Origin of the sequence: Citrobacter sp. Igbk 17, from assembly GCF_028069775.1 — a bacterium.
In the GTDB taxonomy this organism is placed as follows: domain Bacteria; phylum Pseudomonadota; class Gammaproteobacteria; order Enterobacterales; family Enterobacteriaceae; genus Citrobacter.
Map to the genome: position 1 here is coordinate 1 of NZ_JANEWI010000025.1, position 57051 is coordinate 57051.

The following is a 57051-nucleotide window of genomic DNA, read 5'->3' on the forward strand; positions in this document are numbered from 1 at the left end:
TGTATATACTTTTTTGTATATACAATTAGGGATAAAATACATGCCAATGGAGTTTGAATGGGATGCAAACAAGGCACAACGTAACCTGAGGAAACACGGTGTCCGGTTTGAGGATGCGGTGCTGGTGTTTGACGATCCCCAACATCTTTCGCGCCAGGATCGGTATGAGAACGGTGAGTACCGATGGCAGACCATCGGTCTTGTTCATGGCATTGTGGTTATTCTGGTTGCCCATAGCGTTAGATTTGAAAGTGGCGTTGAAGTCATTCGTATCATCAGTGCCAGAAAGGCGGACAGTAAAGAGAGGAATCGTTATGAGCATGGTTAAACATAAACGCGGCAGCGCATCCGCGCTGAGTGCTCAGCATGAGGCTGAACTGAAAGCGCTGGCGAATAAACCGGACGATGATATTGATTACAGCGACATTCCCGCGACCGAAGATGAGCAGTGGTCAGAGGCTCATCGCGGTAAGTTTTTCCGTCCGTTGAAAACGCAGGCATCGGTGCGCATTGATGCCGATGTGATGGAGTGGCTAAAACGCCCCGGAAAGGGTTACCAGACGCGGCTGAATGCTATTTTGCGCGAGGCTATGCTGCGCGAGCAAAACAAGAAATAGCCCTATGCCAGGAAAGTGAGTGCCAGATGGCGGCGGTGCCTTATCCGGCCTACGGGAAGCGGAATATCCAGGCCCGGTAAGCGCAGCGCCACCGGGCAATTCAGCAGGAGATTACTTCTTTAATCCCGCAAACGCGGCTCGGATCTCGTCTTCCGGCAGATTAATACCGATAAACACCAGTTGGCTGTGCGGCTGTTCATCGCCCCACGGGCGGTCCCAGTCGGCGCTGTACAGGCGCTGGACGCCCTGGAACAGCAGGCGATTCGGTTCGCCGTCAATCCACAGCATGCCTTTGTAGCGCAGCAGCTTCTCGGCGGATTCCAGCAGCAGGTTTTCCATCACTCGCGACACGTCGCTGATGTTCACTGGATAGTCCAGTTCGACGACGATCGAGGAAATATCGTTTTGCTTGTCGGCGATAAAGTGGAAGCGCGGTTTGGCGTTGACTACGTTCTCTTCCAGCATAAAACCGTTGGTATCGAACAGCAGCGAAAGGTCGATATCGCCATGCGTCACGGTGTACACCGGCGCACGGGCGTTGATGCGCGCCAGGCGCTCACGCAGTTTCTCGCTTTCACCTGCGACGTCGGTTTTGGTCAGCAGGATGCGGTCAGCATAGCCGACCTGCGACTGGGCGATGGTGAACTGGTTCATCTGCTCGTCGGCATGTACTGCATCCACCAGCGCAATCACGCCGTCCAGCAGGTAACGTTCGCAGATCACCTCATGGGAGAAAAAGGTCTGAATAATTGGGCCGGGATCGGCCATGCCGGTGCATTCAATAACCAGACGGTCAAAATTGATCGCGCCTTTGTCGAGGTTGTCGAGCAGGTCTAACAGCGCGTCTTCCAGCTCACTGGAGCGGGTACAGCAAATGCAGCCGTTAGTCAGGGTTTTGATCTGTGTGGCGCGGTCACCAATCAATTGATCGTCCACCGAGACTTCGCCGAATTCGTTTTCGATCACGGCAATCTTGTAACCGTGCTGCTCGTTGAGAATATGGCGCAGCAGGGTGGTTTTACCCGCGCCAAGAAAACCGGTGAGTAGGGTAACTGCAATCGGGGTCATTCACTTCTCCTTCTAACAGCAACTGCTTCCGCCGCTACCGTAGCGGGCTTCCTGGCGCTCGCGGAAGAATTCTTCGTAGGTCATGTACGGCTTATCGGGATGATTGGTCTTCATGTGTTCGACGTAGTTGTCGTAGTCCGGAATGCCAATCAGCATCTTCGCCGCCTGACCGAGATACTTTTTTGCCTGACCTAAAGTACCAAACATTCTATCGTCCTGTTAATGAATAAAGCCGGATGGCGGCTTACGCCTTATCCGGCCTACGTTAAGTGCATTTTGTAGGCCGGGTAAGCGTGCGCCACCCGGCTTCAGGTTAGTGGTGTGAAGAGGTCTTCACGCCGCCTTCCGGCACCGGTACATACGGTGTTTCTTTATCAGAGCGACCGTTGATGGTGCGGGCTTTCTGCCAGGTACGGAACCCGTAGAAAATGATGCTGTACACCACCACCAGGAACAGAATACTCAGGCCTGCGTTGGTGTAGTTGTTGATGACGATATGGTTCATGTTGGCAATCTGCTGTGCGGTCAGTTCGCCACCGTTGGCAATCTTCTCTTTGTACTGATTCGCCATGAAGAAGAAGCCTTCCATCTGCGGGTTGGTGCTGAACAGTTTCAGACCCAGCGCCCAGGTGGTGCAGATAAGCAACCATACTGCCGGAACAACGGTAACCCAGATGTATTTGGTGCGCTGCATTTTAACCAGTACCACGGTGCCGAGAACCAGCGCCACAGCCGCCAGCATTTGGTTAGAGATACCGAACAGCGGCCACAGGCTCTTAACGCCGCCCAATGGGTCAACCACGCCCTGATACAGCAGGTAGCCCCACAGGCCTACGCAGCCCGCAGTGCCGACGACACCGGCAACCAGGGAGTCAGTTTTCTTCAGGAACGGCACGAAGTTACCCAGTAAATCCTGCAGCATAAAGCGGCCAGAACGGGTACCTGCATCCAGTGCGGTCAGGATGAACAGTGCTTCGAACAGAATACCGAAGTGGTACCAGAAGCCCATGTCAGCCATTGGCAGGACTTTGTGGAACACGTGAGCAATACCGACAGCCAGCGTTGGTGCGCCACCTGCGCGGTTCAGAACGGACGGTTCACCGATGTCTTTCGCGGTTTGCAGGATCTGCTCAGGCGAAATCACGAAGCCCCAGGAGCTGACGGTCGCCGCCGCATGTGCGGTAACGTCTTTCAGTTGCGCCATAATCAGTGGTGCATTTTCACCCCCCATTTCATGCAGGTTCGGCATGGTGATGCCAAGGCCCGCAGGTGGGGTGTTCATTGCGAAGTACAGGCCCGGTTCGATGATGGAAGCAGCAACCAGTGCCATAATTGCGACGAAGGATTCCATCAGCATCGCGCCGTAACCGATAAAGCGCGCGTCAGTTTCACAGGCCAGTAGTTTCGGTGTGGTACCGGAAGCAATCAGCGCGTGGAAGCCAGATACCGCACCACAGGCGATGGTGATGAACAGGAACGGGAACAGCGCACCTTTCCACAGCGGACCCGTACCATCAACATACTGGGTCATTGCCGGCATTTTCAGTTCCGGGTTGAGGATAACAATCCCCACTGCCAGACCGACGATAACGCCAATTTTCAGGAAGGTCGCCAGATAGTCGCGCGGCGCGAGGATCAGCCATACCGGCAGCAGCGCGGAGATAAACGCGTAACCGATCAGGGTGAAGGTAATGGTGGTGTCTTTAAAGGTCAGCGCCGGGCCCCAGTACGGGTCGTGTGCAATCACACCGCCGAAGTAGATAGAAGCAACCAGCAGCACAATACCAATCACCGATACTTCACCCACACGTCCTGGGCGCAGGAATCGCATGTAGATCCCCATAAATAGCGCGATAGGTACGGTTGAGCAGACGGTGAACACACCCCACGGGCTTTCTGCCAGCGCTTTTACCACGATCAACGCCAGTACCGCGAGGATGATGATCATGATTAAGAAGCAGCCGAACAGCGCAATGGTTCCCGGGATCGGGCCCATCTCTTCTTTGATCATCTCGCCCAGAGAGGCGCCGTTACGGCGGGAAGAGATAAACAGCACCATGAAGTCCTGCACCGCACCAGCCAGTACCACACCGGCCAGCAGCCACAGGGTACCGGGCAGGTAGCCCATCTGCGCGGCCAGTACCGGCCCAACCAGCGGACCTGCACCTGCGATAGCAGCAAAGTGGTGACCGAACAACACGTTACGGTTGGTTGGTACGTAGTTCAGACCATCATTGTTGATGACCGCCGGCGTGGCACGCGTCGGGTCAAGTTTCATCACCTTTTGAGCGATGTAGAGACTGTAGTAACGATAGGCCACCAGATAAACGGAAACAGAGGCGACCACGATCCACAGGGCGCTGATGTGTTCACCCCGACGTAATGCCACTACCGAGAGGCAGAATGCACCGATGATTCCGAGAATTACCCAGGGTATGTGCTTGAATATCTTTTTCGTATCCATAGTAAAACCTAATAATTGGCCGAGGCCGCTGGGGGGTTGATTGTGTGTTTGAGGAGATAAGTTGACTGCTATGTTGGGAGGATCTTGCCAGAGAGTTACGCGCGTAAAGTAAGGTAAATAAGTGAGTGGTTGTATGTCAGCTTAAGCGGTCTCAAGTGTCAGTGAGCGGTTCCTGGCGCCGGTGAGTGGGGATAATTATGTGATTGAGATCACTGATAAACGCCTTTAGATCCTGGGTTGACTGCGGACATCGACGAATCGTCGATGCTGAGATCGATTCAGTTAGCACGAATTCCATAAAGTTTTCCCTTTCCAGGCCGAAAATTCTGACATCTGTCTAGCGGAAAGAGAAAACATGTTAAAACGAATGAAGATTGTTACCAGCTTACTGCTGGTATTGGCGCTATTTGGCGTTTTACAACTGGCCTCGGGCGGGTTGTTCTTTAACTCACTTAAGAATGACAAAGAGAACTTTACCGTTCTGCAAACCATTCGCCAGCAGCAGTCTGCGCTGAATGCCACCTGGGTTGAACTGCTGCAAACGCGAAACACCCTTAACCGGGCGGGTATTCGCTACATGATGGATCAGAGCAATATCGGCAGCGGTGCGACCGTTGCTGAACTGATGCAGGTAGCGAGCACGGCGCTGAAACTGACGGAAAAAAACTGGGCGGTCTATGAGTCTCTCCCGCGTGACCCGCGTCAAAGTGAAGCCGCTTTCCAGGAGATCAACCGCACCTATGACATCTACCATGGTGCGCTGGCGGAGCTGATCCAACTGTTGGGTGAAGGGAAGATCAACGCATTCTTTGATCAACCGACGCAAAGCTATCAGGATGGTTTTGAGAAGCAATATGTCAATTACATGCAGCAGAATGACCGCCTGTATGACATTGCAGTTGAAGATAACAACAGCTCTTACAGCCAGGCGATGTGGGTACTGGCGTGCGTGCTGATTACCGTGCTGGCGGCGATTGTCGCGGTCTGGTTCGGTATTAAACTTTCTCTTATTTCTCCGATGAACCGTCTGATTGACAGCATTCGTCATATCGCTAGCGGCGATCTGGTAAAGCGCATTGATGTGGAAGGGTCCAACGAGATTGGGCAACTGGCAGAAAGCCTGCGTCATATGCAGGGTGAGCTGATGAATACCGTGGGTGATGTGCGTAATGGCGCTAACGCTATCTATAGCGGTGCCAGCGAGATTGCGATGGGTAACAACGATCTCTCTTCACGTACCGAGCAGCAGGCTGCATCTCTGGAAGAAACCGCGGCCAGCATGGAACAGCTGACGGCCACCGTGAAGCAGAACGCCGAAAACGCCCGTCAGGCCAGCCATCTTGCGCTGAGTGCCTCAGAAACGGCGCAGAAAGGCGGAAAAGTGGTGGATAACGTGGTGCAAACCATGCGTGATATCGCTTCCAGTTCGCAGAAAATTGCCGATATTATCAGCGTGATCGACGGCATTGCCTTCCAGACCAACATCCTGGCGTTGAACGCTGCAGTAGAAGCTGCGCGTGCAGGTGAGCAGGGACGTGGGTTTGCGGTGGTGGCGGGTGAAGTCCGTAACCTGGCCCAGCGCAGTGCGCAGGCTGCCCGCGAAATCAAAAGCCTGATTGAAGATTCAGTAAGTCGTGTCGATGTGGGTTCAACACTGGTAGAAAGCGCCGGTGAAACCATGGATGAGATCGTTAATGCGGTGACCCGTGTGACCGATATCATGGGCGAAATCGCTTCGGCTTCTGATGAACAGAGCCGCGGTATCGACCAGGTGGGCCTGGCCGTTGCTGAGATGGATCGCGTGACGCAGCAGAACGCCTCGCTGGTGGAAGAATCCGCTGCTGCCGCTGCCGCATTGGAAGAACAGGCCAGCCGTCTGACTCAGGCCGTTGCGGTGTTCCGTATTCAGCATGATCAACAGCGTGCTCGCGATGTCGCGACCGCAAAACCCGCGCCAGCAACCGTACAGCCACGCAAAGCCGCGGTAGCGGATGCCGGTGATAACTGGGAAACGTTTTAAGCCTGTGATGCCGGATGGCGCTGGCGCTTATCTGGCCTACGGGGAAAGGTTACGTAGTTGCCGGATGGCGCTGTCGCTTATCCGGCCTACGGGGAAAGGTTACGTAGTTGCCGGATGGCGCTGGCGCTTATCCGGCCTACGGGGGAAAGGTTACGTAGTTGCCGGATGGCGCTGGCGCTTATCCGGCCTACGGGGAAAGGTTACGTAGTTGCCGGATGGTGCTGTCGCTTATCGGGCCTACGGGGAAAGGTTACGTAGTTGCCAGATGGTGCTGTCGCTTATCCGGCCTACGGGGAAAGGTTACGTAGTTGCCGGATGGCGCTGTCGCTTATCTGGCCTACGGGGAAAGGTTACGTAGGCCCGATAAGGCGTAGCCGCCATCGGGCAATTAGCGCAATATCAGGCGCATGGCGCAGCGTGACTCAAATTCCAGGCCGTGCGCTGCTTCTTCTTCTCTTTTCTGGCGCAGTGGTGTAGAAAGCGCCTCATCTGTCAGCATCTCAAACCCCAGACCGGCATAGAAGGGCGCGTTCCATGGCACATCGCGAAAGGTGGTCAGCGTGAGCGAGGCATACCCTTTTTCCCGCGCCTGTTCAGCGACGTAGCGAATCAACCCCCGACCAATCCCTTTCCCCTGCCAGCCCAGATGCAGAGAAACTTCAGCAATAAACAGCGATGATGCAATCGGTTCTGCCAGCAAAAAGCCAACGGGAGAGTTGTCTGCCAGTGCCAGCCAGCTCATCTCGTTGTCAACATAGTGCTGATGTTGGGAGAGCGTAACGGTGTGACCATCGGCGAGCCATGCCAGTGAAGGAATGCGCAGGAAGCGCTGTCCTGCGGAGTGTTCGATGTCCGGCAGGATTGGGGTATCGACCTGAGTTGTGGGGCGGAAAGTGATTTTCATGGAGGCAGTATAGCGGGCTTTGGCGCAGGTCCGGTAATGTACGATTACCGGACCCTTACAGAGCATCACTCCTGACGTGGGTCGCTGATTGGCTGACGAACCAGGAAGATATAGGCGAGCGCGCCTACCATGGTGACGCAACCGCAGATGATCAGCGCCAGGCGGAAAGAGTTGGTGGTATCCACAATAAAGCCGGTAACGATCGGCGCGAAGGACGCGCAGATAAAGCTGGCAAAGTTCTGGATACTGCCCACAGAGGCGGTCATGCGTGAAGCGACAGCGACGTGGATCAACCCCCAGCAGGAAGTGCCGGCGAAGTGAATGCAGAACAGCGCCATACCGATCAGGAGTACCGCAGCCATTGATGTTGTTGCCTGTGGCACGACAAACGTGAAGGCAGCGGAGCAGAACATCCCGGCGATAATACAAATCTTACGGCTCTTAATCGGCGCCATACCGCCTTTCACCAGCCAGTCGGTGACAAAACCGTTGATCAACATCCCGGCTGCGCCAAACAGGAACGGGATCGCCGCCATTAATCCGGTGCTTTTTAAATCCAGGTTGTAGGACGTTTGCAGATAACCAGGCAGCCAGGCCAGATATAACCATGCCGTGTAGTTGATACCGCTAAAGCCCAGCATCATGCCCCACATGGTGCGGTTGCGGAACAGGCTGCGCCATTCGGCAAAGCTCAAAGGATCGCGACGCGCGTTGACACTGCCGGCGTTCAGGTACGCCTGCTCGGTGGCGCTCAGTTCAATCTGTTCGCGGTTGCGGTACAGCATGTACCAGCCGATAGCGAGGAAAATACCCAGCACACCGATGGTGATGAACATCCAGCGCCAGCCCATGACCAGCATCATGGCAGCCAGAATAGGCGGACTAATGGCCACCCCGATCGTTGAAGCGGCGTTGAATAACCCCATCGGACGACCGCGTTCTTTGATGTTAAACCAGTCGTTGATGACCTTTACGCCACATGGGTTCATTGGTGCTTCACCAATCCCCATCCCAATACGTACCAACACAAACTGGGTGAAGCTGTGCACCATGCCAGACATCGCCTGGAACAGCGACCAGAAGAACATCCCCAGTCCCAGCATGATGCGCGGACCTTTACGATCCAGCAGCGGGCCGCAGGGAAGTTGCGCAATACCATATGCGAGAGAAAAGACCGACAGCAGCACGCCGATTTGTGTGGCGCTGAGTCCCAGTTCTTCGCGAATAGTTAAGTTTGCTACTGACAGTGAACTGCGGTCGAGGTAATTAATCACCGCAGCAAAAAATAATAAAATCATTGCTGTGGTCTGAATGCGCTTTATTCGACTACTGCGTTGCACCATGCCTTCTGGCGGAACATTAATATCCGCAGATGACGAGGTGCCAAACGAAGAACTCGGGTCGAGGGTAATATTATTTTTTTCCACGCCGGACTCCTGAACCTCAATAATTTATTTTTACACAGTGATTGGCTGTGCTGTATTGAAAAAGTACCGGTGATAAATCAATTTTTTCATCACCGCTCACGAAAGTTTTTTAATGCAGTCGACTTAGCGTGAGCATAGGCAAGAGGTATTTTTCTGGCGTTTTTATTTTTATAAAACCGTGCTCCCGGTAATGGTTTGCTGTTTTTAATCTGTTCTTAATAAGCATTATGGCAACGTTGGTTGATGGAGCGAATCATCGATTGTTTGGCTGAATTCAAATGGTTACAAAGCGCCAGGGTAGCATCCAGGTCACTGCGGCAAATCAGCGCGCTGAGGATGGTCATATGTTCATCGATGGCAATGATATTGCGCTGCTTGAGGTCGCTTTCATCCCACTGATAGTGGAAGTGGAAAATCACAGAAATAATTTCAAGTGATTGATTAAAAAATATATTATCGGCTGCGGAAAGCAGTAGGGCATGGAATTCCCGGTCCAGTTGCGAGAACATGCGAAAACTGCTGCCGATGCTGTCGCGCAGTATCCGGTGGCGCTCCAGCAGCGTTTTGGCCTGCAGCCAGCGAGGATCATCGTCAGGCAGGTTGAGGAAATGTTGCAGAGAGTGAGTCTCCAGCATTTCTCGTAGTTCGAACAACTGCTCGGCGTAGGCCTGATCGAACTGCTTCATGCTCCACTGACCGCGCTTTTCATTTTTAATCAGATTGTAACGCTCGAATTTTAAAAGATATTCCCGTACAACGACCGGACTGACGCCTGCGGCTCTGGCCAATTGCAGTTCAGAGAAGCTTTCACCCGCACGCAGTTGGCGCTGGTTAATCATGGTGAAAAACGCCTGCTCAAAAATCCGGTTTTGCTCGGTCATGGATGCTGTAGTACACGAAAAACCGTCATCATGGTTCGGTTTACGTACGATCACATAGTGGCTACCGACTTGCGTCAGTACGCCGCATTCACCTAAATGGCTCAGCATGTGGCGCACGGTGGTCCGGCTGATGTTGTACATTTCTGCCAGTGCGCTTTGCGAAGGCAAAGGGGAAGGGATATGACCACGCGCCATATCATCAATTATTTGGTTAATCACATTGTGGCGTAAGTTCTGCGAACGGCTCATGGCTTCTCCTTTTTGCCTATTAAAACCCGATTTAAAACATTTTTATGCGTTGAGATTCACAGATTATGTTTCCGCTTTCTCCGGTGTTTTTATTTTCGTTGATATCTGAGGCAACAAAAAAACAGGAGAGCAGAGTCATGTCTACGATGAATACGTTGATTTGCCAGGAACCTAAAAAATTAGTCTGGAAAGAACGCGAAATACCTATTCCGGGTGAGGGTGAAGCATTAATTAAAATTAAATCCGTAGGGATTTGCGGAACTGATATTCATGCCTGGGGCGGGAACCAACCTTTTTTCAGCTATCCACGTGTGTTAGGCCATGAAATATGTGGGGAAATTGTCGGGCTGGGGAAAAATATACAAGATCTGAAAAATGGTCAGCAGGTAGCTGTTATTCCTTACGTCGCGTGCCAGCAGTGTCCGGCGTGCCAGAGCGGGCGTACCAACTGCTGCGAGAAGATTTCGGTGATTGGTGTGCACCAGGATGGTGGCTTTAGCGAGTACTTATCCGTTCCGGTAACGAATCTACTGGATGCACAGGGGATTGATCCGCATGCCGCGGCATTGATCGAACCTTATGCCATTAGCGCCCATGCGGTGCGTCGGGCGGCGGTGGTACCTGGCGAACATGTTCTTGTTGTCGGGGCTGGTCCGATTGGTCTCGGTGCCGCGGCGATCGCCAAAGCAGATGGTGCGCAGGTGGTTGTTGCGGATACCAGCCCAGCACGCAGAGAGCATGTGGTTTCCCGATTAGGGCTTCCGGTTATCGATCCGTCCGCTGCAGATTTTGATGCGCAGTTACGCACACAGTTTGGCGGTTCGCTGGCGCAAAAAGTCATTGATGCTACGGGGAATCAGCACGCGATGAACAACACGGTGAATTTGATTCGCCACGGCGGCAGCATCGTTTTTGTCGGGCTGTTCAAAGGTGATTTACAGTTCTCCGATCCCGAATTCCACAAGAAAGAAACCACCATGATGGGCAGCCGTAACGCCACACCGGAAGATTTCGCCAAAGTGGGGCGTCTGATGTCGGAAGGCAAACTGACGGCTGACATGATGCTCACGCACCGCTATGCGTTTGATACGTTGGCAGAGATCTATGAACGGGATGTGATCAACAACCGTGAGCTGATTAAAGGCGTGATTACGTTCTGATAGGGAGAGTGTGATGAAAACATTGAATCGACGTGACTTTCCAGGGCGCTGCTATCCAACACGCGTGATCCAGTTTGGCGAAGGAAACTTCCTGCGTGCGTTTGTTGACTGGCAACTGGATATCCTGAACGAGAAAACGGATCTGCAGGCGGGTGTCACTCTTGTTCGCCCGATCAATACCGATTTTCCACCGTCGTTGAACACTCAGGATGGGCTGTATACCACGCTGATTCGTGGCCTGAACGAACAGGGTGATGCAGTGAGCGAAGCGCGACTGATCCGCTCGGTCAATAACGAGATCAATCCGTATCAGGACTTTGCCGCGTATCTGGCGCTGGCGCACAATGCGGATATTCGCTTTGTGTTTTCAAATACCACCGAAGCCGGGATTAGCTATCACGCAGCCGACAAGGTTGATGATGTGCCACCGATCAGCTTTCCAGCCAAACTGACGCGTCTGCTGCTGGAGCGTTTTAACCACTTTGCTGGTGCGGTGGATAAAGGTTGGGTAATTATTCCTTGTGAGCTTATCGACTATAACGGTGAGGCGCTTAAAGCCCTGGTATTGCAATATGCGCAGGCCTGGCAGCTTCCTCCGGCGTTTGCCGATTGGGTGGAAACAGCGAATACCTTCTGTTCCACGCTGGTGGACCGCATTGTTACCGGCTACCCACGTGAGGAGGCCGCTGCGCTGGAAGAAACGCTGGGCTATCACGATGCCTTTCTCGATACCGCTGAACATTTTTACCTGTTTGTTATTCAGGGACCAGAGTGGTTGGCCGGGGAGCTGAAACTGGCGCAGTGCCCGCTGAACATCCGCGTGGTGAGCGATATCAAGCCGTATAAAGAGCGTAAGGTTGCCATTCTAAACGGTGCACATACGGCGCTGGTGCCAGTCGCCTGGTTGTGTGGGCTGGATACCGTGGGGGAGGCAATGCAGGATGCTGACGTGCGTCGCTTTGTTGAGCAGGCAATTGGCGAGGAAATTATCCCGGTTCTGGATCTTCCGGCTGATGAACTGCGTGAGTTTGCCAGCGCCGTGAGTGGGCGTTTTCAGAACCCCTATATTCGCCATCAACTGCTTTCCATCGCGCTGAATGGCATGACAAAATTCCGTACCCGTATTTTACCGCAACTGCTGGCTGGTCAGCAGAATGGGCGCTGGCCTGTACGGTTAACGTTTGCACTTGCTGCATTATTGGCATTTTATCGCGGGGAACGCGCGGGCGAACGCTACCCACTACAGGATGATGAGCAGTGGATAAGCCTGTATGCCAGTCTGTGGCCGCGAGTCGGCAACGATCTGACGCTGCGTGAACTGGTGGACACTGTGCTCGGCGATGCGGCTCACTGGGGGGAAGATCTTACATTGCTGCCAGGGTTAGCTGCACAGGTGACGGCAAATCTGGAAAGTATTCTGGTGCAAGGGATGCGTCAGGCAGTAAACAGTCTGGAATAAGGTTGCCATGCAGCGCCCGGTGCGGTGTTGGGCGCTGTTTTTTTTCAGATAATAACGGTGGTTAGCGGTAGGCCGATAAGCGAAGCACTATCAGCACTTCATGTCACGAGCCCTGAGCAACCACTTTGATTTCAACCATCCCGATCCCCAGCTTACGCGGCGAGTGACCCAGAATGTTGCCCTCGTTGGTAGCGACGGGATCGGGTGGGACAATCACCAGCGTGTCGGCGGATGTCGGGTTATCAAAGTGCAATATGGTTGTGCTGACATCCTGACTTAATACCAGCGTTTGTTCCTGGTTGCCGACGCGTACGGGAATAGGGCGGTTAGCGTTGTCACCAAAGGCTTTCGCGGTGATAACCAGATCGAATTTCTTCGGCAACGGAGCCTTGTATTCGATTTTCACCTCTTCGCTCAGCTGTGCGTTAGACCAGCGCCCCCAGGATTCAGGGCGTGAAATTCCGCTAAACTGTTTCACCTCTTCCGGCGCGCCCGCTACGTTGAAAATGAAGCTGTCAGCTTTGTAGCGAATATCGTTATCGACAATTTTTAGTGTATCGACGTTACCTTTATAGCGTTCGATGTCGATGACCGTGTCTTTAAATGTCGTCTTCCCTTTCCAGTTGGCTTTATCGACATGCTGTACGATCTGCTGCCCGCCCAGTTGCCCCTGTGATACGCACCAGTCGGTGGAGAGTGCCAGTTCCGGTGCCCACAGCTGCGCCATTTTGTAACAACGGTCTATCCAGACAAAGTTGTCGCGCGGGGCGAAATCAGCCAACTGGAAGCGCAGCGGGGCTGAGTATTCACTTTCCGGCAGCGGTTCGACGCGCTGATCCGATACTCGGAGCAGCAGCGGCAGGCGGAAATGACTCCCTGAGAAAGAGATCATCTCTTTGTCCCGATCGATGGTGAATGTTTTCATCTCTTTCGGGAAATTCCATAAACGGATGATGTTGGGCTTCCACGCCAGCATTTTCTCTTTGATGTTCAGGAACACTTCCGATACGGATTCGCTGGACAAGCTGCTGCGTCCAAGGCCGATAAAATTGTCGCCGCCCAGAATATCCAGTACGGTGGCACCGTTATCCATGGTATTACGCTTCACCGCCAGCGTCTCCTGTTGGGGTTGATCGCCGCGTAGCACGAAGAACAGGTTGTTACGATCCTGCTTGTTGAGATACTTCCATGCGGTGTTGTTCATTGCCAGATGATCGGAAGAGACGACGATCACGGTATCTTTAAACCACGGTGAGGCTTTAATTTTATTAATAAACTCGGCGATATTTTCCTGGCTGCAACTGACCGCACTGAAGGACTGGTTGGTTTTACCGTCAATATCATAACGCTTACGGTTACAGCTGCGTGAGATGAAACCGTCCGGATGATGAGTATCGACGGTCAGGGTAAACAGTGAAAAACGCTGCCCTGAGCGTGACAGCTCTTCGAATTTTTTCCACGCTTCATCCAGTACGGTATCATCATAAAAGCCCCAGTCGTTACGATAAGCGGGGTCTGCAACGACCCCCTTTAACTCTTCAGCGCCGTACAGATGATCAAATCCGTGGGATTTCAGGAATACATCTTTCCCGGCAAAGCGCAGGTTTGCGCCCTGTACAAAATAGTTCTGATAACCGGAGTTCTTCAGGATATCGCCCAGACAGATATTGTTGGGGAAGAAACTGGAAACCGATGCCGAGGCGTTACCTTCAAATGGTGCAAACAGCGGAATGCCACACTGTGAGGCGACCATGCCGGCGATGGTGTAATCCGTACCCGGCAGTTGCATGGTGTTGCTGAAATCCAGACTTTCGTTTTTCAACGTGCCGAGTTCCGGGGTCAGATCCGGGAAGGCATCGTTGTTAAAATAAGTACGCTCCAGACTTTCACCGTAGATATAAACCAGATTCAGCTTCGGATTGGGGATCGTTTTTGATGGCTCTTTGTAGTAGGTCGCAAAATCGGGATCGCCATCGCGTGACTGGGATTTGACCAGTTCAGTTATTTGGTGGAAAGCCGGACTGGCATCAACAGAAGCCAGCGCCAGCAGCAGGGCCAGCAGACTGTAACCGACATGATGCGGATGATGGCGACGGCGGCGCAGTATCCAGCCCAGCGTGACAAAAACGGTGGTCAGCGCCAGGGCGATCCCAACGCCCGGCAGGATATATTTTCCGATACCCGCGCCAGTCAGGCTGTTGGTCAGGGTGTACAGGACCGCATCGTTGATGCCGTCACCTGTGAAATAGTCACTGGCATACAACGTGATGTTTAAGACAATAAAGATCCCCAGCACCGTTAACGTGGCGGCGAACCACCAGGTGTTGCGACCCGCTTTCCAGGCATAAATCAGTACCGAAGCGAGAAACAGAGTGATGGAGAGCAATTCTGACAACGGTCTATCCTCAGTAACACCAGGCAATTGCCTGGTAGGCTAATCATTTTTTGAGAGTACAATGTAATAGCGTTGTTATATTGCTGCAATTGTAGTGACATTAAATGAGGTTGTTATTCAGAATTGGTTTAGATATGCGGGTTTTTGCGGGCAATCACTACTCATTTGGTATGCAAATTTTTTCGTGGAATTGATTGATGCCGCGCCGGTGGTGAAATGGCCGGGGCGCGGCATTTGTTGCATCAGGAAATGAAGTTCATACCCTGTTTTAATACCAGATCGCAGGCCTTGGTTTTGACCTTCTCGGCCAGCGGTGTGCTGCCAATGTTGCTCAGGTTAAGCTGCTGACCATCTTTGGTATTGAGCATTCCCTGAATACCATCCAGATAGTTGGTATCTTTTTTCTGCTCAGCCGTGCTCAGGCCCAGTTTATCCAGCACCTGGTTTTTGACGTTTTGCGCGTCAGTGACCGAAGCCAGTTTCTGTTTTGCACAGTATTCCAGAATCCCTGCTGCGTTATTCATGCTGCTGGACGTCAGAGACTGATTGCTGCCATTTAACAGGCTGGTCAGGGAAGAAATCGAGGAACTGCCCTGCGAGGTGGAACTTTGTTTGCTCAGTTCGCTGGCTGCGCTAGAGAGAGAATCTTGCCAGGATGCGGCAAAAACGCTGGTGGAAATGAGCGTGCTGGCGGCAACCGCGCAGCACAGCAGACGTTTGGTAGTTTTCATCATTATGTGTAACTCGTGTTATGCATTTTCAGCGCAGTATAGCGCTGGCTGTCTTAGGAGTGTTCCCAATACGCTAATACTCTTTGCCGGTGACCCGACTCCGGTAGCTTTCCCAGTTAAAGATCACCCACAGGCTGTTGCCCAGACGCATACGATCCATCACCCGTTCGCCGAGCAGTTTGTTCATTTCATCCATATTGCTGTTTGTTAACATGCCGGTTGGACGTTTAGACGACGAACGGCGATCGACAATCTGGTTGATGATCACTTTCTCGTAGCGGGATTCTGTCTGCATGCCGATCTCGTCGATCACCAGGAGATCCACATTGCTGAGATCGTTGAGCAGTTGCTCTTCACTGGTCTCACGATTGCTGAATGTCTCTTTCATCGCCGACATGATATCGGCCACGGTAATAATCAGTACCGACTTGCCGCGCAGCAGCAGTTCGTTGCAGATGGCAGCGGCAAGATGGTTTTTACCCGTACCGGGTTTGCCGGAGAAGATAAAACTGGCGATGTTGCCGTCAAATTCTTCAACGTATTGGCGGGCTTTGCTTAGGGCGTTCATCTGACCTTCGCACTCGACACGATAGTTCTCGAACGAGCAGTTCTGGTGTAGTGGGCGGATACCGGAACGGTTGAAGGTCCTTTGCATTTTCATGGCCCGATTCTCACGCGCCAATGCAGCGGCACGAATTTCACCTTGCTCCTTTTGCCACGCCAGCAGCTCCTCGCCTGTTTTGAAGGCCGGCTCAACATTGGGTGGCATCATTTTTTGCAAACGTTTCATCAGGTCGCCAACGTTTTTCATCGTTATCCCCTAAAACCTGGTGGAATATGGCTGTCAGGTTCGCTGACACTGTTAACATCGCGCTTGGGCATCCCGCCATTGCTGGCCCGGCCTATTTGTATGCTGCGTGCCAGTTTTTGCTGCCACTGGATATGGTGAAAGACTTTGCCTTCGGCTTGCCAGTAGGCAACAAATGAAGCCAGTTCTTCTGTGGTGACGGGCTCTCTTAGCGCCACTCCCCATAACGCCGCCTGACGCTGGAAGTCAGCATCTGGCTGCCAGTCAGCGTACATCGCAAATTTACCCATTGGCACGGCAACCGGTGCCGCTTGCGGCTCTTCATAGAATTGGGCATCTAAGGTTACATCGCTTCCCGGGCGTGACAGCTTCTCTTCAAGCGCCAGCAACTCTGCCAGTCGTGCTGGGGTTACGGCGTAAAAAGCAGGCGCATTATTGGCAAAAACAGCCACAGCGCCAGCCGCCGACTTCGCCAGCACCGCGTTGTGATCGTGTAATAAGGCGTCAATACTGATGACGTCCGGAGTCAAAATTTTGCAGGACATAATGTTTCTCAATACTGAACAACAACCGAGAAGGGACTGCTTTTATAGTAACACAGAGAAAGAGGAGAGCAGCAGATGAGGGAAGGTTCCCCCATCTGCAAAGGGGTAAACAGGTTCACTCGTTACACGCGCGGACGTTTGCGATACAGCCATAATCCTGGCACGGAAAGCCCAATTGAGAGTGCGCCTACAATTGATGATGCTTTCAGGAAGTTGGTCAGCAGGGTGATCATCAGCGCTTCGCTATAGCCGAAATGACCGATCTTTACGGCGGATATCATAGCGGTGTAGGCGGAGATCCCTGGAAACATAGGGATCACTGCCGCAACGGTGAAGACTTTCGGATGTGCCAGATACCATCGTGACCACTGGATCCCAATGCAGCCTACCAGCAACGAGGCCATAAAGGTGGACCATTCGATATTGAATCCAGCGGTCATCATAACCATTCGGGAACCGTGTCCCAGGGCACCCAACAACGCACACCAGGGAAGCGCCCGATGTGGAACATTAAAGACCATGGCAAATCCTACTGCCGGGATGGCAGAAAGGATAATGTCCTGTATGAGTGCCAAAATAAAATCGATCACGCCCATCCGCGAAGCCCCCATAAGGTCATAGACATCACCACGCCAATACAGGTTGCCAGCGTAAGCAGACTGGCAATCGCCCAGCGAGCGAGGCCGGTGTTAATGTGTCCTTTAAACATATCCGCAACCGAATTGATCAACGGAAAACCGGGAACCAGTAACAGCACGCTGGCGGCCATGGCTACAGTAGGCGTGTGATTAAACGTCGGTAGCGTAAGCAGCAGCCCGGATATGGTGGTTGCCACAAAAGCGGTGATACAAAAGTTGATTTGTGGATGCAAATGCCGGGAAGCCAGGATCTGGCGAATGTACATGGCGATCATGCTGGCGAAAAAGGTAATCATCGCGCCATCCCAGCCGCCGTTATTGAGCTTACAAAAGCAGGCGCAGGACAATCCGACCATGAAAGCAACCAGCCATCTGGGATAGCGCAGCGGTTTGATTTGGTTAAACCGTTTCTCTACCCCTTTTTCGTCCAGCAGATTATGTTCTGCCAAAATAACAATGTGTTGCACTTCCGTCACGACGTGCATATTGATGCCACGATCCTGATTTTTTCGGGTCGATGTCAGGCATTGTCCGTCTTTGATCGTCGTCAGGACGATGGCATTCGATGATATGGCACTTTCTACACTGTCCATCCCAAGCGCCAGACCCAGACGGGTGGAAAGTTCATCGACTAACGCGCTTTCTGCGCCATGTTGCAGTAAAAAAAGCCCGCATTGTATACATAACCGTGTAACCGTTCTTTGTGACGACAGCTCTGTTTGCATAGCTCGCTCTGACTAAAAGATGCTCTCTTAATGAAGAATATCTTCTTTTTATCATGAAGCGCGAGTCCGTTGGCTCTGGATAAGATCAATCTTTGTGTTGAAAAAAGAAACAGGTCACTCGGCGGTTGCAGAGAATCGTATCGTGGAGCCACTCTTGAACCAGGGCTAAATTTTCTGAGGTGAACAGTAATTACGTAAGGAATGCTAATAATTTAATGTAGTTATTTTAATTGTACAATGAATGTACTTATGCGTAATTATGTCATGATAAATTTATAGTGTGATGTTATTGGGAATGTAGCATCACCGTTCCCTATTCAGAATAGGGATAAATAATTCATCCTGTCTATTGTTCAACGCATGTCTATTTATTAATTATTTTATTTGATTGTAGGTGATACTTGCGTGAGCAAGATTGAAGACATGTGAATATGGAGGAGTTATGTTGCTGGGACGCTGCAAGAACGCAATTATTATTAGTAAATTACCCATCATACAAACTGGGCTTAAAGGGGTAATGCAGGCGCATTTCTCCGATTACAAACTGACCTACTGCCGCTCCGTAGAAGAACTGACATTGTTGCAACTGCGACGTTCAGATCTGGTCATCGCTGATTTAACCGGAGATTGTAGCCATCCGCGTTTGATCTGCGAACAATATTATTCTTTGTTACCCCAATACCGTGATATTCACTGGGTCTTTCTCGTTTCTCGAAATTATTATCCTGTGGCCGTTGAGTTGCTGATGTGTCCAATCAGTACGCTGTTATCCGATGCCGAACCAATCGACAGTTTAGTAAATGCTATTGATGCGGGGAATATTTATGCTGACAGAATTAGCCCTGTATTGCTCTCTCCGGTCATAACACCAGAAAGACAGGATCCTAGCGTACATTCAATTATTCTGACGCTATCTGAACGGAAAGTGCTACGGCTTCTGGGAAAGGGCTGGGGGATTAATCAGATTGCCACATTACTTAAAAAAAGTAATAAGACCATCAGCGCCCAGAAAAATAGTGCGATGCGTCGTCTGTCAATACACAGCAATGCGGAGATGTATGCCTGGATAAATAGTTCTCAAGGAGCACGAGAATTGAATCTACCTTCAGTTTATGGAGAGACCACGGAATGGAAGACAGAAGTATCAAAAGAAATGTCGCACTGGTAGAAAAGTGTGTAATGAGCAGTGTGGGTATTTATAATTTATTTAATGCCAGACCGAATAACCAATACCGACTCCATCCCTTTTCACGACAGCCAGCCTTCAGCCAGGCGATGTCACAGACGTCATTTTCCGCGGTTATTTTTTCACTTTCCGCGAAAAGAACCGATCGCCGCACCGGTCTGGCTTATCTGACGGAGCTGGCGGTGAAACACCCTCGCATCAAGCGAGTAGTCATTGCCGATGATGATGATGAGGCGCGGTTAATTGGCTCGCTGTCACCGTCACCACTGGATGCCGTGATTAGCAAAGCATCCACGCTGAGTGTGTTACAGGAAGAATTATTTGCAGCGCTGGAGTGTGTCAGAGGGGAAACAGAGGATACAAAAAAACTCTGGTATATCAATCAATGTCGCATGCTTAGCCCAACCGAGCGCGAAATTCTGCGCTATATGTCGAATGGCTATTCGATGCTGCAGATTGCGATTGAGCTTGAGCGAAACATTAAAACGATTCGCGCGCATAAATTTAATGTGATGTCCAAACTGGGTGTGAGTTCGGATGCCGGGTTACTGGACGCTGCCGATATTCTGTTGCATGTACGCTCTGCAGAACCGTCTTCTTTTCGTCGTACTGCCCCGTTATGGCGCGCTTGAGAAAAGGTGTATCAGCTTAGTTATTGGCATGGAAAGGCACATCGATCACTGGCACACATCAACCCAGGTCGCCGCAGTCAGTTCTGCTATCCTCTCTGGCGTGATGCGAACCGCGCTATGAGTGGCTCCAGCCGCAGGGAGCACTTCAGTGTAGTGTTTCAACGAGACATCACAGTACACCGATATTGGTGTCTCCAGGCCGAAAGGACATACGCCTCCCACGGGATGGCCTGTTGCGATGACCACTTCATCGCTACTCAGCATGCGCGCTTTGGCACCAAACGTATTTTTCAGTTTTTTATTATCGAGGCGCGCATCTCCTCTGGCGACGACCAGGATAATGTCGTTTTTCACCTTTAGTGACAGCGTTTTTGCTATCTGCCCTGGTTCGACGTTATGGGCTTTTGCTGCCAGATCGACGGTGGCGGTGCTTTGATCTAATTCGATGATTTCAATATCTGGCGCATGTTGCGCAAAAAACTGCCGCACTGATTGCAAACTCACTCTTTTCTCCCTCTCGCTTATCCGCAGCCCTGTATAGCAGAAAACCGCCTGGCGTAATTTGTCATAGGGGAAGCGTTACTGTAAATATTTTATTGTAACAACATAGCAACATCGGCAGTTTTTCGATCACCTTCACAATCAAAGAAACCGGTTACAGTAACCGGTTGCAGAATGTTGAAATGGCGATTAATACTGAAGCTGTCACTTCCTCTGTATCACATAATAAGAGCCATCTATGAAACTTAACTTTAATAGCGGTAGCGCTGGCGTTCCTCCCGGCACGGTTGCGAAAAGTGGTAACGGGCCTTACGTGGTGGTGTTGATACCAGCACATTTACAGGGTTTTGCACAACAGGAGAGCGGCTATGTCTACTAACCATGCTGTGTTTAATGTGATTTTCCGCTTTGTTGAAAACTACGTTAGCCCTGTCGCCGGACGCATTTCTTCACAACGTCATGTGATGGCAATACGTGATGGTTTCATTTCGGCAATGCCGTTTATGATTGTAGGATCTTTTCTGCTGGTTTTTGCCTATCCTCCTTTTTCGCCGGATACCACCTGGGGATTTGCCCGCGCATGGCTGGATCTGGCAAAACAATTTGAAGGCCAGATACTCACGCCGTTTGATATGACGATGGGGATCATGTCGGTCTATATATGTGCCGCCATTGCTTACAATCTGGGTAAACACTATGTGAAGTCGTATCAGCTGGATCCGTTTATGTGCGCGATGCTGTCCATCATGGCGTTTTTACTGATTGCTGCACCGAAAACCAAAGGTTCGATGCCGGTTGATAGCCTGGGAGGGACGGGGATTTTCACCGCGATCCTCGTGGCGATTTATTGCGTTGAGATGATGCGGTTCCTGAAGGCACACAACATCGGGATCCGCTTACCCGATCAAGTGCCGCCGATGATCAAAAACTCATTTGATCTCCTGATCCCAGTGCTGGTTGTGGTATTGACGCTGTACCCGCTGAGCCTGGTGATACAGTCGCAGTTTGATATGCTGATCCCTCAGGCCATTATGGCAATCTTTAAACCGCTGGTGTCTGCTGCCGATTCTCTTCCGGCGATACTGCTGGCGGTATTGATAGGCCACCTGCTGTGGTTTGCCGGGATTCACGGGGCGGCGATTGTGTCCGGGATGCTGCAAATGTTCTGGCTGACCAACCTCGGCATGAATCAATCGGCGTTGGCGCAGGGGGCTCCTTTGCCGCATATCTTTATGGAAGCGTTCTGGACGTTCTTCATCGTGGTGGGGGGATCGGGGGCGACGATGGGGCTGGTGATTTGCTATCTGCGCAGTCGTTCTGCCCATTTACGCTCGATTGGACGCCTCAGCGTCGTCCCAAGTATTTTTAATATCAATGAACCGGTGATTTTCGGTACGCCGATAGTGATGAATCCGGTGTTCTTTATTCCGTTCCTGCTTGCGCCGATGGTGAATGCTGTCTTGGCCTGGGCAGCGATGAAGCTGGATTTGATTGGTCGCGTCATTTCTGTAGTACCCTGGACCGCACCGGCCCCGGTGGGGGCGGCATGGGCGTTAGGCTGGGATTTTCGTGCGGCGATCCTGGTGGTCGTGTTGGCGCTGGTTTCTGCCATCATCTACTTCCCCTTCTTTAAGGTCTATGAGAAGCAACTGCTGGCGCAGGAAAAAGAAGAAGCCCAGCGTATAGAAGAGGAAAGTCAGCAGGTAGCGTAATCGTGCAGGCGAGGGGCTGCGGCTCCTCGCTTACTTTAACGTGCAGTCACCGCATTGCTGAACATCGGGCAAGCGATAGCGTTGACAGCAGGTTCTGCGTACTAACAGTCCCTCACGTGGAACGACGGTACGCCACAACGGATTATCCTGACCACAGGAGAGCTGTTTCTCAAAGAAGCAGGTTTGACGCAATGTTGTCAGCAGTTCTTCACCTAACAGCGACTTCATTTCCGTTAAATACCAGTGGATGAGATACCCGGTATTGCTCCAGATAAGTTTCGCGTTGATCTCACCGGTTGATTCCAGCGCCTGAACCACCGGTGTCAGGGCTGACAAAATCAGCGTTTCCATGCGTTGTTGCGGTGAGAGTGCAGTGGTCTGGTGATCCTGATGTACATCTATCCAGAAACATGCGGCACGCCCGGTTTCGTGAAACTCCACGTGCATATGTTCCGGCGCGACATCAATGGCTTCTTTTTGCGTCAGCAGAGCCACCATGAGCGGGGGCATCATCAGGCCGATATACCATTGCGCCCAGAGGGAGATCAGCGGTTTATTTTCGCGTACTAACGTGGGCTGGTTGCGGTAGATGTGGTCTGAATAAACGGCCAGAAGCGAACTTAACGTTGTCGGTTGCGTCCATTCATATAATGTCATTGCACCTTGCGGTGGGGTCTCGTCAAGACGAATAAAATCCAGCAAGTGTTCGCGAGTTTGGGCTATGGTCGCACGCACGGAAGCCGCCAGCGAGGGCATCTCTGAAGGGAGATGGCTGCGCCAGATGACATCTTCAACGATGGGTGCGGAACGGTAAGCCATAGCTATATAAGGATGTTAATCTAAATGATAATGATTGCTAATCCTATAGGCGAGAGTAAACGATGGCAAGATCTTTGTCGCAATATCGGGCAGTTCCGCACGGATAAACTCAGGAAGAGGTGCAGTTTATCCGCAGCTCATCGCTGACCAGGGTGTTGTTTCGACCGAGATTCTTGGCCTCATAAAGCGCTTTGTCTGCTCTGGTAATCGCGGAGTCAATATCCTGATCCACTAAAGGCGCAATGCCGATGCTGACCGTCACATTGGTTGCTACGCTCTCATTAAACATATGAGGGATCTTAAGGTCGTATACTTTCTGGCGGATACGCTCAGCTGCGGCCTGCGCCTGCTGTGGATCGACGGCGGTCAGTAACACCATAAATTCTTCGCCACCAAAACGCGCGACCACATCCCGGGAGCGTACGGAATCACGAATCGCGGCAGAAACGCGAATTAACGCCTGATCGCCCATCATATGTCCGTAATGGTCGTTATAGGCTTTGAAATGATCGATATCCAGCAATAAGACGTAATGCTTCGCGTTGCTCAGTGCTAGCAACGTATCGAGTCGGTGTTGCAGCCCACGACGGTTATACAGCCCCGTCAGCGGATCGAGCATACTGAGGCCGTTCAGGGTTTCTCGCTCTTCCAGCAGTTTGTACATCAGCTGTTGGGCAAAGCCGTCGTAGCGCTTTTGGATCACATGTTGAATGGCAATCCCGGCCATAGGCAATGCCATAAAATAGAAAATGCGTAGACCATGCTCACTCCCGTTAAGCCATAGACAGACGACGACTGAGGGTAACGAATGTAGCGTAAAGGCGATGATATTGTTGGCAAAAGCGATAGAGCCAATAAACAACACACTGAGAAGCGCTATTAACAGAAAATAATAATCGTTATTACCCAGTATTGTGAATTTCAACACAATATGGGCTGCCCACAACAAACCGAAAATGATTGAAATAAAAGGAAGATTAATTCTTTTATTCGCATATTTGCCATGCCATGCCAACAGCAATGTACTGGCGACCAGGATGAGCAACGCCGGGACAGATAAGGCTTTGACGGTAAAAAGTGGGAAAACAAGCGTAAACAGCGCGGAGACTGCGTTGAGAAGCAGAAACAGACGTAAAGAGAGTTGATATTTCTTAGTGCGCAGAGTTCGCCAGGATTGTACTGTCATAGGTAAATATTGTTATTTATCTGCAATATACGAAGGTGTGTTTGTAAGGAAAAATGATGAACGAAAAATCATTCGTTCAGGTCGTTATTGTTTTTTGATGAAAAGCTAACCGGCGAGCAATTTATCACCTTAAATTATTCATGTCATCAATCGTTAAGTAAAACTCATAGAATTGATAGCCTTTCCCGGCTGACAAATGAGAAAATTTATCATATGATATTGGTTATCATTATCAATGTCATAGGTGAAACCATGTTGCAACGTGCGCTGGGCAGTGGATGGGGAGTTTTGCTGCCGGGGATAGTGATTGCCGGGCTGGCATTTACTGACCTGTCACTCGACGCATGGAAGGCGATGATTGTATTAGGGCTGCTGCTGACTTCGCTAATGCTGTACCACAAACGCTTACGGCATTTCGTTTTGTTACCTTCATGTGCAGCACTGATCGGCGGTATTGTTCTGGTGATGATGAACTGGAATCAGGGATGAGTAAAACAGAGATGAAAACTGAAAGGAAAATAAGATAATTGGTGCGAGGGGGGGGACTTGAACCCCCACGTCCGTAAGGACACTAACACCTGAAGCTAGCGCGTCTACCAATTCCGCCACCTTCGCACAGTCATCTTACTTTTTTTGATATCGCCTCGTTGGTGCGAGGGGGGGGACTTGAACCCCCACGTCCGTAAGAACACTAACACCTGAAGCTAGCGCGTCTACCAATTCCGCCACCTTCGCCCAGTGCGAGCAATATCAACGTGGATTATGGTGCGAGGGGGGGGACTTGAACCCCCACGTCCGAAAGGACACTAACACCTGAAGCTAGCGCGTCTACCAATTCCGCCACCTTCGCATACCATCGACACTCAAAAAGTATCGTTACCACGGAGGCGCATTCTAGTGGTTTTCAACTTTTCGTCAATAGTTAATTGCCCAGGACGCGATTAATTGATGTAAAAATGGGCGCTAACCGTAGGCCGGATAAGCGATAGCGCCATCCGGCAATACTCGGTGTCACGCCGGATGGCGGCGTAAACGCCTTATCCGGCCTGCATCAGTTAGGCTTTTTTCGCCTGACGCGTCATGATGGTACGATAAACCTTGAAACGACCGGTCTGTGCGATAACTTCATGGAAACCAAACACCTCATCCAGCACTTTCGGATACGGCAGGAAGGCGTTGGCCACGATACGCAGCTCACCGCCGCTGTTCAAGTGACGAACTGCCCCGCGAATCAGCGTTTGAGCTGCATCAAGGCTGGTCTGCATGCCATCGTGGAACGGTGGGTTAGAGATGATCATATCAAAGCGACCCGTCACGTCAGAAAAGACGTTACTGGCAATCACCTCACCTTCAATGCCGTTGGCCGCAAGCGTTGCGCGACTGGCTTCAACCGCGGATGCGCTGACATCGCACAGGGTCAGTCGAACTTTCGGCGAGTGACTGGCTAATGCAACAGAGAGCACGCCCGCGCCACAGCCGACATCCAGAACCTTGCCCTTAGTGTGCGGCGTCAGCGTAGAGAGTAGCAACTGGCTGCCGACATCCAGTCCGTCACGGCTGAATACGCCAGGCAAGGTTTTGATGGTCAGATTGTCGATGGTGTATTCATCCCAGTATTTTTCTGCATCAAAAACGGGCTGTTTTTCCAGGCGACCATGATAAAGACCACAGCGACGGGCGCTGTCGACTTTATTCAATGGCGCGTATTCGGCCAACATCTGCTCTGCGCTGCGCACACCGCTGCGGTTCTCACCGACAACAAAAATATCGGTGCCGACGGGTAACAGCGACAGAATATTCATCAGTTGGAACTGGGCTTCTGGCTTATTCTTCGGCCAGTAGTAGATCAGCGTATCGCTGTCAGCAACGTCATCGGCTTGGGCGACGAGGCTAAAGCGGACGTTATCACCCATTTGGCGGTTCAGTACCTGCCAATGGTGCAACTGCTGAGTATGCGCGCGGCTGGCGGCGCTTGCGAATTGGGCTGGCAGGTCATCCTGCAAATCACCGGCAAACAGAATACGGCTTTGTTCGAAATCATCACTGTGGCGCAGCAAGACTTCACTTGCCGGGGTAAAAGCAGACATGGAATGCTCCTTAATTTATATAGGGTGCGATTATATACACAAAATCATTCAAGCTGAATCAAGGCGGTCTGCGGGATGATGTGTATCGTTGTTTGTTGGCGCTGATTCGACGAATTTGCTATATTTGCGCCCCTGATAGACAGGAGTGTTTCGCTATGACATCCCGACGAGACTGGCAGTTACAGCAACTGGGCATTACGCAGTGGTCGCTGCGCCGTCCTGGCGCGCTGCGGGGCGAGATCGCGATTTCAATTCCTGCGCATGTCCGTTTGGTGATGGTTGCTGCACAGTTACCCGCGCTAACCGAACCGTTAATGAGCGATATTTTACACGCATTGACCGTGAGTCCGGATCAGGTTTTACAACTGACGCCTGACCGTGTCGCCATGCTGCCGCAAGGTAGCCGCTGTAATAGCTGGCGGCTGGGAACCGAAGAGCCGCTGCTGCTGGAGGGCGCTCAGGTCGCCAGTCCTGCGTTTAATGAATTACGGGATAACCCAGCGGCACGCGCCGCGTTATGGCAACAAATCTGCGCATATGAACACGATTTCTTCCCTCGAACCGACTGATTTACCTGCAGCATTTCAGATTGAAAAACGCGCCCACGCCTTTCCGTGGAGTGAAAAAACATTCGCCAGCAACCAGGGCGATCGTTATCTCAACTTTCAACTGACCGTTGACGGCACGATGGCAGCCTTTGCGATTACGCAGGTCGTGCTGGATGAAGCTACGCTGTTCAACATCGCCGTTGATCCTGACTTTCAACGCCGGGGGCTGGGGCGTGAGCTGCTGGAATACCTGATCGATGAGCTGGAAAAACGCGGTATTCTGACGCTGTGGCTTGAGGTTCGCGCCTCGAATGCTGCGGCAATCGCATTGTATGAAAGCCTTGGCTTTAACGAGGCGACGATTCGGCGCAATTACTATCCGACAGCCGATGGTCACGAAGATGCCATCATAATGGCATTGCCAATCAGCATGTAAGACAAGGTGTAATGATGATGAAGTGGGACTGGATTTTCTTTGATGCCGATGAAACGCTGTTTACGTTTGACTCGTTTACCGGCTTACAGCGGATGTTTCTCGACTATAGCATCACCTTTACCGCTGAAGATTTTCAGGACTACCAGGCCGTGAATAAACCGCTGTGGGTGGATTATCAAAACGGCGCAATTACCTCATTACAGCTGCAGCATGCTCGTTTTCAGAGCTGGGCTGAGCGCCTGAAGGTCGAGCCAGGCCAGCTAAACGATGCGTTTATTAATGCCATGGCGGAAATCTGTTCGCCGTTACCGGGGGCCGTGTCGCTGCTTAATGCGATTCGCGGTAAAGCAAAGATTGGCATCATTACCAATGGTTTTACTGCATTACAGCAAATCCGTCTGGAGCGTACGGGCCTGCGCGACTATTTCGATCTGCTGGTGATTTCTGAGCAGGTTGGGGTGGCAAAACCCGATCCCCGTATTTTTGACCATGCGCTGGAGCTGGCGGGCAACCCTGACCGTTCCCGTGTGCTGATGGTGGGCGACACCGCAGAGTCCGATATTCTTGGTGGCATTAACGCCGGGCTATCCACCTGCTGGCTAAATACGCACCGCCGCGAGCAGCCAGCGGGCATTCAGCCGACCTGGACTGTCGTGTCGTTAAGCGAACTGGAGCAGCTCCTGTGTAAACACTGATTGCCTCCCCCCCATTGATGGGTAAAATAGCCGCAATTTTTCGTATTCAACTTGCGCGGCACAATGCCGTGCTTACCTAAGAAGATTTGACTATGACGTTGTCTCCTTATTTGCAAGAGGTGGCCAAACGCCGCACTTTTGCCATTATTTCTCACCCGGATGCCGGTAAAACGACAATTACTGAAAAGGTGCTGTTATTCGGACAGGCAATTCAGACCGCCGGTACAGTAAAAGGCCGTGGCTCCAGCCAGCATGCCAAGTCTGACTGGATGGAAATGGAAAAGCAGCGTGGTATCTCAATTACCACCTCTGTCATGCAGTTTCCGTATCATGACTGCCTGGTAAACCTGCTGGATACCCCGGGGCACGAAGACTTCTCCGAAGATACTTACCGTACTCTGACAGCGGTGGACTGCTGCCTGATGGTTATCGATGCCGCGAAAGGCGTTGAGGACAGGACCCGTAAACTGATGGAAGTTACCCGTCTGCGCGATACGCCGATCCTGACCTTTATGAACAAACTCGACCGTGACATCCGCGATCCAATGGAGCTGCTGGATGAAGTCGAGAACGAACTGAAAATCGGCTGCGCGCCGATCACCTGGCCGATTGGCTGCGGTAAGTTGTTCAAGGGCGTCTATCACCTGTACAAAGATGAAACGTATCTGTACCAGACCGGTAAAGGCCATACGATTCAGGAAGTGCGCATTGTTAAAGGGCTGAATAACCCTGAACTTGACGCTGCCGTAGGTGAAGACCTGGCGCAGCAACTGCGTGACGAGCTGGAGCTGGTGCAGGGCGCGTCTAACGAATTCGATCATGAGCTGTTCCTTGCCGGTGAAATCACGCCGGTCTTCTTTGGTACTGCGCTGGGTAACTTCGGTGTTGACCATATGCTGGATGGCTTAGTGGAGTGGGCGCCAGCGCCGATGCCGCGTAAAACCGACACCCGCGTTGTAGAAGCCTCAGAAGAGAAGTTCACCGGTTTCGTCTTTAAAATTCAGGCCAACATGGACCCGAAACACCGCGACCGTGTCGCTTTCATGCGTGTGGTTTCCGGCAAGTACGAGAAAGGCATGAAAATGCGTCAGGTACGTATTGGTAAAGACGTGGTGATCTCCGATGCGCTGACCTTTATGGCCGGTGACCGTTCTCATGTGGAAGAGGCGTATCCTGGCGATATTCTTGGTTTGCATAACCACGGCACGATCCAGATCGGCGATACCTTTACTCAGGGTGAAATGATGAAGTTCACCGGTATTCCGAACTTCGCACCGGAACTGTTCCGCCGTATCCGTCTGAAAGATCCATTGAAGCAGAAGCAGTTGTTGAAAGGGCTGGTTCAGCTGTCAGAAGAGGGCGCAGTGCAGGTCTTCCGTCCGATTGCCAACAACGATCTGATCGTTGGCGCCGTCGGTGTGCTGCAGTTCGACGTGGTGGTTTCTCGTCTGAAGAGCGAATACAACGTTGAAGCGATTTATGAGTCAGTCAACGTGGCGACTGCGCGCTGGGTAGAGTGTTCTGACGTGAAAAAATTCGAAGAATTTAAGCGTAAAAACGAAATTCAGCTGGCGCTGGATGGCGGCGATAACCTCACCTATATCGCGCCGACCATGGTTAACCTGAATCTCACCCAGGAACGTTACCCTGACGTTCAGTTCCGCAAAACGCGCGAACACTAATCTGCCTTCCAGGGTGCGGTATTCACCGCGCCCTGCAACTTTTCCTGTCTTTTAAATCCCTTGCGGAATGTTCTTAAATCCCCTGAGTTTTGTTTGCTTTTTAATCAATTCAGACATCAGCCACGAAATCGTGAACTATATTTAACAATGTGATGACATAAATATCGGCTTTTAATGCTCTTCATTAAGCATTTTTCAGCCTCTTTAGCTGATATTTATTTCAGTCACGTGATTAGTTGCTGGTTATGACCGCTAAGTGGCAGAACATCGCTATAAGCACAACAAACAGGAATACATCGATGACAATGACAGGACTTAAGATTTCTAAAACGCTACTGGCCGTGATGCTGACTTCCGCTGTCGCAACGGGTTCTGCCTATGCAGAAAACGGCACAATGGATAAAGCGCAATCCGGGCTCGAAAGTGCGGGGCAGAAAGTCGATAGCTCTATGAACAAAGTCGGTAATTTCATGGATGACAGCACCATCACCGCCAAAGTAAAAGCCGCGCTGGTGGACCACGAAAGCATTAAGAGCACCGATATCTCCGTCAAAACGGACCAGAAAGTGGTGACGTTAAGTGGGTTCGTTGAGAGCCAGGCTCAGGCCGAAGAGGCCGTTAAAGTTGCGAAAGGCGTTGAGGGCGTGACCTCCGTTAGCGACAAACTGCACGTGCGTGACAGCAAAAACACCTCTGTAAAAGGCTATGCGGGTGATACGGCTATCACCAGTGAAGTGAAAGCCAAGCTGCTGGCTGATGACATTGTCCCTTCTCGTAAAGTGAAAGTTGAGACGACCGATGGCGTGGTCCAGCTTTCAGGAACCGTCGATTCACAGGCGCAAAGTGAGCGTGCTGAGAGTATCGCTAAAGCAATTGATGGCGTGAAAAGCGTCAAAAACGACCTCAAAACTCAGTAATTCGACTTAATTCGTCCTCCTGACGTTTGTCGGGAGGCGCGTTGTGCACCACACTGAAAATATCGCCGATGAGCAGCCTGAGCGCTCATATCAAGCGGTCGACATTAACTATGGTAAAGGAGAAGCATATGTTTCGATGGGGCATCATATTTCTGGTTATCGCGTTAATTGCCGCCGCTCTGGGATTTGGTGGACTGGCGGGTACCGCAGCAGGCGCTGCAAAAATTGTTTTTGTGGTGGGGATCATCCTGTTTCTGGTCAGCTTGTTTACTGGGCGTAAACGACCCTAGCGTATCCCCTTTATTGTTCAAGTTACAGGTGCGTTGGCTACGTGCACTTACCCGAATCACTTACCAGAGTAAGCTCATCGGGACTCACGCCCTTGCCGCCTTCCTGTAACTCGAATTATGTTGGGGATTAGCTGTAAAGAAAAATTGCTACTAAGCCAGTCCATTGGACTGGCTTTTACGGTTTTAGCGCCGGGCAATTTGCGTTACCTTGTTGCTCTATTACAAAAAACAGGAAGGCAGAGGTGGGGCAGAGAATACCCGTCACGCTCGGTAATATAGCGCCGTTATCGTTACGTCCATTTCAACCAGGCAGTATGGCGCTGGTGTGCGAAGGCGGGGGGCAACGGGGGATCTTTACTGCCGGCGTACTGGATGAGTTTATGCGTGCGCAATTTAATCCTTTCGATCTCTTCTATGGGACATCTGCTGGCGCGCAAAATCTGTCGGCCTATCTCTGTAACCAACCCGGCTACGGGCGCAAGGTGATCATGCGCTACACCACCCGACGTGAGTTTTTTGACCCGGTACGATTCGTACGCGGGGGGAATCTCATCGATCTCGACTGGCTGGTGGACTCCACCGCTGCGCAGATGCCGCTGGCGCTGGATAACGCGGAGCGCCTGTTTGAGGCAGGTAAAGCGTTTTATATGTGCGCCTGCCGGGGAGATGACTACACACCGGGCTATTTTTCGCCGAACCGGCACAATTGGCTGGATCTCATTCGTGCATCCAGTGCGATTCCGGGATTCTATCGTTCAGGGGTTGTGTTGGATGGTGTGAACTATCTGGATGGTGGAGTCAGTGACGCCATACCCGTTCAGGAGGCGGCGAAGCAAGGGGCGAAGACGTTGGTGGTGATCCGCACCGTGCCTTCGCAAATGTACTACACCCCACAATGGTTCAAACGTATGGAGCGTTGGCTGGGGGAGAGCAGTCTGCAGCCGCTGGTGAATCTGGTTCAACATCATGAAGCCAGCTACCGCGCGATTCAGCGCTTTATCGAAAAACCGCCGGGCAAGCTGCGTATTTTTGAGATCTACCCACCAAAACCACTCCATAGTATGGCACTGGGGAGCCGCATTCCGGCATTGCGTGAAGACTACAAAACCGGACGCCTGTGCGGGCGCTATTTTTTGGCAACGATTGGTAAACTGTTGGCGAAAAATGTGCCGTTGCCTCGTCAGACGCCGAAGATTGTGGTGCCCAGCCCGGTGGTGGTTCCACCTGCCCCCGTTGCCAACGACGCCCATGCATCCGTTGCGAGCAGTGCGCCCCAGGCCAATGATACGACGTTTAATAATGAGGATCTGGCGTGAGTCCCCGGTTCATCGATACGCATTGTCATTTTGATTTTCCCCCCTTTACCGGCGATGAGCCAGCCAGCCTCCAGCGTGCGGCTGACGTTGGTGTGCACCATATTATTGTTCCGGCAACGCAGGCGATGAACTTTTCACGCGTACTGGCGTTAGCGGAAAATTATCCTTCGTTGTATGCCGCGCTGGGTCTGCATCCCATTGTTATTGAAGATCACGATGATGACGGTCTGGACAGGTTGCAACAGGAATTGGAGCAACGATCGCAGAAGCTGGTGGCGGTCGGTGAGATCGGGCTGGATCTCTGGCGTGAAGATCCGCAGTTTGATAAGCAGGAAAGGGTGCTGGAAGCACAGCTTAAGCTGGCGAAGCGTTACGATCTTCCGGTGATCCTCCATTCGCGCCGTACCCATGACAAGTTAGCTATGCATCTTAAACGCCATGATCTCCCGCGAACCGGTGTGGTGCATGGCTTTTCCGGAAGCCTGCAACAGGCAACGCGTTTTGTACAACTGGGGTACAAGATAGGTGTCGGTGGGACCATCACCTATCCACGCGCCAGCAAAACGCGTGAGGTGATGGCGACGTTGCCACTGGAATCGCTGCTGTTGGAAACCGATGCGCCGGATATGCCGCTTAACGGTTTTCAGGGTCAGCCTAATCGTCCTGAGCAGGTGGTCAGAGTCTTTGAGACATTATGCGTACTGCGTCAAGAGCCTGCGGACGTGATAGCAGATGCGCTGTATCGCAATACGACGGCGTTGTTTAATGTGTGAGGTATCCTGCGCTCCGTAGGCCTGATAAGCGAAGTGCATCAGGCATATCTTTGCCGGATGGCGGCTGCGCCTTATCCAGCCTACACATGAAGTCGTTGCATTCGGTAATCACAGGTACAGCGCCGGGAAGATCACATTATCCACGCCACGATTGCGTAACGCATTTGCCAGTTGCTCCACATCTCCCGGTGTGGCACTCGGCCAGGATTGCGCTTCGCCATACACCCCATGCGCATGAAAGGCATTTAGCCGCACAGGCACGTTACCTAAGCGATGAATAAACGCAGACAGCGGGTCGATGTGTTGCAGATAGTCTACCTGACCGGGGATCACCAACAGGCGTAATTCCGCGAGTTTTCCCTGGTCAGCCAGAAAGATAATACTGTTTTTAATCAGAGTATTATCGCGCCCTGTCAGTTGCAGATGACATGCGCTATCCCAGGCTTTTAGATCGAGCATCGCACCGTCGCAAACCGGTAGCAGCTTTTGCCAGCCGGTTTCGCGTAGCATGCCGTTACTGTCTACCAGGCAGGTCAGGTGCTGTAGCTGCGGATCGGCTTTGATCGCGCTAAACAGCGCAACAATAAACGGTAACTGTGTTGTCGCCTCACCACCGCTGACCGTCATTCCTTCAATAAACGGCGAGGCTTTACGAACATGCTGCAGCACCTCATCCACACTCATGGTTTGCGTCATCGGTGTGGCCTGCTGAGGACACATATGCAGGCAGGTGTCGCATTGCTGGCAAATATCAGATTGCCACCATACTTTTCCCGCGCTCAGACTCAACGCTTCATGCGGGCAATGCAGCACACATTCCCCGCAATCGTTGCAACGTCCCATCGTCCACGGGTTGTGGCAATTTTTACAGCGCAGATTACATCCCTGCAGGAACAGGGCCAGGCGACTCCCCGGCCCGTCGACGCAGGAGAAGGGAATCAGCTTACTGACTAAAGCGCATCTGCTGTTCATGGCTGATCACTCGGGGTTGTCGTTCCAGAATACGCGTATTGCGCGCGGCTTCTTCACCCAACCAGGTGGTGTTGGTACGTGAACCTTCGGTACGATATTTTTCCAGATCCGACAGGCGCACCATGTAGCCGGTCACACGGACCAGATCGTTTCCGCTCACGTTGGCGGTAAACTCGCGCATACCGGCTTTAAACGCGCCGAGGCAAAGCTGTACCAGCGCCTGCGGGTTACGTTTGATGGTTTCGTCCAGTGTGAGAATATCGCTGATCCCGGCGTGATAATACGCATGATGCGGCGCGACGGTTTGCAGATGGGTGATGGGATCGGGTTCATCACCATAAGGCAGGCGAGCGCCCGGCGTGGTGCCGATATCAGAACTGATACCCGACTGCGCATGCAGCATCGCGCGCTGCTTCCAGCCATATCTCACCGGCGTGTTGTTAACAAAGTCGGCGAGCTGGGCGCTAATACGATAACCAAGCTGATTAGCGTACTCATCTTTGCCGTAGCGAGCGTTCTCCCCCGCCTTATCGCACAGCAGGTTTACGGCTTCTGCCAGGCCATACATGCCAAACATAGGCACAAAACGTTCGGGATCGATCAACCCTTCCTGCACCAGGAAGCTATTCTCAAAGAAATGTGATTTCTCGTAGAGGAATTCACATCGTGAATTAATGATGGCGATTTGCTGTTGGCAGTAATGCGGTAGGGTACGCGTAAAGAAGTCATCGACAGAGGTACTGCGCTCTGCAATGGCTTTCAGATTGAGTCTGACCAGCGTACTTCCACCGCCCGCCAGTGGCAGTGAGTTGTAACAACTGACGACGCCATAGTGGCCTTTTGTGAAAATTTTATCATTTTCAGGGCCGTTAGAAATGTGCGGTTTACTGCATTCGCAAATATTTTGCGCGACGTTGAGCAGCAGATCGTCAGGTGTAATTTGCGGATCATAAATAAATGTCAGATTGGGCGAAACCTGCTTTAACTCTGCATCTGCGCGTAAAATTGCCCGCGTTACGGGCGTGTCGGCAGGACCAATATTGGCGTGCATAAACGCATCGGGCAGCGTTCTGTCGAGATAGCGCCAGAAACGTTTTATTCGAACATCGATCTCGTCTTGTGTTAGAATTCTAACATACGGTTGCAGCAACGCATCGAGTTGGCCGAGATACACCGGCATCGACGTCACTGACGGAACGTGGTGGTAAAGAATGGTGAGTAAGGATAATGCGTCATCGAGATCCTTTGCGCCTTCCAGTTCCAGCCATGATGAGCCGTTGGCCAGAAAACGCGCGTAATCGGGTAATACGTAGCGCGGTTTGAACGGGGCATGGCCTTCGTACATATCGCAGATAACCCCGTCATCCAGCGCCTGGCGTGCTTGTGCAGGCAGTTGCGGATACGGCAAAGCGTTTTCTGCCTCCAGTGCCAGAAAATGACGTTTTTGTTCAGGGCTGAGCACTGGACTGGTCACGATTTGTTGGCAGCGCTGTTGCAGCGCGAGTTCGCTTGACGTGGGCATCGTTGGTTCCTTTATGTACTGAAGGTTAAGCGCCATTGTAGGAAGCAACGCAGCACCATCCTTTGATCCGGATGCGCCTGATGTCACCGCATGCCGCCAGTAAAGGTCATTTATTTGAACTAGATCTCATTAGAGTAATGCAAATCTGTATGTGGTTTTCATTAACTGTGATGTATATCGAAGTGTGATTGCGAGCGGATGTTAGAATACTAACAAACTCGCAAGGTGAAATTTTATACGGCGATGCCGTTGGAGAATGTTATGACCGATTTAACAGCAAGCAGCCTGCGTGCACTGAAACTGATGGACCTGACCACCCTGAATGACGACGACACTAATGAGAAAGTGATCGCGCTGTGTCATCAGGCGAAGACCCCGGTTGGCAACACTGCTGCAATCTGCATCTATCCGCGTTTCATCCCTATTGCGCGTAAGACTCTGAAAGAGCAGGGCACACCGGACATCCGTATTGCCACCGTGACTAACTTCCCGCATGGCAACGACGATATCGAGATCGCGCTGGCAGAAACCCGCGCCGCGATTGCCTACGGTGCAGACGAAGTTGATGTGGTATTCCCGTATCGTGCACTGATCGCAGGCAATGAGCAGATTGGTTTTGATCTGGTTAAAGCCTGTAAAGACGCGTGCGCAGCAGCCAATGTGCTGCTGAAAGTGATCATCGAAACTGGTGAGCTGAAAGAAGAAGCACTGATTCGCAAAGCATCTGAAATCTCCATCAAAGCCGGTGCTGATTTCATCAAAACATCTACCGGTAAAGTACCGGTCAATGCGACGCCGGAAAGCGCACGCATCATGATGGAAGTGATCCGCGATATGGGTGTTTCTAAAACGGTTGGTTTCAAACCGGCTGGCGGCGTGCGTACTGCAGAAGATGCACAGCAGTTCCTGGCAATTGCCGACGAACTGTTTGGCGCTGACTGGGCCGATTCCCGTCATTACCGTTTTGGTGCGTCCAGCCTGCTGGCTAGCCTGCTGAAAGCACTGGGTCACGGCGACGGTAAGAGCGCAAGCAGCTACTAAGTTTGGATTGCCCATCGTAGGCCGGATCAGGCGCTAGCTGCCATCCGGCATCAATACGACCTGCCGGGGAGTACAGTGCTTTCCCGGCTCATAATCGGGAGGTTACCTTGTTTCTCGCACAAGAAATTATTCGTAAAAAACGTGATGGTCATGCGCTGAGTGATGAAGAAATTCGTTTCTTTATTAACGGTATTCGCGACAACACCATCTCTGAAGGGCAAATCGCCGCCCTGGCGATGACCATTTTCTTCCACGATATGACAATGCCTGAGCGTGTCTCGCTGACCATGGCAATGCGTGATTCAGGAACCGTGCTGGACTGGAAAAGTTTGCAGCTGAACGGCCCGATTGTGGATAAACACTCTACCGGCGGTGTAGGTGATGTGACGTCACTGATGTTAGGCCCGATGGTCGCAGCCTGCGGCGGCTTTATCCCGATGATCTCCGGGCGCGGTCTGGGGCATACCGGCGGTACGCTCGATAAACTGGAAGCGATCCCGGGATTTGATATCTTCCCGGACGATGCGCGTTTCCGTGAAATTATTAAAGACGTGGGTGTGGCGATTATTGGGCAAACCAGCTCACTCGCACCGGCGGACAAACGTTTTTATGCCACCCGCGATATCACCGCGACGGTGGATTCCATTCCACTCATCACGGGTTCCATTCTGGCTAAAAAGTTGGCGGAAGGACTGGATGCGCTGGTGATGGACGTCAAAGTAGGTAGTGGCGCCTTTATGCCGACCTACGAACTCTCTGAAGCCCTTGCCGAAGCGATTGTCGGCGTGGCAAACGGTGCGGGGGTTCGTACCACCGCGCTGTTAACGGATATGAATCAGGTGCTGGCCTCCAGTGCAGGCAACGCGGTTGAAGTCCGTGAAGCGGTGCAGTTCCTGACCGGTGAATATCGTAACCCACGCTTGTTCGACGTTACGATGGCGCTGTGCGTGGAGATGTTGATCTCCGGTAAACTGGCGAAAGATGACGCAGAAGCCCGCACGAAGTTGCAGGCCGTACTGGATAACGGTAAAGCGGCAGAAATTTTTGGCCGCATGGTTGCGGCGCAGAAAGGCCCAACCGACTTCGTGGAAAACTATGCGAAGTACCTGCCGACGGCAATGCTCAGCAAAGCGGTATATGCTGATACCGAAGGTTTTGTCAGCGCAATGGATACCCGTGCGCTAGGTATGGCGGTCGTTTCCATGGGCGGCGGTCGTCGTCAGGCTTCGGACACCATTGATTACAGCGTCGGTTTCACCGACATGGCGCGTCTGGGCGATAGTGTTGATGGTCAGCGTCCGCTGGCGGTAATTCACGCCAAAGACGAAGCCAGCTGGCAGGAAGCGGCGAAAGCGGTCAAAGCGGCAATCAGCCTTGACGACAAAGCGCCAGAAATTACACCGACAGTCTATCGTCGTATAACCGATTAACTGTATACTGATCTGATCGCTTTTTTGCGGCGCAGATGTATGGAGAACAAGATGAAACGTGCATTTATTATGGTGCTGGACTCCTTTGGTATTGGTGCGACTGAAGATGCGGATCGCTTTGGCGACGTAGGTTCAGACACTATGGGTCATATTGCAGAAGCCTGTGCGAAGGGCGAAGCTGACAATGGCCGCAAAGGCCCACTGAATCTGCCTAACCTGACTCGTCTGGGTCTGGTGAAAGCTCACGAAGGATCGACGGGTAAAATTGCTGCGGGTATGGACGGCAACGCGGAAGTGATTGGTGCCTACGCATGGGCGCATGAACTCTCTTCCGGCAAAGACACACCCTCTGGCCACTGGGAAATCGCGGGTGTTCCGGTTCTGTTTGACTGGGGTTATTTCTCCGATCATGAGAACAGCTTCCCACAAGAATTGCTGGATAAACTGGTTAAGCGTGCCAATCTGCCGGGCTACCTCGGTAACTGCCATTCTTCCGGTACCGTTATTCTGGACCAACTGGGTGAAGAGCATATGAAAACCGGCAAGCCGATTTTCTATACCTCCGCTGACTCCGTGTTCCAGATTGCCTGCCACGAAGAAACCTTTGGCCTGGATAAGCTCTACGAGCTGTGTGAAATCGCTCGTGAAGAACTGACTGAAGGCGGCTACAACATTGGCCGTGTTATTGCGCGTCCGTTTATCGGTGACAAAGCTGGTAACTTCCAGCGTACCGGTAACCGTCACGACCTGGCTGTTGAGCCGCCAGCGCCGACGGTACTGCAGAAACTGGTCGATGAGAAAAAAGGCCATGTCGTGTCCGTGGGTAAGATTGCGGACATCTACGCGAACTGCGGTATCACTAAAAAAGTGAAAGCAACCGGTCTGGACGCGCTGTTCGACGCTACCATCAAAGAGATGAAAGAAGCGGGTGATGAGACGATTGTCTTCACTAACTTCGTGGACTTCGACTCTTCCTGGGGCCACCGTCGCGATATCGCTGGCTATGCTGCTGGTTTGGAGTTGTTCGACCGCCGTCTGCCAGAGTTGATGGAGCTGGTAGGTGAAGATGACATTCTGATCCTGACCGCTGACCACGGCTGTGACCCGAGCTGGACTGGCACTGACCATACCCGTGAACACATTCCGGTGCTGATTTACGGCCCGAAAGTGAAACCTGGTTCTTTAGGCCACCGTGAAACCTTCGCGGATATTGGTCAGACGCTGGCGAGCTACTTTGGTACGTCGCCAATGGACTACGGTAAAAACATGCTGTAATACCCGTTGTCTTTCGCGCTGTAGATGCGTTGACTTCATTCGCTCACCCCGGTCACATAGTTAATCTATGCTCCCGGGGATTCACGAATTCGTCGCCTTCCTACAACGCGAAATCCTTAGGGTATTTGAATAGGTTTTGTAGGCCTGATAAGGCGTAGCCGCCATCAGGCGATAACATCAAATTAAAAGGGAACTGAAGATGGCAACTCCACATATTAATGCAGAAATGGGTGATTTCGCTGACGTCGTATTGATGCCGGGCGACCCGCTGCGTGCGAAGCATATTGCTGAAACTTTCCTCGAAGATGTTCGTGAAGTAAACAACGTTCGCGGCATGTTAGGTTTCACCGGGACTTACAAAGGCCGTAAGATCTCTGTTATGGGTCACGGTATGGGTATCCCGTCCTGCTCCATCTACACCAAAGAGCTGATCACGGATTTCGGCGTGAAGAAAATCATTCGCGTAGGCTCCTGTGGCGCTGTGCGTATGGACGTCAAACTGCGTGACGTGGTTATCGGTATGGGTGCTTGCACCGACTCCAAAGTTAACCGTATCCGCTTTAAAGATCATGACTTTGCAGCTATCGCTGACTTCGACATGGTGCGTAACGCTGTTGATGCGGCAAAAGCGCTGGGCGTTGACGCGCGCGTGGGCAACCTGTTCTCCGCTGACCTGTTCTACTCTCCGGACGGTGAAATGTTCGACGTGATGGAAAAGTACGGCGTACTGGGCGTGGAAATGGAAGCGGCGGGTATCTATGGTGTTGCGGCTGAATTTGGTGCGAAAGCGCTGACCATCTGCACCGTGTCCGACCATATCCGTACTCACGAGCAGACCACTGCCGCTGAACGTCAGACGACCTTCAACGACATGATCAAAATCGCACTGGAATCCGTTCTGCTGGGCGATAAAGAGTAAGCGTTGTGATGCCCGGTGGCGCTGTGCTGGCCGGGCCTACGGGAATGCCGCTATTAATGCCTGATGGCGCTTCGCTTATCAGGCCTACAGGAGCGGTCTTGTAGGCCGGATAAGGCGCAGCCGCCATCCGGCAATTCGCCACTAATCGCTTAACGCACGGCCTTCGCCACCCACGCAGCCAGTTCACGCAGCTCGTTTTCCTGATCCGGATATTCCGTAACCAGCGCTTCGCAAGTCTGATGTAAAACATCGGCGCGATACTGGCAGCCCTGTAGCCGCTCCGCCAGCGCTTCTAACGGCGCGGGATTGAGACTGTCGGTAAACACCTGTGTGCGCGTGATATGACCTTTTTCAACGTCGAAATGCAGCTCAACGCCACCCCAGGTGAAACGCTCGTCCAGCAGATGTGAAAACGCTGGAGCTTGGCCAAAGTTCCACTCCCAACTGCTCTGGCGGGCAAAGGTTTCGGCAAAATTCGGCAAATCCGGCGTTTTGTCAGGAGAGATAATTTCGGCATCTACGCGTTCGCCGTAGTGTTCAAAAAAGGCTTCTGTAACAGCCTTACACACCTGTTCGTGGGTAATGCCCGGTAACAATTCAGTCAAATTGGCAACTCGCGAGCGCACAGAGGTAATCCCTTTCGCGGCGAGTTTCTTTTTATCGGGGTTCAGGTAGTTGGCCAGTCGACTGAGATCGGCATTCAACAGCAGTGTTCCGTGGTGAAATCCACGATCCTTGGTTTCCCGATATGCGGAACCAGAGACTTTGCGATCGCCCTCGGCAGTTTTAACCACCAGATCGTTACGCCCGGAGGCATCGGCGTTTACACCCAACGAATTCAACGCATTCAATACGATAACCGTGGAGATGGTTTTGTCATACTCCGGTTTGCCGGCCATAAAGGTAAAGCAGGTATTCCCGAGATCGTGAAATACCGCGCCACCGCCGCTGCTGCGACGTGCCAACCGCACGTTGTCCTCTTCCATTCGGCGGGTGTTACACTCTTTCCATGGGTTTTGCGCGCGGCCAATAACCACCGTATCAGCGTTACGCCATAAAAACAGGACGCGCTGCGTGGCGGGCATCTGGCGGAAAATGCACTCTTCAACGGCCAGGTTAAACCAGGGATCGTGAGAGTCAGAGATAAGCAGGCGTAGTGTGGTCATGGTCGATTTCCTTTCTTTGAATTACTCTTTTTTCTCGTTGTCTTCTTCCTGTACCGGTTTGTTCGCGGTCAGCAGGAAAGGGGATTGCTGCCAGCGGGTACGCTTGCCTTGCAATAATGTGCGAGTGAGGACTACGCCAATAGCCAGTGACAGGAGCAGCATCAGGCGTAAGATGTTGGTGGTGTTGTCTACCTGCTTCGCTTCGGTGGCAAGCGTGTGGGTGTCGAGTGTCAGGCGCAGATAACCCAGCGGACCGTTTCTCCCCTGAATGGGCTCAACGATTTGCTGATTAAAATAGCCCCCGGCCTTTTTGCCATCGAGCGCCAGCCGGTCACGGACATTGACGCTCTCACCGGTGCGGGTAATCAGATCGCCCTGTTCATCGTACACACCAGCATCCAGAATACGGCTACTCTCCGTTAACTGTGTGAGTACGGCTTTGATGCGTTTTTCATCCGGTGTTTCGGTACGCATCAGCGGCGCGACGTTTAAGGTGACCTGGCGGGCCAGTGTACGGGCCAGTTCTTCCAACTGCGGATTACGTTGCTGCTGGTGGCTTTGACTAAACCAGGATGCACCCTGCATCAGGGCGACAAGCAACGCGAGACAGGACAATACAATCACTGCACGATGAAGTCGGAATTTCAGTTTTGCGCGAGCCATATTCCACCTGCTGAAAATTTGAGGCTTAATGTTGCCAGAAGCGCTGGTTACAGGGTAGCCTCATGCGTTATTTTCCCCTGGATGATTCCGACCCGAACGATTTTACAGGAGCTTTAATGCCTAACATTACCTGGTGCGATCTACCTGAAGATGTCTCTCTGTGGCCAGGTCTGCCCCTTTCTTTAAGCGGTGATGAAGTCATGCCGCTGGACTACCACGCGGGCCGCAGTGGCTGGCTGCTGTATGGTCGTGGGCTGGATAAACAGCGTTTAACGCAATACCAGAGCAAACTGGGTGCGGCGATGGTGATCGTAGCCGCCTGGTGCGTTGAGGATTATCAAGTGATTCGCCTCGCGGGGTCGTTAACACCGCGCGCGACAAAACTGGCGCATGACGCCAAGCTGGATGTTGCGCCATTAGGTAAAATCCCCCATCTGCGTACGCCAGGGCTACTGGTGATGGATATGGACTCTACGGCTATCCAGATCGAATGTATCGACGAAATCGCCAAACTGGCCGGAACGGGCGAAATGGTTGCGGAAGTGACCGAACGCGCGATGCGTGGTGAACTGGATTTTACCGCCAGTCTGCGCAGCCGGGTTGCCACCCTGAAAGGGGCCGATGCCAACATTCTGCAACAGGTGCGCGAAAACTTACCGCTGATGCCTGGCCTGACGCAACTGGTGTTGAAGCTGGAAACGCTCGGCTGGAAAGTGGCTATTGCCTCCGGTGGTTTTACCTTCTTTGCGGAATACCTGCGTGAAAAACTGCGACTGACTGCCGTTGTGGCGAATGAGCTGGAAATCATGGACGGTAAATTCACTGGTAATGTGATTGGCGATATCGTTGATGCGCAGTACAAAGCCAATACCCTGACACGCCTGGCGCAAGAGTATGAAATCCCGATGGCGCAGACGGTGGCGATCGGCGATGGTGCCAACGATCTGCCGATGATCAAAACGGCAGGTCTGGGGATCGCCTACCATGCAAAACCGAAAGTGAATGAAAAGACGGAGATCACTATCCGTCACGCTGATCTGATGGGCGTGTTCTGCATTCTCTCCGGCAGCATGAACCAGAAATAATTTTGATGTCGGATGACGGCTGCGCCATCCGACAAAAGCATTAACAAAAGAGGTTAAACGTGGCAAAAGCTCCAAAACGCGCCTTTGTTTGTAATGAATGTGGGGCCGATTACCCGCGCTGGCAGGGTCAATGTAGCGCTTGTCAGGCCTGGAACACCATTACCGAGGTACGTCTTGCGGCGTCGCCTACGGTGGCGCGTAACGAGCGGCTCAGCGGCTATGCCGGGAATGCGGGTGTCGCAAAGGTGCAGAAGCTGTCTGATATTAGCCTCGAGGAGTTGCCGCGTTTTTCTACCGGTTTTAAAGAATTCGATCGCGTACTGGGCGGCGGTGTGGTGCCGGGTAGCGCCATTCTGATTGGCGGTAACCCCGGAGCAGGGAAGTCGACGCTGCTGCTACAAACGTTGTGCAAACTTGCCGAGCAGATGAAAACCTTGTACGTCACAGGGGAAGAATCTTTGCAGCAGGTTGCGATGCGCGCACACCGACTGGGTCTTCCGACGGCGAATCTGAACATGCTGTCGGAAACCAGCATTGAGCAAATTTGCCTGATTGCAGAAGAAGAACAGCCGAGGCTGATGGTTATCGACTCCATTCAGGTGATGCATATGGCGGATATTCAGTCTTCGCCAGGCAGTGTGGCGCAGGTACGGGAAACCGCCGCTTACCTGACGCGCTTTGCTAAAACGCGTGGTGTGGCGATTGTTATGGTCGGCCATGTCACCAAAGACGGGTCGCTGGCCGGGCCAAAGGTGTTGGAGCACTGTATTGACTGCTCGGTGCTGCTCGACGGTGATGCCGACTCCCGTTTTCGTACCCTGCGTAGCCATAAGAACCGTTTTGGTGCGGTGAATGAGCTGGGTGTCTTCGCGATGACCGAACAGGGACTGCGCGAAGTCAGCAACCCTTCTGCTATCTTTTTAAGTCGCGGTGATGAAGTTACCTCCGGCAGCTCAGTAATGGTGGTCTGGGAAGGGACACGTCCATTACTGGTAGAGATTCAGGCGCTGGTCGATCACTCCATGATGTCGAATCCACGTCGCGTGGCGGTTGGGCTGGAACAAAACCGTCTGGCGATTCTGCTGGCAGTACTGCACCGTCACGGTGGTTTGCAGATGGCGGATCAGGACGTGTTCGTCAATGTGGTGGGTGGCGTAAAAGTCACTGAAACCAGTGCCGATCTGGCGCTGCTGCTGGCGATGGTTTCCAGCTTACGCGACAGACCGCTACCGCAGGATTTAGTCGTCTTTGGTGAAGTGGGGCTGGCAGGCGAAATCCGCCCGGTGCCCAGCGGTCAGGAACGTATTTCGGAAGCGGCGAAGCACGGCTTCCGCCGGGCGATTGTGCCTGCCGCCAACGTACCGAAAAAAGTACCGGAAGGAATGCAGGTTTTTGGCGTTAAAAAGCTTGCAGATGCGCTAAGCGTGTTTGACGACTTATAATCCTCTGTATGCAGTGATGTTGTATAATTTGCCGGATGGTGACGCAATGCGTCTTATCCGGCCTACGGATTGATGTTGTAGGCCTGATAAGCGAAGCGCCATCAGGCAGTGTTACGCGATTTTTCCAGCAGGAGGCTCTTGTGTCATCGTTCGACTATCTCAAAACCGCCATAAAGCAAAAGGGCTGTACCCTGCAACAGGTGGCGGATGCCAGTGGCATGACCAAGGGATATTTAAGCCAACTGCTGAATGCCAAAATCAAAAGCCCCAGCGCGCAAAAACTGGAGGCGCTGCACCGTTTTTTGGGGCTTGAGTTTCCCCGTCAGCAGAAAAACATCGGTGTGGTATTTGGCAAGTTTTATCCGCTGCATACCGGTCATATCTATCTTATTCAGCGCGCCTGTAGTCAGGTAGATGAACTGCATATCATCATGGGCTATGACGATACACGCGACCGCAGCCTGTTTGAAGACAGTGCCATGTCACAACAGCCAACGGTCTCCGATCGTCTGCGCTGGCTGTTGCAGACCTTCAAATATCAGAAAAACATCCGTATCCATGCCTTCAATGAGGAAGGCATGGAGCCTTATCCGCACGGTTGGGATGTCTGGAGCAATGGCATCAAAACGTTTATGCAGGAGAAGGGGATTCAGCCTAACTGGATTTACACCTCTGAAGAATCTGATGCCCCGCAATATCTTGAACATCTGGGCATTGAAACGGTACTGGTTGATCCCAAACGGACATTTATGAGCATCAGCGGCGGGCAAATTCGAGAAAACCCATTCCGCTACTGGGAATATATCCCGACTGAAGTGAAACCGTTTTTCGTGCGCACCGTGGCGATCCTCGGTGGAGAGTCGAGCGGCAAATCGACGCTGGTGAATAAGCTTGCCAATATCTTCAACACCACCAGTGCGTGGGAATATGGCCGTGATTACGTCTTTTCCCATTTGGGGGGCGACGAGATGGCGTTGCAATACTCGGACTACGACAAGATTGCGCTGGGACAGGCACAGTACATTGATTTCGCAGTGAAATATGCCAATAAAGTGGCATTTATCGACACTGACTTTGTGACCACTCAGGCATTCTGTAAAAAGTACGAAGGGCGTGAGCATCCGTTTGTGCAGGCATTGATTGACGAATACCGCTTTGACCTGGTGATCCTGCTGGAAAACAATACTCCGTGGGTGGCGGATGGATTACGCAGCCTTGGGAGTTCGGTTGACCGTAAGGCATTTCAGTCTCTGCTGGTGGAGATGCTACAGGAAAACAATATCGATTTTGTCCACGTGGAAGAGCCTGACTATGATGGCCGGTTCCTGCGCTGCGTGGAGCTGGTGAAAGAACTGATGGGTGAGCAGAGGTAGGTTTTAATGCCGGATGCGCTGCGCTTATCCGGCCTACAAGTCGCACTAACCTCATAGGCAGGATGACCTGCGCGTATTCGGCTTACAAGTCGTACTTATCTCGTAGGTGGGGTGGCGCTGCGCTTATTCGGCTTACAAGTCGCACTAACCTCGTAGGCGGGGGGGGCGTGCTTATCCGGCCTACAAGTCGCACCAACCTCATAGGCAGGATGACCTGCGCGTATTCGGCTTACAAATCGTACTAATCCCGTAGGCCGGATAAGGCGGAACGCCGCCATCCGGCGCTTAACGGTAATTACTTAGAAATACGCTTATACTTAATACGCTTCGGCTCCAGCGCATCAGCGCCCAGCGTGCGTTTTTTGTACTCTTCGTATTCGGTAAAGTTACCTTCAAAGAACTCGACTTTACCTTCATCCTGGTAATCCAGAATGTGGGTGGCGATACGGTCAAGGAACCAACGGTCGTGCGAGATAACCATCGCACAGCCTGGGAATTCCAGCAGGGCGTTTTCCAGCGCGCGCAGGGTTTCGATATCCAGGTCGTTTGTCGGTTCATCGAGCAGCAGCATATTACCGCCAACCTGCAGCAGTTTCGCCAGGTGCAGACGACCACGCTCACCGCCGGACAGTTCGCCTACGCGTTTACCCTGATCAACACCTTTAAAGTTGAAGCGGCCTACGTAGGCACGGCTTGGCATTTCGGTGTTGCCGATACGCATAATATCCAGCCCGCCGGAGACTTCTTCCCACACGGTTTTGCTGTTGTCCATGGCATCACGGAACTGGTCAACAGACGCCAGCTTCACGGTTTCACCCAGTTCAATGGTGCCGCTGTCAGGCTGTTCCTGACCGGACATCATGCGGAACAGGGTGGATTTACCTGCACCGTTCGGACCGATGATACCGACAATTGCCCCTTTTGGTACTGAGAAGCTCAAATCGTCAATCAGTACGCGATCGCCGTAGGATTTACGCAGATTGGTCACTTCAACGACTTTATCGCCCAGGCGTGGTCCTGGTGGAATAAACAGTTCGTTGGTTTCGTTACGTTTCTGGTATTCGGTATTGTTGAGTTCTTCAAAGCGCGCCAGACGGGCTTTGCCCTTAGACTGACGGCCTTTAGCACCCTGACGTACCCACTCCAGCTCTTTCTCAATGGATTTACGACGCGCAGCTTCCTGAGAGGCTTCCTGAGCCAGACGCTGATCTTTTTGTTCCAGCCATGAGGAGTAGTTACCTTCCCACGGAATACCTTCACCACGGTCAAGCTCCAGAATCCATCCGGCAACATTATCAAGGAAGTAACGGTCGTGGGTAATCGCCACAACGGTCCCTTCAAAGTCGTGCAGGAAGCGTTCCAGCCACGCGACGGATTCGGCATCCAGGTGGTTCGTCGGTTCGTCGAGCAGCAGCATGTCTGGTTTTTCCAGCAGCAGGCGGCACAGTGCGACGCGGCGACGTTCACCACCGGAGAGCTTCTCAATTTTGGCATCCCAGTCCGGCAGACGCAGGGCATCGGCGGCACGTTCGAGCTGCACATTCAGATTATGACCGTCATGCGCCTGAATAATCTCTTCAAACTTGCCCTGTTGCGCAGCAAGTTTATCGAAATCTGCGTCTGGTTCTGCGTATTTCGCATACACTTCATCCAGGCCTTTCAGTGCGTTAACCACTTCGGCAACCGCTTCTTCAACGGATTCTCGAACAGTGTGTTCCGGGTTCAGCTTCGGTTCCTGTGGCAGGTAACCGATCTTGATACCCGGCTGCGGACGTGCTTCACCTTCGATATCGGTATCAATGCCGGCCATGATACGCAGCAGGGTAGATTTACCCGCACCGTTCAGACCGAGCACCCCGATTTTTGCGCCTGGGAAGAAGCTCAGAGAGATGTTTTTAAGAATATGACGTTTCGGCGGAACGACTTTGCCGACACGATGCATGGTATAAACGAATTGGGCCACGTTGGACTCGCCTCTATGTTTATCCCGTCATACTTCAAGCCGCAGATGCGTTGGCTGTGTGCGTTCACCCCAGTCACGTACTTTTGTACGCTCAGGGGATTCACTCCCTCGCCGCCTTGCTGCAACTTGAATTATTTAGGGCTAATTATTGGTAAATAGTTATCAAAGGCGAAGTGTAGCCTTTTTCATTGCCCAATCCCAGCCAGCAGATCTCACTCGCAACAAAAGTAAAAAAGTGTCCGTGACGTGGCACATTCTGCAATGTCTGGTTAGCATGAACTAATTAAGCGGCATGATGCTGCACAGACGTAAACGACAAGAGGAAGAGCTTGTGGACAAAGCCAAACAATTTACCTGGCGCCTGCTGGCTGCCAGCGTATGTCTGCTGACGGTCAGTCAAGTGGCGCGAGCCGATTCCCTGGATGAGCAGCGCAATCGCTATGCGCAAATTAAGCAGGCCTGGGATAACCGACAAATGGACGTCGTAGAGCAGATGATGCCCGGCCTGAAGAACTATCCTCTGTACCCCTATCTGGAATATCGCCAGATCACTGACGACTTGATGAATCAGCCTACCATCACCGTAACGAACTTTGTGCGCGCTAACCCGACGCTCCCACCGGCACGTACTCTGCAATCGCGTTTTGTGAACGAACTGGCGCGCCGCGAAGACTGGCGCGGGCTGCTGGCATTTAGCCCGGATAAGCCTGGCACTACTGAGGCGCAATGTAACTACTACTATGCGAAATGGAGCACCGGGCAAACCGAAGAGGCCTGGCAGGGCGCAAAAGAGTTGTGGTTAACCGGCAAAAGCCAGCCGAATGCGTGTGACAAATTATTCGGCGTATGGCGCGCTTCCGGCACTCAGGACCCGCTGGCGTATCTGGAACGTATCCGTCTGGCGATGAAGGCGGGGAATACCGGACTGGTGACTGCGCTGGCCGGACAGATGCCAGCACAGTATCAGACAATCGCGCAGGCAATCATCGCGCTGGCGAACGATCCTAATTCGGTGATGACCTTTGCGCGCACAACCGGTGCAACAGATTTTACGCGGCAGATGGCGGCGGTGGCTTTTGCCAGCGTAGCCCGTCAGGATGCGGAAAATGCGCGTTTGATGATCCCTTCATTGGCGCAAGCACAACAGCTTAATGACGATCAAATTCAGGAGCTGCGTGATATCGTTGCCTGGCGCCTGATGGGCAATGATGTGACCGATGAGCAGGCGAAATGGCGCGATGATGCGATTATGCGCTCACAATCCACCACGCTTGTGGAACGTCGTGTGCGCATGGCGCTGGGGACCGGGGACCGTCGCGGGCTGAACACCTGGCTGGCGCGCCTGCCGATGGAGGCGAAAGAAAAAGATGAGTGGCGTTACTGGCAGGCGGATCTGCTGCTGGAGCGGGGACGCAATGATGAAGCGAAAGAGATCCTGCATCAGCTCATGCAGCAGCGCGGTTTCTACCCGATGGTGGCCGCGCAAAGGCTGGGAGAAGAGTACGCGTTGAAAGTGGATAAAGCGCCAGCGAATGTTGACTCTGCCCTGACTCAGGGGCCGGAAATGGCACGTGTTCGTGAACTGATGTACTGGAACCTGGACAATACCGCACGCAGTGAGTGGGCGAATCTGGTTACCAGTCGCACGAAGTCTGAACAGGCACAATTGGCGCGTTATGCGTTTAATAACCACTGGTGGGATCTGAGCGTGCAGGCGACGATCGCCGGTAAGCTGTGGGATCATCTGGAAGAGCGCTTCCCGTTGGCTTACCAGGATCTGTTTACCCGCTACACCCGCGGAAAAGATATTCCACAGAGTTATGCGATGGCCATTGCACGTCAGGAAAGCGCCTGGAACCCGAAAGTAAAATCGCCGGTAGGTGCCAGTGGGCTGATGCAGATTATGCCGGGCACGGCGACGCATACGGTGAAAATGTTCTCGATTCCAGGTTACAGCAACCCAAATCAGTTGTTAGATCCTGATACCAATATCAACATCGGTACTAGCTATTTGCAGTACGTGTACCAGCAATTTGGCAACAACCGTATCTTTTCTTCTGCGGCGTATAACGCCGGCCCGGGACGCGTTCGTACCTGGCTTGGCAATAGCGCAGGTCGTATTGATGCCGTGGCGTTTGTCGAAAGTATTCCGTTCTCGGAAACGCGAGGATATGTGAAGAACGTGCTGGCATACGATGCTTACTACCGTTATTTCCTCGGGGATAAACCGACGTTGATGAGCGACGCAGAATGGCAACGTCGTTACTGATCGCGTTGAGTGTGTTATGCTATCGTACTCGTTAAAGAGTACAAAAGGGGGAAGCAAGCACGCTTCCCCCCGCAACGATGGCGACATTTTATGACCCAGCAATCACCCTATTCAGCAGCGATGGCAGAACAGCGTCACCAGGAGTGGTTACGTTTTGTCGACCTGCTTAAACAGGCTTACGAGCAAGATTTACATCAGCCACTGCTCAATTTGATGTTAACGCCGGATGAGCGCGAAGCGCTGGGAACGCGCGTGCGCATCATTGAAGAGTTGTTGCGTGGTGAGATGAGCCAGCGCGAGCTAAAAAACGAACTTGGGGCCGGGATTGCCACCATTACGCGTGGTTCCAACAGTCTCAAGTCGGCACCCGTAGAGTTACGCCAGTGGCTGGAGCAGGTGTTGCTCAAAAACGGCTGATTCGTCGTAGGCCGGATAAGGCGAAGCCGCCATCCGGCAACATTGCAGCGAAATACCTGATGGCGCTGTGCGTATCAGGCCTACAACATAGCGCAAATAATTACCGATACACCGCGTTATGAAATGGGCTTAACGCCAGAATCACCGCCTGGTGATAGACGCTCGAACGTGTCAGTTTGCCCGCGGTAAAGACGCCAATTGCGCCCTCCTTACGGCCAATCTCATCAATACCCGTGTAATCCGACATCACCGGACCGAGCGCTTCACCCAGGCGTACTCTGTCGAGAATGACGGCAGGCAATGGCAGCGTAGCAGAACGGGCTTCGCCACGCTGGATACCGTTATCAATTACCACCCAACTGAAAGTGGCGTCATCGTCAATTCCCGCTTCAATAGCGACCCAGAAATCAGCCTGCGGGTGCAGGCGGCGCGCGTTATCAACGCGATTTCGTGCGCCAGTGCGCGTTTCCTGGTTTCCAAAAGGCTGTTCCGGCACGCCACTCTCGACGGCGATGGGTTCAATATGGCAGGATCCTTCCCCGAAAATCTCTTCAAATGCCCGCAGAATTGCCTGAATTTTGGCAGGATTGGTGGTCGCAGAGATAACCTTGTGCATAATTAAGCTCAGTTTGAAAATTCATCGCAGAGTCTACTCAAAGTACGACGAGTATATAACGGAAAAAAAGCATGTTACAGGTATACCTTGTTCGCCATGGTGAAACGCAGTGGAACGCCGAGCGACGTATTCAAGGCCAGTCAGACAGCCCACTGACCGCTAAAGGTGAGCAGCAAGCCATGCAGGTTGGTGAACGCGCCCGCTCGTTTGGCATTACGCACGTTATCAGTAGCGATTTAGGTCGTACACGACGCACTGCAGAAATTATCGCTCAGGCGTGTGGCTGTGAGATCACTTATGATGCGCGCCTGCGTGAACTCAATATGGGCGTGCTGGAAAAACGCCATATCGATACACTGACCCCGGAAGAAGAGGGCTGGCGTCGTCAGTTGGTGAACGGTACGGTGGATGGTCGTATTCCGGAAGGGGAATCGATGCAGGAACTGAGCGATCGTGTCAACGCGGCGCTGGCATCCTGCCTGGAACTGCCGCCGGGGAGTCGTCCATTGCTGGTGAGCCATGGTATTGCGCTGGGCTGCCTGGTGAGTACTATTCTGGGATTGCCTGCATGGGCTGAGCGTCGTTTGCGTCTGCGCAACTGCTCTATTTCTCGCGTCGATTACCAGGAAAGTTTATGGCTGGCACCGGGCTGGGTGGTTGAAACGGCAGGGGACATCTCGCATCTGGATGCCCCTGCGTTGGATGAACTACAGCGTTAACGGCGGATAGGAATCAGGAATTCGCAGCGCAGGTTAATAGGGCGATCTCCCGCTTTGGCATCTTCTGCCGGGTAGTATCGCTCTATATCCTGCCCTTTACGGCGAGTCAGGTTCAGCATTGGCATGCAGGTGCCGTACACCGTCAGGATAAACTCCTGCACGCCCGTCCCCAGACCCTCATAGGTAAACATCACATACTCGCCGCCCTGTAACAGGATGGGTTGCGCCGACTGCACGTATCCGTTGGCCTGCTCTGGTGTGAGCGCGGTGGTATAAAACACTTCCTGTTCGTCATCTTTCTCAATGCTGGGACGCGTTTCATTGAGTCCGTACAGAACCTGCGGGATCGCAGGAGCCTGAGCAAGGAAGTCGCGCCAGAACTGGATCCGCATTTCATGACGGAAATCTGAAATCTGCTCAAGCGAGCAGGAATAACTCTGCGTGGTACCCAGCAGTGGTGTATCTTCCAGCGTGACGAATTCATGTGCTGGCATGGCAAATTCCCCGAGGCGCATCGGAGGGCGAATACCGAAAGCGCTCCATTCCGGTGAACGACGATACAGCGCAGGTGTCTGGGAAAATTGCTTTTTGAACGCGCGGGTAAACGTCTGTTGAGAATCGAAGCGATACTGTAGGGCGATGTCCAGTATTGGACGCGCAGTCAGGCGTAGCGCCACTGCGGACTTCGATAAACGACGAGCACGGATATAGGCGCCAATAGCGTGGCCCGTCACGTCCTTGAACATTCTCTGCAGATGCCACTTGGAATAGCCTGCTTTTGCCGCCACATTGTCAAGCGACAAAGGCTGATCCAGATGGCCTTCCAGCCAGATTAAGAGGTCGCGAATAATGCCAGCCTGATCCATAAAATATCCTCATCCTTTCAACAACGAGTACCTGACGTCAGGTATGAGGATAATAGCATTTTTTGCTGTTTTAGCATTCAGTGTTTTTTTTGCTCATAAGTGCTTTTTTCGCACATACGAAAGCGTGATTATTGTAATCCTGTGATCTGTATACGTTTTATCTTAGAATGTCTAATAATTACACAGAGTAACATTTAAGAATGGTAACAATATGAAATATAAGAGCTTAGTCATTTCCTCAATTCTGCTGATGATGGCGCAGGTTGCCCATGCGGAGCAGATTGGATCTGTCGATACCGTGTTCAAAATGTTTGGACCGGATCATAAAATTGTGGTCGAGGCATTTGATGATCCTGATGTCACTAATGTGACCTGCTACGTTAGCCGCGCCAAAACGGGTGGCATTAAAGGTGGGCTCGGTTTGGCTGAAGATACTTCCGACGCGGCTATCTCCTGTCAGCAAGTGGGGCCGGTGGAGCTGAGCGACAGAATTAAAAACGGCAAAGCCCAGGGCGAGGTGGTCTTTAAGAAACGTACGTCTCTGGTGTTTAAATCCTTACAGGTCGTGCGTTTTTATGATGCGAAACGCAACACGCTGGCCTATCTGGCCTATTCAGATAAGGTGGTTGATGGATCGCCCAAAAATGCTATCAGTGCGGTACCCATCATGCCGTGGCAGCGATAACAGGTAGGCAAAATGCAACAGGCGCTGATCTGGTTGGTTGAGGACGAGCAGGGGATTGCGGATACGCTTATCTACATGCTGCAGCAGGAAGGTTTTAGCGTTGAAGCCTTTGAGCGTGGATTGCCCGTGCTGGAAAAATCACGCCAAAGATGTCCGGATGCGATCATTCTGGATGTCGGACTCCCGGATATCAGCGGCTTTGAACTGTGCCGGCGATTACTGGAACGTCACCCGGCATTGCCAATCCTCTTTCTGACTGCGCGTAGCGATGAAGTCGATCGCCTGCTGGGGCTGGAAATCGGTGCGGATGATTATGTGGCGAAACCCTTCTCTCCGCGTGAGGTGTGCGCCCGCGTGCGTACGTTGCTGCGACGGGTGAAAAAATTCTCCACGCCTTCACCGGCGACGCGGTGCGGTGATTTTGAACTCAATGAGCTTGCCGCACAGATTACCTGGTTTGGTATGCCGTTAAATCTGACACGCTATGAATTCTTGTTGCTGAAAACATTACTGCTGTCGCCGGGACGCGTCTACTCACGCCAACAGTTAATGGATTTAGTCTGGGCCGATGCCCAGGATACTTTTGACCGAACGGTAGACACGCACATTAAAACGCTGCGTGCCAAACTGCGGGCCATCAACCCGGAGCTCTCGCCGATTAATACACATCGTGGTATGGGATACAGCCTGAGGAGCACCTGATGCGCATTGGCATGCGTTTGCTGCTGGGCTACTTTCTGATTGTCGCCGTTGCCGCCTGGTTCGTTCTGTCCATCTTTGTACAGGAGATTAAGCCCGGCGTTCGTCGTGCGACGGAAGGTACGTTGATTGATACCGCTACGCTGCTGGCCGCGCTGGCGCGTGATGATTTGCTTTCTGGCTCTCCCTCCCACGGCAGGTTGGCGCAGGCATTTTCGCAACTGCATGATCGTCCTTTTCGCGCCAATATCAGTGGTATTAACAAAGTGCGCAATGAGTATCACGTCTACATGACGGACGCGCAGGGCAAGGTGGTGTTTGATTCCGCCAACAAAGCCGTAGGCGAAGATTATTCTCGCTGGAACGACGTATGGTTAACGCTGCGTGGGCAGTATGGCGCACGAAGTACGCCACAGAACCCGGCCGATCCGGAAAGTTCGGTGATGTATGTTGCCGCACCGATTGTTGACCGCGGACGTATTATTGGTGTGCTCAGTGTCGGCAAACCAAATGCGGCAATGGCTCCTGTTATTCAGCGTAGCGAGCGGCGAATACTGTGGGCCAGCGCCGTGTTACTGGGGATCGCCTTAATGATTGGCGCAGGAATGGTATGGTGGATAAACCGGTCTATCGCGCGGCTGGCACGCTATGCTGATTCTGTCACTGAGAATCGCCCCGTTGCGCTTCCGGATCTTGGTAGCAGTGAGCTACGCAAGCTGGCGCAGGCGCTGGAAAGTATGCGCCTGAAGCTGGAGGGCAAGAATTACATTGAGCAGTACGTCTATGCGTTGACGCATGAGCTCAAAAGCCCGCTGGCGGCGATTCGCGGCGCGGCAGAAATCTTGCGCGAAGGCCCGCCGCCCGGTGTGGTCGTGCGATTTACCGATAATATTTTGACGCAGAATGCGCGCATGCAGGTGCTGGTCGAAACGCTGTTACGCCAGGCCAGACTGGAGAACCGGCAGGATATTACGTTGACGCCGGTGGTAGTAGATACTCTATTTTCCCAGCTCAAAGAGGTGCGTAGCGTGCAACTGGCCGCAAAAAACATCACGCTTACCGTCGTACCTTCATCGCTGACGGTTGACGCCGATGCCGCACTGCTGGAGCAGGCGTTGGGTAATCTGCTGGATAACGCCATCGATTTTACGCCGGAGAACGGGACAATTGTATTGAGCGCGCATTCGCAGGAGGACCGCGTCACAATACAGGTCAGTGATAACGGCAGTGGCATACCTGACTTTGCGTTGCCGCGTATTTTTGAGCGTTTCTATTCGCTGCCCCGCGAGAATGGGCATAAAAGCAGTGGGCTGGGGCTGGCGTTTGTCAGTGAGGTTGCGCGATTGCATCGTGGTGACGTGGCGTTGTGCAACCGGTCAGAAGGCGGGGTGCAGGCCTCGTTTACACTTCACCGTCACTTCACATAACTTCAAATTCCCCGCACATAGCTGTTCTACCTTGCTGACATCGCAAAGGAGAACGCTATGTTTAAATCACCCCTGTTTTGGAAAATAGTCACCTTAGGTGGCGCTATGCTGCTGCTGTTAATTCCACTGACGATGGTCAGGCAGATAATTGTTGAGCGGTCAGACTATCGTAGTGAGGTAGAAGATGCTATCCGACAGAGCACCAGCGGACCGCAAAAGGTGGTAGGTCCGCTGATTGCCGTCCCGGTGACGGAACTGTATACCGAGCTGGAAGGTGACAAACAGATCCAGCGAAAGCGTAGCTACATCCACTTCTGGTTGCCGGAATCGCTGGTTGTTGAGGGTAACCAGAATGTTGAAGCGCGTAAGATAGGTATTTATGAAGGACAGGTCTGGCACAACGATTTGTCGGTGAAGGCCGAGTTTAATGCTGAACGCCTCAGTGAACTAAACCATCCCAATATCACCATCGGCACACCTTTTGTGGTGGTTGGGGTGGGCGATGCGCGCGGTATTGGCGTCGTGAAGGCTTCGCAGATTAATGGAATATCGCTGGCGGTCGAACCTGGTACAGGATTGGATGGTCGTGCTCAGGGGATCCACATTCCGCTACCGGACGCCGGCTGGGCGGAAAAAAGTCTCAGTGTCGTGTTGTCGCTTAATCTAAGTGGAACAGGTGATTTTTCCGTTGTCCCGGTTGGGCGTAATAGCGAAATGACCGTGACCAGCAACTGGCCACATCCTAATTTCCTCGGTGATTTTCTTCCGGCTAAGCGTGAAGTCAGTGAGTCAGGATTTAAGGCGCAATGGCAAAGTAGCTGGTTCGCGAATAATCTGGGGGAGCGCTTTGGCGATGAGAAGATTGGCTGGCAGGGTATGCCCGCATTTAGCGTCGCTGTGGCTACGCCTGCGGATCAGTATCAATTGACAGACAGAGCGACAAAGTATGCCATTTTATTGATTACACTAACTTTTATGTCTTTCTTTGTGCTCGAAAGTATGACCAGCCTTCGACTGCACCCGATGCAATATCTGTTGGTGGGATTATCTCTGGTGATGTTCTATTTGCTGTTGTTGGCGCTGTCGGAGCATGTTGGTTTTACTGCCGCATGGATTGTCGCCAGCCTGGTTGGCGCGCTGATGAACGGCGTGTATTTACAGGCGATACTACAGGGATGGCGTAACAGTCTGTTTTTTACCGCAGCATTGCTGGGACTGGATGGCGTGATGTGGGCACTGTTGCGTTCGCAGGATAGCGCTTTATTGCTGGGAACGGGTGTACTGTTACTGGCGCTTTGTGGGGTCATGTTCCTGACGCGTCATCTTGACTGGCACGCACTTGCACAGCCAAAGCCCAAAACGGAGAACGCAACTGAGGACGATGAATTACGGCTGTGGAAATAGGGGTGTAGTGAAATGAAAAACGGCGCATAAAGCGCCGTTTTTATACCAGTCAGGATGATATTAATCCTGCAGGTCGCCGCAGAAACGGTAGCCTTCACCGTGAATGGTAGCGATGATTTCTGGTGTATCCGGCGTGGATTCGAAGTGCTTACGAATACGGCGGATTGTTACGTCAACGGTACGGTCATGCGGCTTCAGTTCGCGACCGGTCATTTTTTTCAACAGTT

General features: G+C 52.3%; 56 protein-coding genes and 3 tRNA genes (1 of these 59 only partly in view). 32 read left to right on the forward strand and 27 right to left on the reverse strand.

All coding sequences use genetic code 11. The features are described 5' to 3' along the window. Nucleotides 1-40: 40 nt before the first annotated feature. Both NNO08_RS15100 and NNO08_RS15105 read left to right on the forward strand, forming a co-directional pair. Nucleotides 41-328: a BrnT family toxin gene (locus NNO08_RS15100; RefSeq protein ID WP_271457037.1), complete on the forward strand. Its 288-nt coding sequence runs from the start codon at nt 41-43 to the stop codon at nt 326-328. After that, nucleotides 315-617: a BrnA antitoxin family protein gene (locus NNO08_RS15105; RefSeq protein WP_271457016.1), complete on the forward strand. Its 303-nt coding sequence runs from the start codon at nt 315-317 to the stop codon at nt 615-617. Before NNO08_RS15100 ends, NNO08_RS15105 begins: the two co-directional genes overlap by 14 nt. A 111-nt stretch (nt 618-728) precedes the next feature. On the opposite strand, the gene yjiA is transcribed toward NNO08_RS15105, so the two are convergent. The 3 genes from yjiA to btsT form a co-directional block, all read right to left on the reverse strand. Further along, on the reverse strand, nt 729-1685 hold the full coding sequence (gene yjiA, locus NNO08_RS15110; protein ID WP_271442542.1) for a GTPase: 957 nt from the start codon (nt 1683-1685) through the stop codon (nt 729-731). 12 nt (nt 1686-1697) lie between these two features. Then, nucleotides 1698-1892 carry a YbdD/YjiX family protein gene (locus tag NNO08_RS15115; RefSeq protein ID WP_003830038.1) on the reverse strand — a complete coding sequence of 65 codons (195 nt, stop codon included), beginning with the start codon at nt 1890-1892 and terminating at the stop codon, nt 1698-1700. Between the two features lie 106 nt (nt 1893-1998). Then, nucleotides 1999-4149, reverse strand: coding sequence for a pyruvate/proton symporter BtsT (btsT, locus tag NNO08_RS15120; RefSeq protein ID WP_271457017.1), 2151 nt, complete (start codon nt 4147-4149; stop codon nt 1999-2001). Nucleotides 4150-4504: 355 nt separating this feature from the next. Between btsT and tsr the strand changes: the two genes are divergently transcribed. Continuing rightward, nucleotides 4505-6169, forward strand: a complete 1665-nt coding sequence (tsr, locus tag NNO08_RS15125) for a methyl-accepting chemotaxis protein (RefSeq protein ID WP_271442543.1) — start codon at nt 4505-4507, stop codon at nt 6167-6169. A gap of 388 nt (nt 6170-6557) precedes the next feature. Here the strand turns inward: tsr and NNO08_RS15130 are convergent, their stop codons facing one another. The 3 genes from NNO08_RS15130 to NNO08_RS15140 all read right to left on the reverse strand — a co-directional run bounded on the left by NNO08_RS15130 (nt 6558) and on the right by NNO08_RS15140 (nt 9630). Continuing rightward, nucleotides 6558-7073 (reverse strand): GNAT family N-acetyltransferase, encoded by a 516-nt coding sequence (locus tag NNO08_RS15130; protein WP_271457038.1) that lies wholly within the window; start codon nt 7071-7073, stop codon nt 6558-6560. A 65-nt stretch (nt 7074-7138) separates the two neighbouring features. Continuing rightward, complete coding sequence (locus NNO08_RS15135; RefSeq protein WP_271442544.1) at nt 7139-8500, reverse strand: MFS transporter; 1362 nt, start codon at nt 8498-8500, stop codon at nt 7139-7141. Between the two features lie 215 nt (nt 8501-8715). After that, complete coding sequence (locus tag NNO08_RS15140) at nt 8716-9630, reverse strand: GntR family transcriptional regulator (RefSeq protein ID WP_271442545.1); 915 nt, start codon at nt 9628-9630, stop codon at nt 8716-8718. Nucleotides 9631-9767: 137 nt separating this feature from the next. On the opposite strand from NNO08_RS15140, the gene NNO08_RS15145 reads away from it, so the two are divergent. After that, nucleotides 9768-10790 (forward strand): zinc-binding alcohol dehydrogenase family protein, encoded by a 1023-nt coding sequence (locus tag NNO08_RS15145; protein WP_271442546.1) that lies wholly within the window; start codon nt 9768-9770, stop codon nt 10788-10790. Between the two features lie 13 nt (nt 10791-10803). Then, nucleotides 10804-12249: a tagaturonate reductase gene (locus NNO08_RS15150; protein WP_271457018.1), complete on the forward strand. Its 1446-nt coding sequence runs from the start codon at nt 10804-10806 to the stop codon at nt 12247-12249. 103 nt (nt 12250-12352) lie between these two features. Here the strand turns inward: NNO08_RS15150 and opgB are convergent, their stop codons facing one another. The 6 genes from opgB to NNO08_RS15180 form a co-directional block, all read right to left on the reverse strand. Then, nucleotides 12353-14644, reverse strand: a complete 2292-nt coding sequence (gene opgB, locus NNO08_RS15155) for a phosphatidylglycerol--membrane-oligosaccharide glycerophosphotransferase (RefSeq protein WP_271449396.1) — start codon at nt 14642-14644, stop codon at nt 12353-12355. 242 nt (nt 14645-14886) lie between these two features. Then, complete coding sequence (locus NNO08_RS15160) at nt 14887-15378, reverse strand: DUF2501 domain-containing protein (protein ID WP_271442549.1); 492 nt, start codon at nt 15376-15378, stop codon at nt 14887-14889. Nucleotides 15379-15448: 70 nt separating this feature from the next. After that, a complete protein-coding gene (gene dnaC, locus NNO08_RS15165; protein ID WP_003019133.1) occupies nt 15449-16186 on the reverse strand; it encodes a DNA replication protein DnaC in 738 nt (245 codons plus the stop codon). Nucleotides 16187-16188: 2 nt separating this feature from the next. Further along, entirely contained in the window at nt 16189-16728 is a 540-nt protein-coding gene (gene dnaT, locus NNO08_RS15170) for a primosomal protein DnaT (protein WP_271449395.1), read from the reverse strand. A 122-nt stretch (nt 16729-16850) separates the two neighbouring features. Further along, nucleotides 16851-17324 carry a threonine/serine exporter gene (locus NNO08_RS15175; protein WP_271457019.1) on the reverse strand — a complete coding sequence of 158 codons (474 nt, stop codon included), beginning with the start codon at nt 17322-17324 and terminating at the stop codon, nt 16851-16853. After that, nucleotides 17315-18091 (reverse strand): threonine/serine ThrE exporter family protein, encoded by a 777-nt coding sequence (locus tag NNO08_RS15180; protein ID WP_271449394.1) that lies wholly within the window; start codon nt 18089-18091, stop codon nt 17315-17317. Before NNO08_RS15180 ends, NNO08_RS15175 begins: the two co-directional genes overlap by 10 nt. Nucleotides 18092-18533: 442 nt before the next feature. On the opposite strand from NNO08_RS15180, the gene NNO08_RS15185 reads away from it, so the two are divergent. Together NNO08_RS15185 and bglJ are read left to right on the forward strand one after the other, a co-directional pair. Further along, complete coding sequence (locus NNO08_RS15185) at nt 18534-19259, forward strand: helix-turn-helix transcriptional regulator (RefSeq protein ID WP_271449393.1); 726 nt, start codon at nt 18534-18536, stop codon at nt 19257-19259. Further along, complete coding sequence (bglJ, locus tag NNO08_RS15190; protein ID WP_271441720.1) at nt 19220-19909, forward strand: DNA-binding transcriptional activator BglJ; 690 nt, start codon at nt 19220-19222, stop codon at nt 19907-19909. The genes NNO08_RS15185 and bglJ overlap by 40 nt, the downstream gene beginning before the upstream one ends. A 45-nt stretch (nt 19910-19954) precedes the next feature. On the opposite strand, the gene NNO08_RS15195 is transcribed toward bglJ, so the two are convergent. Beyond that, nucleotides 19955-20413 carry a YbaK/EbsC family protein gene (locus NNO08_RS15195; RefSeq protein ID WP_271455834.1) on the reverse strand — a complete coding sequence of 153 codons (459 nt, stop codon included), beginning with the start codon at nt 20411-20413 and terminating at the stop codon, nt 19955-19957. Between the two features lie 235 nt (nt 20414-20648). Here NNO08_RS15195 and NNO08_RS15200 point away from each other — a divergent pair, with 235 nt between their 5' ends. Further along, the gene (locus NNO08_RS15200) at nt 20649-20789 is read left to right on the forward strand and encodes a hypothetical protein (protein WP_271441718.1); all 141 of its coding nucleotides are present in this window, start codon (nt 20649-20651) and stop codon (nt 20787-20789) included. Continuing rightward, entirely contained in the window at nt 20779-22122 is a 1344-nt protein-coding gene (locus NNO08_RS15205) for a PTS sugar transporter subunit IIC (RefSeq protein WP_271457020.1), read from the forward strand. The genes NNO08_RS15200 and NNO08_RS15205 overlap by 11 nt, the downstream gene beginning before the upstream one ends. 30 nt (nt 22123-22152) lie before the next feature. Here the strand turns inward: NNO08_RS15205 and fhuF are convergent, their stop codons facing one another. Then, nucleotides 22153-22941, reverse strand: coding sequence for a siderophore-iron reductase FhuF (fhuF, locus tag NNO08_RS15210; RefSeq protein ID WP_271457021.1), 789 nt, complete (start codon nt 22939-22941; stop codon nt 22153-22155). A 109-nt stretch (nt 22942-23050) separates the two neighbouring features. Then, nucleotides 23051-24127: a GGDEF domain-containing protein gene (locus NNO08_RS15215; protein ID WP_271457022.1), complete on the reverse strand. Its 1077-nt coding sequence runs from the start codon at nt 24125-24127 to the stop codon at nt 23051-23053. Nucleotides 24128-24379: 252 nt separating this feature from the next. Between NNO08_RS15215 and NNO08_RS15220 the strand changes: the two genes are divergently transcribed. Next, the gene (locus tag NNO08_RS15220; RefSeq protein ID WP_086523828.1) at nt 24380-24616 is read left to right on the forward strand and encodes a DUF1435 domain-containing protein; all 237 of its coding nucleotides are present in this window, start codon (nt 24380-24382) and stop codon (nt 24614-24616) included. A 39-nt stretch (nt 24617-24655) separates the two neighbouring features. Here the strand turns inward: NNO08_RS15220 and NNO08_RS15225 are convergent. The 4 genes from NNO08_RS15225 to rsmC all read right to left on the reverse strand — a co-directional run bounded on the left by NNO08_RS15225 (nt 24656) and on the right by rsmC (nt 26214). After that, nucleotides 24656-24742 (reverse strand) — tRNA-Leu (locus tag NNO08_RS15225). 33 nt (nt 24743-24775) lie between these two features. Beyond that, a tRNA-Leu gene (locus NNO08_RS15230) sits at nt 24776-24862 on the reverse strand. Between the two features lie 28 nt (nt 24863-24890). Next, nucleotides 24891-24977 (reverse strand) — tRNA-Leu (locus NNO08_RS15235). A gap of 205 nt (nt 24978-25182) precedes the next feature. Continuing rightward, nucleotides 25183-26214 (reverse strand): 16S rRNA (guanine(1207)-N(2))-methyltransferase RsmC, encoded by a 1032-nt coding sequence (gene rsmC / locus NNO08_RS15240; RefSeq protein ID WP_271441713.1) that lies wholly within the window; start codon nt 26212-26214, stop codon nt 25183-25185. 155 nt (nt 26215-26369) lie between these two features. Between rsmC and holD the strand changes: the two genes are divergently transcribed. The 8 genes from holD to NNO08_RS15280 all read left to right on the forward strand — a co-directional run bounded on the left by holD (nt 26370) and on the right by NNO08_RS15280 (nt 32871). Then, entirely contained in the window at nt 26370-26783 is a 414-nt protein-coding gene (gene holD, locus NNO08_RS15245; RefSeq protein ID WP_137383810.1) for a DNA polymerase III subunit psi, read from the forward strand. After that, complete coding sequence (gene rimI, locus NNO08_RS15250) at nt 26752-27198, forward strand: ribosomal protein S18-alanine N-acetyltransferase (protein WP_271441712.1); 447 nt, start codon at nt 26752-26754, stop codon at nt 27196-27198. Before holD ends, rimI begins: the two co-directional genes overlap by 32 nt. 17 nt (nt 27199-27215) lie before the next feature. Continuing rightward, nucleotides 27216-27893: a pyrimidine 5'-nucleotidase gene (gene yjjG / locus NNO08_RS15255; RefSeq protein ID WP_271457039.1), complete on the forward strand. Its 678-nt coding sequence runs from the start codon at nt 27216-27218 to the stop codon at nt 27891-27893. A 92-nt stretch (nt 27894-27985) separates the two neighbouring features. Continuing rightward, nucleotides 27986-29575, forward strand: a complete 1590-nt coding sequence (gene prfC / locus NNO08_RS15260) for a peptide chain release factor 3 (RefSeq protein ID WP_016151601.1) — start codon at nt 27986-27988, stop codon at nt 29573-29575. 299 nt (nt 29576-29874) lie between these two features. After that, the gene (gene osmY, locus NNO08_RS15265) at nt 29875-30492 is read left to right on the forward strand and encodes a molecular chaperone OsmY (RefSeq protein ID WP_271449389.1); all 618 of its coding nucleotides are present in this window, start codon (nt 29875-29877) and stop codon (nt 30490-30492) included. Between the two features lie 128 nt (nt 30493-30620). Next, the gene (locus NNO08_RS15270) at nt 30621-30782 is read left to right on the forward strand and encodes a DUF1328 domain-containing protein (RefSeq protein ID WP_003019081.1); all 162 of its coding nucleotides are present in this window, start codon (nt 30621-30623) and stop codon (nt 30780-30782) included. A 242-nt stretch (nt 30783-31024) separates the two neighbouring features. After that, complete coding sequence (locus tag NNO08_RS15275; RefSeq protein ID WP_271441710.1) at nt 31025-32098, forward strand: patatin-like phospholipase family protein; 1074 nt, start codon at nt 31025-31027, stop codon at nt 32096-32098. Continuing rightward, complete coding sequence (locus NNO08_RS15280; RefSeq protein WP_271441709.1) at nt 32095-32871, forward strand: metal-dependent hydrolase; 777 nt, start codon at nt 32095-32097, stop codon at nt 32869-32871. The genes NNO08_RS15275 and NNO08_RS15280 overlap by 4 nt, the downstream gene beginning before the upstream one ends. Before the next feature lie 108 nt (nt 32872-32979). On the opposite strand, the gene NNO08_RS15285 is transcribed toward NNO08_RS15280, so the two are convergent. After that, the gene (locus NNO08_RS15285; RefSeq protein WP_271457023.1) at nt 32980-33843 is read right to left on the reverse strand and encodes a YjjW family glycine radical enzyme activase; all 864 of its coding nucleotides are present in this window, start codon (nt 33841-33843) and stop codon (nt 32980-32982) included. Then, on the reverse strand, nt 33815-35365 hold the full coding sequence (locus NNO08_RS15290; protein ID WP_271457024.1) for a YjjI family glycine radical enzyme: 1551 nt from the start codon (nt 35363-35365) through the stop codon (nt 33815-33817). Before NNO08_RS15290 ends, NNO08_RS15285 begins: the two co-directional genes overlap by 29 nt. Nucleotides 35366-35626: 261 nt before the next feature. Between NNO08_RS15290 and deoC the strand changes: the two genes are divergently transcribed. The 4 genes from deoC to deoD all read left to right on the forward strand — a co-directional run bounded on the left by deoC (nt 35627) and on the right by deoD (nt 40030). Beyond that, a complete protein-coding gene (gene deoC, locus NNO08_RS15295; RefSeq protein ID WP_003019042.1) occupies nt 35627-36406 on the forward strand; it encodes a deoxyribose-phosphate aldolase in 780 nt (259 codons plus the stop codon). A 107-nt stretch (nt 36407-36513) separates the two neighbouring features. Next, nucleotides 36514-37836, forward strand: a complete 1323-nt coding sequence (gene deoA, locus NNO08_RS15300; RefSeq protein WP_271441706.1) for a thymidine phosphorylase — start codon at nt 36514-36516, stop codon at nt 37834-37836. 51 nt (nt 37837-37887) lie between these two features. Beyond that, nucleotides 37888-39111 carry a phosphopentomutase gene (gene deoB / locus NNO08_RS15305; protein WP_042312511.1) on the forward strand — a complete coding sequence of 408 codons (1224 nt, stop codon included), beginning with the start codon at nt 37888-37890 and terminating at the stop codon, nt 39109-39111. 199 nt (nt 39112-39310) lie between these two features. Then, entirely contained in the window at nt 39311-40030 is a 720-nt protein-coding gene (gene deoD / locus NNO08_RS15310; protein WP_000224864.1) for a purine-nucleoside phosphorylase, read from the forward strand. 149 nt (nt 40031-40179) lie between these two features. Here the strand turns inward: deoD and lplA are convergent, their stop codons facing one another. Next, entirely contained in the window at nt 40180-41196 is a 1017-nt protein-coding gene (gene lplA / locus NNO08_RS15315) for a lipoate--protein ligase LplA (RefSeq protein ID WP_271457025.1), read from the reverse strand. Between the two features lie 21 nt (nt 41197-41217). Beyond that, nucleotides 41218-41859, reverse strand: coding sequence for a YtjB family periplasmic protein (locus tag NNO08_RS15320; protein ID WP_137383800.1), 642 nt, complete (start codon nt 41857-41859; stop codon nt 41218-41220). 116 nt (nt 41860-41975) lie between these two features. On the opposite strand from NNO08_RS15320, the gene serB reads away from it, so the two are divergent. The 3 genes from serB to nadR all read left to right on the forward strand — a co-directional run bounded on the left by serB (nt 41976) and on the right by nadR (nt 45759). Next, complete coding sequence (serB, locus tag NNO08_RS15325; RefSeq protein ID WP_202039572.1) at nt 41976-42944, forward strand: phosphoserine phosphatase; 969 nt, start codon at nt 41976-41978, stop codon at nt 42942-42944. A gap of 59 nt (nt 42945-43003) precedes the next feature. Next, complete coding sequence (gene radA / locus NNO08_RS15330) at nt 43004-44386, forward strand: DNA repair protein RadA (protein WP_271441704.1); 1383 nt, start codon at nt 43004-43006, stop codon at nt 44384-44386. A gap of 140 nt (nt 44387-44526) precedes the next feature. Beyond that, the gene (gene nadR / locus NNO08_RS15335) at nt 44527-45759 is read left to right on the forward strand and encodes a multifunctional transcriptional regulator/nicotinamide-nucleotide adenylyltransferase/ribosylnicotinamide kinase NadR (RefSeq protein WP_271449385.1); all 1233 of its coding nucleotides are present in this window, start codon (nt 44527-44529) and stop codon (nt 45757-45759) included. Between the two features lie 295 nt (nt 45760-46054). Here nadR and ettA read toward each other — a convergent pair whose 3' ends face one another. After that, on the reverse strand, nt 46055-47722 hold the full coding sequence (ettA, locus tag NNO08_RS15340; protein WP_005123940.1) for an energy-dependent translational throttle protein EttA: 1668 nt from the start codon (nt 47720-47722) through the stop codon (nt 46055-46057). A 331-nt stretch (nt 47723-48053) separates the two neighbouring features. Here ettA and sltY point away from each other — a divergent pair, with 331 nt between their 5' ends. Further along, on the forward strand, nt 48054-49991 hold the full coding sequence (gene sltY, locus NNO08_RS15345) for a murein transglycosylase (RefSeq protein WP_271457026.1): 1938 nt from the start codon (nt 48054-48056) through the stop codon (nt 49989-49991). Nucleotides 49992-50081: 90 nt separating this feature from the next. Further along, nucleotides 50082-50408, forward strand: coding sequence for a trp operon repressor (trpR, locus tag NNO08_RS15350; RefSeq protein WP_271441702.1), 327 nt, complete (start codon nt 50082-50084; stop codon nt 50406-50408). Nucleotides 50409-50508: 100 nt separating this feature from the next. Here trpR and yjjX read toward each other — a convergent pair whose 3' ends face one another. After that, the gene (gene yjjX / locus NNO08_RS15355) at nt 50509-51024 is read right to left on the reverse strand and encodes an inosine/xanthosine triphosphatase (RefSeq protein WP_271441701.1); all 516 of its coding nucleotides are present in this window, start codon (nt 51022-51024) and stop codon (nt 50509-50511) included. Between the two features lie 71 nt (nt 51025-51095). On the opposite strand from yjjX, the gene gpmB reads away from it, so the two are divergent. After that, complete coding sequence (gene gpmB, locus NNO08_RS15360) at nt 51096-51743, forward strand: 2,3-diphosphoglycerate-dependent phosphoglycerate mutase GpmB (RefSeq protein WP_271441700.1); 648 nt, start codon at nt 51096-51098, stop codon at nt 51741-51743. On the opposite strand, the gene robA is transcribed toward gpmB, so the two are convergent. Beyond that, the gene (robA, locus tag NNO08_RS15365; protein WP_137383794.1) at nt 51740-52609 is read right to left on the reverse strand and encodes an MDR efflux pump AcrAB transcriptional activator RobA; all 870 of its coding nucleotides are present in this window, start codon (nt 52607-52609) and stop codon (nt 51740-51742) included. The two genes, gpmB and robA, sit on opposite strands and share 4 nt — an antisense overlap. Nucleotides 52610-52820: 211 nt before the next feature. On the opposite strand from robA, the gene creA reads away from it, so the two are divergent. The 4 genes from creA to creD are packed head-to-tail and all read left to right on the forward strand — an operon-like array spanning nt 52821 to nt 56824. After that, nucleotides 52821-53294, forward strand: a complete 474-nt coding sequence (creA, locus tag NNO08_RS15370; protein WP_137383793.1) for a protein CreA — start codon at nt 52821-52823, stop codon at nt 53292-53294. 12 nt (nt 53295-53306) lie between these two features. After that, on the forward strand, nt 53307-53996 hold the full coding sequence (gene creB / locus NNO08_RS15375) for a two-component system response regulator CreB (protein ID WP_271457027.1): 690 nt from the start codon (nt 53307-53309) through the stop codon (nt 53994-53996). Continuing rightward, entirely contained in the window at nt 53996-55420 is a 1425-nt protein-coding gene (gene creC, locus NNO08_RS15380) for a two-component system sensor histidine kinase CreC (protein WP_271457028.1), read from the forward strand. Before creB ends, creC begins: the two co-directional genes overlap by 1 nt. Nucleotides 55421-55477: 57 nt before the next feature. Continuing rightward, nucleotides 55478-56824 carry a cell envelope integrity protein CreD gene (gene creD / locus NNO08_RS15385; protein WP_271457029.1) on the forward strand — a complete coding sequence of 449 codons (1347 nt, stop codon included), beginning with the start codon at nt 55478-55480 and terminating at the stop codon, nt 56822-56824. Nucleotides 56825-56884: 60 nt separating this feature from the next. Here creD and arcA read toward each other — a convergent pair whose 3' ends face one another. Further along, nucleotides 56885-57051, reverse strand: partial view of a two-component system response regulator ArcA gene (gene arcA, locus NNO08_RS15390; RefSeq protein WP_001194359.1) — the 3' end only. It continues 550 nt past the right edge of the window; 167 of the gene's 717 nt are visible here — the last part of the coding sequence; its start codon lies off the right edge, out of view; the stop codon is at nt 56885-56887.

Excerpts from the sequence above, each read along its gene's own strand:
- NNO08_RS15290 (WP_271457024.1), bottom strand. The coding sequence starts at position 35,365 with ATGCCCACGTCAAGCGAACTCGCGCTGCAACAGCGCTGCCAACAAATC.
- creA (WP_137383793.1), top strand. The coding sequence starts at position 52,821 with ATGAAATATAAGAGCTTAGTCATTTCCTCAATTCTGCTGATGATGGCG.
- NNO08_RS15130 (WP_271457038.1), bottom strand. The coding sequence starts at position 7,073 with ATGAAAATCACTTTCCGCCCCACAACTCAGGTCGATACCCCAATCCTG.
- fhuF (WP_271457021.1), bottom strand. The coding sequence starts at position 22,941 with ATGGCTTACCGTTCCGCACCCATCGTTGAAGATGTCATCTGGCGCAGC.
- trpR (WP_271441702.1), top strand. The coding sequence starts at position 50,082 with ATGACCCAGCAATCACCCTATTCAGCAGCGATGGCAGAACAGCGTCAC.
- NNO08_RS15200 (WP_271441718.1), top strand. The coding sequence starts at position 20,649 with ATGAAACTTAACTTTAATAGCGGTAGCGCTGGCGTTCCTCCCGGCACG.
- deoC (WP_003019042.1), top strand. The coding sequence starts at position 35,627 with ATGACCGATTTAACAGCAAGCAGCCTGCGTGCACTGAAACTGATGGAC.
- NNO08_RS15215 (WP_271457022.1), bottom strand. The coding sequence starts at position 24,127 with ATGACAGTACAATCCTGGCGAACTCTGCGCACTAAGAAATATCAACTC.
- osmY (WP_271449389.1), top strand. The coding sequence starts at position 29,875 with ATGACAATGACAGGACTTAAGATTTCTAAAACGCTACTGGCCGTGATG.
- tsr (WP_271442543.1), top strand. The coding sequence starts at position 4,505 with ATGTTAAAACGAATGAAGATTGTTACCAGCTTACTGCTGGTATTGGCG.
- holD (WP_137383810.1), top strand. The coding sequence starts at position 26,370 with ATGACATCCCGACGAGACTGGCAGTTACAGCAACTGGGCATTACGCAG.
- deoD (WP_000224864.1), top strand. The coding sequence starts at position 39,311 with ATGGCAACTCCACATATTAATGCAGAAATGGGTGATTTCGCTGACGTC.
- creD (WP_271457029.1), top strand. The coding sequence starts at position 55,478 with ATGTTTAAATCACCCCTGTTTTGGAAAATAGTCACCTTAGGTGGCGCT.
- NNO08_RS15140 (WP_271442545.1), bottom strand. The coding sequence starts at position 9,630 with ATGAGCCGTTCGCAGAACTTACGCCACAATGTGATTAACCAAATAATT.
- NNO08_RS15320 (WP_137383800.1), bottom strand. The coding sequence starts at position 41,859 with ATGGCTCGCGCAAAACTGAAATTCCGACTTCATCGTGCAGTGATTGTA.
- prfC (WP_016151601.1), top strand. The coding sequence starts at position 27,986 with ATGACGTTGTCTCCTTATTTGCAAGAGGTGGCCAAACGCCGCACTTTT.
- creB (WP_271457027.1), top strand. The coding sequence starts at position 53,307 with ATGCAACAGGCGCTGATCTGGTTGGTTGAGGACGAGCAGGGGATTGCG.
- NNO08_RS15160 (WP_271442549.1), bottom strand. The coding sequence starts at position 15,378 with ATGATGAAAACTACCAAACGTCTGCTGTGCTGCGCGGTTGCCGCCAGC.
- NNO08_RS15185 (WP_271449393.1), top strand. The coding sequence starts at position 18,534 with ATGTTGCTGGGACGCTGCAAGAACGCAATTATTATTAGTAAATTACCC.
- NNO08_RS15180 (WP_271449394.1), bottom strand. The coding sequence starts at position 18,091 with ATGCAAACAGAGCTGTCGTCACAAAGAACGGTTACACGGTTATGTATA.
- lplA (WP_271457025.1), bottom strand. The coding sequence starts at position 41,196 with ATGACCACACTACGCCTGCTTATCTCTGACTCTCACGATCCCTGGTTT.
- NNO08_RS15220 (WP_086523828.1), top strand. The coding sequence starts at position 24,380 with ATGTTGCAACGTGCGCTGGGCAGTGGATGGGGAGTTTTGCTGCCGGGG.
- NNO08_RS15285 (WP_271457023.1), bottom strand. The coding sequence starts at position 33,843 with ATGAACAGCAGATGCGCTTTAGTCAGTAAGCTGATTCCCTTCTCCTGC.
- bglJ (WP_271441720.1), top strand. The coding sequence starts at position 19,220 with ATGGAAGACAGAAGTATCAAAAGAAATGTCGCACTGGTAGAAAAGTGT.
- creC (WP_271457028.1), top strand. The coding sequence starts at position 53,996 with ATGCGCATTGGCATGCGTTTGCTGCTGGGCTACTTTCTGATTGTCGCC.
- rsmC (WP_271441713.1), bottom strand. The coding sequence starts at position 26,214 with ATGTCTGCTTTTACCCCGGCAAGTGAAGTCTTGCTGCGCCACAGTGAT.
- NNO08_RS15145 (WP_271442546.1), top strand. The coding sequence starts at position 9,768 with ATGTCTACGATGAATACGTTGATTTGCCAGGAACCTAAAAAATTAGTC.
- robA (WP_137383794.1), bottom strand. The coding sequence starts at position 52,609 with ATGGATCAGGCTGGCATTATTCGCGACCTCTTAATCTGGCTGGAAGGC.
- dnaT (WP_271449395.1), bottom strand. The coding sequence starts at position 16,728 with ATGTCCTGCAAAATTTTGACTCCGGACGTCATCAGTATTGACGCCTTA.
- btsT (WP_271457017.1), bottom strand. The coding sequence starts at position 4,149 with ATGGATACGAAAAAGATATTCAAGCACATACCCTGGGTAATTCTCGGA.
- NNO08_RS15175 (WP_271457019.1), bottom strand. The coding sequence starts at position 17,324 with ATGGGCGTGATCGATTTTATTTTGGCACTCATACAGGACATTATCCTT.
- yjjX (WP_271441701.1), bottom strand. The coding sequence starts at position 51,024 with ATGCACAAGGTTATCTCTGCGACCACCAATCCTGCCAAAATTCAGGCA.
- gpmB (WP_271441700.1), top strand. The coding sequence starts at position 51,096 with ATGTTACAGGTATACCTTGTTCGCCATGGTGAAACGCAGTGGAACGCC.
- NNO08_RS15270 (WP_003019081.1), top strand. The coding sequence starts at position 30,621 with ATGTTTCGATGGGGCATCATATTTCTGGTTATCGCGTTAATTGCCGCC.
- dnaC (WP_003019133.1), bottom strand. The coding sequence starts at position 16,186 with ATGAAAAACGTTGGCGACCTGATGAAACGTTTGCAAAAAATGATGCCA.
- NNO08_RS15105 (WP_271457016.1), top strand. The coding sequence starts at position 315 with ATGAGCATGGTTAAACATAAACGCGGCAGCGCATCCGCGCTGAGTGCT.
- deoB (WP_042312511.1), top strand. The coding sequence starts at position 37,888 with ATGAAACGTGCATTTATTATGGTGCTGGACTCCTTTGGTATTGGTGCG.
- yjiA (WP_271442542.1), bottom strand. The coding sequence starts at position 1,685 with ATGACCCCGATTGCAGTTACCCTACTCACCGGTTTTCTTGGCGCGGGT.
- NNO08_RS15115 (WP_003830038.1), bottom strand. The coding sequence starts at position 1,892 with ATGTTTGGTACTTTAGGTCAGGCAAAAAAGTATCTCGGTCAGGCGGCG.
- NNO08_RS15205 (WP_271457020.1), top strand. The coding sequence starts at position 20,779 with ATGTCTACTAACCATGCTGTGTTTAATGTGATTTTCCGCTTTGTTGAA.
- serB (WP_202039572.1), top strand. The coding sequence starts at position 41,976 with ATGCCTAACATTACCTGGTGCGATCTACCTGAAGATGTCTCTCTGTGG.
- NNO08_RS15100 (WP_271457037.1), top strand. The coding sequence starts at position 41 with ATGCCAATGGAGTTTGAATGGGATGCAAACAAGGCACAACGTAACCTG.
- yjjG (WP_271457039.1), top strand. The coding sequence starts at position 27,216 with ATGAAGTGGGACTGGATTTTCTTTGATGCCGATGAAACGCTGTTTACG.
- NNO08_RS15150 (WP_271457018.1), top strand. The coding sequence starts at position 10,804 with ATGAAAACATTGAATCGACGTGACTTTCCAGGGCGCTGCTATCCAACA.
- rimI (WP_271441712.1), top strand. The coding sequence starts at position 26,752 with ATGAACACGATTTCTTCCCTCGAACCGACTGATTTACCTGCAGCATTT.